53 protein-coding genes (2 of these 53 cut by a window edge) are annotated in these 57671 nt (G+C 55.8%); 26 read left to right on the top strand and 27 right to left on the bottom strand.

The annotated features are described in order from the left end of the window. From murG to mutT, 10 genes are all read left to right on the top strand, one after another. Nucleotides 1-166: the 3' portion of an undecaprenyldiphospho-muramoylpentapeptide beta-N-acetylglucosaminyltransferase gene (gene murG, locus AC27FC_RS10570; protein ID WP_094934514.1), read on the top strand. 899 nt of this gene lie to the left of the window's left edge; 166 of the gene's 1065 nt are visible here — the last part of the coding sequence; the start codon falls outside the window, past its left edge; its stop codon occupies nucleotides 164-166. Nucleotides 167-222: 56 nt separating this feature from the next. Continuing rightward, nucleotides 223-1698: a UDP-N-acetylmuramate--L-alanine ligase gene (gene murC / locus AC27FC_RS10565; protein WP_033144631.1), complete on the top strand. Its 1476-nt coding sequence runs from the start codon at nucleotides 223-225 to the stop codon at nucleotides 1696-1698. Further along, nucleotides 1691-2611, top strand: coding sequence for a D-alanine--D-alanine ligase (locus AC27FC_RS10560; protein WP_094934516.1), 921 nt, complete (start codon nucleotides 1691-1693; stop codon nucleotides 2609-2611). Before murC ends, AC27FC_RS10560 begins: the two co-directional genes overlap by 8 nt. Before the next feature lies 1 nt (nucleotide 2612). Continuing rightward, nucleotides 2613-3455 carry a cell division protein FtsQ gene (gene ftsQ / locus AC27FC_RS10555; RefSeq protein ID WP_023310399.1) on the top strand — a complete coding sequence of 281 codons (843 nt, stop codon included), beginning with the start codon at nucleotides 2613-2615 and terminating at the stop codon, nucleotides 3453-3455. Then, entirely contained in the window at nucleotides 3452-4708 is a 1257-nt protein-coding gene (gene ftsA, locus AC27FC_RS10550; RefSeq protein WP_023334508.1) for a cell division protein FtsA, read from the top strand. Before ftsQ ends, ftsA begins: the two co-directional genes overlap by 4 nt. Nucleotides 4709-4771: 63 nt before the next feature. Then, complete coding sequence (ftsZ, locus tag AC27FC_RS10545; protein WP_008501978.1) at nucleotides 4772-5923, top strand: cell division protein FtsZ; 1152 nt, start codon at nucleotides 4772-4774, stop codon at nucleotides 5921-5923. A 101-nt stretch (nucleotides 5924-6024) separates the two neighbouring features. Beyond that, nucleotides 6025-6942 carry a UDP-3-O-acyl-N-acetylglucosamine deacetylase gene (gene lpxC, locus AC27FC_RS10540; protein ID WP_008501977.1) on the top strand — a complete coding sequence of 306 codons (918 nt, stop codon included), beginning with the start codon at nucleotides 6025-6027 and terminating at the stop codon, nucleotides 6940-6942. A 280-nt stretch (nucleotides 6943-7222) separates the two neighbouring features. Further along, a complete protein-coding gene (gene secM, locus AC27FC_RS10535; RefSeq protein ID WP_058840578.1) occupies nucleotides 7223-7726 on the top strand; it encodes a secA translation cis-regulator SecM in 504 nt (167 codons plus the stop codon). A gap of 58 nt (nucleotides 7727-7784) precedes the next feature. After that, nucleotides 7785-10490, top strand: a complete 2706-nt coding sequence (secA, locus tag AC27FC_RS10530; protein WP_023310402.1) for a preprotein translocase subunit SecA — start codon at nucleotides 7785-7787, stop codon at nucleotides 10488-10490. A gap of 57 nt (nucleotides 10491-10547) precedes the next feature. Then, nucleotides 10548-10940, top strand: coding sequence for an 8-oxo-dGTP diphosphatase MutT (gene mutT, locus AC27FC_RS10525; protein ID WP_045888157.1), 393 nt, complete (start codon nucleotides 10548-10550; stop codon nucleotides 10938-10940). A 34-nt stretch (nucleotides 10941-10974) separates the two neighbouring features. Here mutT and yacG read toward each other — a convergent pair whose 3' ends face one another. Genes yacG through coaE form a run of 3 tightly spaced genes read right to left on the bottom strand, consistent with a single transcriptional unit; the run spans nucleotide 10975 to nucleotide 12542 of the window. Next, entirely contained in the window at nucleotides 10975-11169 is a 195-nt protein-coding gene (yacG, locus tag AC27FC_RS10520; protein WP_023310404.1) for a DNA gyrase inhibitor YacG, read from the bottom strand. Between the two features lie 9 nt (nucleotides 11170-11178). Further along, entirely contained in the window at nucleotides 11179-11922 is a 744-nt protein-coding gene (zapD, locus tag AC27FC_RS10515) for a cell division protein ZapD (protein WP_023310405.1), read from the bottom strand. After that, the gene (coaE, locus tag AC27FC_RS10510; protein ID WP_033144633.1) at nucleotides 11922-12542 is read right to left on the bottom strand and encodes a dephospho-CoA kinase; all 621 of its coding nucleotides are present in this window, start codon (nucleotides 12540-12542) and stop codon (nucleotides 11922-11924) included. The genes zapD and coaE overlap by 1 nt, the downstream gene beginning before the upstream one ends. A gap of 227 nt (nucleotides 12543-12769) precedes the next feature. Here coaE and AC27FC_RS10505 point away from each other — a divergent pair, with 227 nt between their 5' ends. Beyond that, complete coding sequence (locus AC27FC_RS10505; RefSeq protein WP_033144634.1) at nucleotides 12770-13813, top strand: GMP reductase; 1044 nt, start codon at nucleotides 12770-12772, stop codon at nucleotides 13811-13813. Nucleotides 13814-13856: 43 nt separating this feature from the next. Here AC27FC_RS10505 and hofC read toward each other — a convergent pair whose 3' ends face one another. From hofC to nadC, 4 genes are all read right to left on the bottom strand, one after another. Next, nucleotides 13857-15041, bottom strand: coding sequence for a protein transport protein HofC (gene hofC / locus AC27FC_RS10500; protein ID WP_143347529.1), 1185 nt, complete (start codon nucleotides 15039-15041; stop codon nucleotides 13857-13859). After that, nucleotides 15031-16413: a type II secretion system protein GspE gene (gene gspE, locus AC27FC_RS10495; RefSeq protein WP_196354879.1), complete on the bottom strand. Its 1383-nt coding sequence runs from the start codon at nucleotides 16411-16413 to the stop codon at nucleotides 15031-15033. Before gspE ends, hofC begins: the two co-directional genes overlap by 11 nt. Nucleotides 16414-16423: 10 nt before the next feature. After that, nucleotides 16424-16861: a prepilin peptidase-dependent pilin gene (ppdD, locus tag AC27FC_RS10490; protein WP_058840541.1), complete on the bottom strand. Its 438-nt coding sequence runs from the start codon at nucleotides 16859-16861 to the stop codon at nucleotides 16424-16426. Between the two features lie 174 nt (nucleotides 16862-17035). Further along, complete coding sequence (gene nadC, locus AC27FC_RS10485) at nucleotides 17036-17929, bottom strand: carboxylating nicotinate-nucleotide diphosphorylase (protein ID WP_182071469.1); 894 nt, start codon at nucleotides 17927-17929, stop codon at nucleotides 17036-17038. A gap of 87 nt (nucleotides 17930-18016) precedes the next feature. On the opposite strand from nadC, the gene ampD reads away from it, so the two are divergent. Beyond that, entirely contained in the window at nucleotides 18017-18568 is a 552-nt protein-coding gene (gene ampD / locus AC27FC_RS10480) for a 1,6-anhydro-N-acetylmuramyl-L-alanine amidase AmpD (RefSeq protein WP_143347527.1), read from the top strand. Nucleotides 18569-18577: 9 nt separating this feature from the next. Further along, nucleotides 18578-19432 (top strand): beta-lactamase regulator AmpE, encoded by an 855-nt coding sequence (gene ampE, locus AC27FC_RS10475; protein ID WP_033144645.1) that lies wholly within the window; start codon nucleotides 18578-18580, stop codon nucleotides 19430-19432. Nucleotides 19433-19450: 18 nt separating this feature from the next. On the opposite strand, the gene AC27FC_RS10470 is transcribed toward ampE, so the two are convergent. From AC27FC_RS10470 to AC27FC_RS10455, 4 genes are all read right to left on the bottom strand, one after another. Then, entirely contained in the window at nucleotides 19451-20401 is a 951-nt protein-coding gene (locus tag AC27FC_RS10470) for a glycoside hydrolase family 43 protein (protein ID WP_048979002.1), read from the bottom strand. A 10-nt stretch (nucleotides 20402-20411) separates the two neighbouring features. After that, on the bottom strand, nucleotides 20412-21809 hold the full coding sequence (locus AC27FC_RS10465; RefSeq protein ID WP_033144647.1) for a glycoside-pentoside-hexuronide (GPH):cation symporter: 1398 nt from the start codon (nucleotides 21807-21809) through the stop codon (nucleotides 20412-20414). A gap of 164 nt (nucleotides 21810-21973) precedes the next feature. After that, nucleotides 21974-23344 (bottom strand): aromatic amino acid transporter AroP, encoded by a 1371-nt coding sequence (aroP, locus tag AC27FC_RS10460; RefSeq protein ID WP_029739677.1) that lies wholly within the window; start codon nucleotides 23342-23344, stop codon nucleotides 21974-21976. Between the two features lie 46 nt (nucleotides 23345-23390). Further along, entirely contained in the window at nucleotides 23391-23618 is a 228-nt protein-coding gene (locus tag AC27FC_RS10455; RefSeq protein ID WP_143347524.1) for a hypothetical protein, read from the bottom strand. 263 nt (nucleotides 23619-23881) lie between these two features. Here AC27FC_RS10455 and pdhR point away from each other — a divergent pair, with 263 nt between their 5' ends. The 4 genes from pdhR to lpdA all read left to right on the top strand — a co-directional run bounded on the left by pdhR (nucleotide 23882) and on the right by lpdA (nucleotide 31055). Next, nucleotides 23882-24646 (top strand): pyruvate dehydrogenase complex transcriptional repressor PdhR, encoded by a 765-nt coding sequence (gene pdhR / locus AC27FC_RS10450; RefSeq protein ID WP_008501960.1) that lies wholly within the window; start codon nucleotides 23882-23884, stop codon nucleotides 24644-24646. A 244-nt stretch (nucleotides 24647-24890) separates the two neighbouring features. After that, complete coding sequence (gene aceE / locus AC27FC_RS10445) at nucleotides 24891-27554, top strand: pyruvate dehydrogenase (acetyl-transferring), homodimeric type (protein ID WP_023310418.1); 2664 nt, start codon at nucleotides 24891-24893, stop codon at nucleotides 27552-27554. A 14-nt stretch (nucleotides 27555-27568) separates the two neighbouring features. Further along, nucleotides 27569-29455, top strand: coding sequence for a pyruvate dehydrogenase complex dihydrolipoyllysine-residue acetyltransferase (gene aceF, locus AC27FC_RS10440; RefSeq protein ID WP_196354880.1), 1887 nt, complete (start codon nucleotides 27569-27571; stop codon nucleotides 29453-29455). 175 nt (nucleotides 29456-29630) lie between these two features. Beyond that, nucleotides 29631-31055 (top strand): dihydrolipoyl dehydrogenase, encoded by a 1425-nt coding sequence (gene lpdA / locus AC27FC_RS10435; protein ID WP_003856313.1) that lies wholly within the window; start codon nucleotides 29631-29633, stop codon nucleotides 31053-31055. Nucleotides 31056-31108: 53 nt separating this feature from the next. On the opposite strand, the gene AC27FC_RS10430 is transcribed toward lpdA, so the two are convergent. Both AC27FC_RS10430 and AC27FC_RS10425 read right to left on the bottom strand, forming a co-directional pair. Next, on the bottom strand, nucleotides 31109-31900 hold the full coding sequence (locus tag AC27FC_RS10430; protein WP_196354881.1) for a DUF2950 family protein: 792 nt from the start codon (nucleotides 31898-31900) through the stop codon (nucleotides 31109-31111). Between the two features lie 10 nt (nucleotides 31901-31910). Then, nucleotides 31911-33467 (bottom strand): DUF3300 domain-containing protein, encoded by a 1557-nt coding sequence (locus AC27FC_RS10425; RefSeq protein WP_196354882.1) that lies wholly within the window; start codon nucleotides 33465-33467, stop codon nucleotides 31911-31913. 398 nt (nucleotides 33468-33865) lie between these two features. Between AC27FC_RS10425 and acnB the strand changes: the two genes are divergently transcribed. Next, entirely contained in the window at nucleotides 33866-36463 is a 2598-nt protein-coding gene (acnB, locus tag AC27FC_RS10420; protein ID WP_033144650.1) for a bifunctional aconitate hydratase 2/2-methylisocitrate dehydratase, read from the top strand. 190 nt (nucleotides 36464-36653) lie between these two features. After that, entirely contained in the window at nucleotides 36654-37016 is a 363-nt protein-coding gene (gene yacL / locus AC27FC_RS10415; protein ID WP_023310423.1) for a protein YacL, read from the top strand. A gap of 31 nt (nucleotides 37017-37047) precedes the next feature. On the opposite strand, the gene speD is transcribed toward yacL, so the two are convergent. The 3 genes from speD to AC27FC_RS10400 form a co-directional block, all read right to left on the bottom strand. After that, complete coding sequence (speD, locus tag AC27FC_RS10410; RefSeq protein WP_032649781.1) at nucleotides 37048-37842, bottom strand: adenosylmethionine decarboxylase; 795 nt, start codon at nucleotides 37840-37842, stop codon at nucleotides 37048-37050. Beyond that, nucleotides 37843-38712, bottom strand: a complete 870-nt coding sequence (gene speE / locus AC27FC_RS10405; RefSeq protein WP_193138849.1) for a polyamine aminopropyltransferase — start codon at nucleotides 38710-38712, stop codon at nucleotides 37843-37845. Nucleotides 38713-38828: 116 nt separating this feature from the next. Then, on the bottom strand, nucleotides 38829-39176 hold the full coding sequence (locus AC27FC_RS10400; protein ID WP_014882582.1) for a YacC family pilotin-like protein: 348 nt from the start codon (nucleotides 39174-39176) through the stop codon (nucleotides 38829-38831). 145 nt (nucleotides 39177-39321) lie between these two features. Between AC27FC_RS10400 and cueO the strand changes: the two genes are divergently transcribed. Beyond that, a complete protein-coding gene (gene cueO, locus AC27FC_RS10395) occupies nucleotides 39322-40890 on the top strand; it encodes a multicopper oxidase CueO (protein WP_033144651.1) in 1569 nt (522 codons plus the stop codon). Nucleotides 40891-41022: 132 nt separating this feature from the next. On the opposite strand, the gene AC27FC_RS10390 is transcribed toward cueO, so the two are convergent. Further along, on the bottom strand, nucleotides 41023-43413 hold the full coding sequence (locus AC27FC_RS10390) for a glucose/quinate/shikimate family membrane-bound PQQ-dependent dehydrogenase (protein WP_033144652.1): 2391 nt from the start codon (nucleotides 43411-43413) through the stop codon (nucleotides 41023-41025). A gap of 208 nt (nucleotides 43414-43621) precedes the next feature. Between AC27FC_RS10390 and hpt the strand changes: the two genes are divergently transcribed. After that, the gene (hpt, locus tag AC27FC_RS10385) at nucleotides 43622-44158 is read left to right on the top strand and encodes a hypoxanthine phosphoribosyltransferase (RefSeq protein WP_008501948.1); all 537 of its coding nucleotides are present in this window, start codon (nucleotides 43622-43624) and stop codon (nucleotides 44156-44158) included. A 61-nt stretch (nucleotides 44159-44219) separates the two neighbouring features. Here hpt and can read toward each other — a convergent pair whose 3' ends face one another. Continuing rightward, entirely contained in the window at nucleotides 44220-44882 is a 663-nt protein-coding gene (gene can / locus AC27FC_RS10380; protein WP_008501947.1) for a carbonate dehydratase, read from the bottom strand. Between the two features lie 107 nt (nucleotides 44883-44989). On the opposite strand from can, the gene AC27FC_RS10375 reads away from it, so the two are divergent. The 4 genes from AC27FC_RS10375 to AC27FC_RS10360 all read left to right on the top strand — a co-directional run bounded on the left by AC27FC_RS10375 (nucleotide 44990) and on the right by AC27FC_RS10360 (nucleotide 48538). Continuing rightward, nucleotides 44990-45916, top strand: coding sequence for an ABC transporter ATP-binding protein (locus tag AC27FC_RS10375; RefSeq protein ID WP_032660633.1), 927 nt, complete (start codon nucleotides 44990-44992; stop codon nucleotides 45914-45916). Next, nucleotides 45913-46683, top strand: a complete 771-nt coding sequence (locus AC27FC_RS10370; RefSeq protein ID WP_023310428.1) for an ABC transporter permease — start codon at nucleotides 45913-45915, stop codon at nucleotides 46681-46683. The genes AC27FC_RS10375 and AC27FC_RS10370 overlap by 4 nt, the downstream gene beginning before the upstream one ends. 104 nt (nucleotides 46684-46787) lie before the next feature. Next, nucleotides 46788-47228, top strand: coding sequence for a PTS sugar transporter subunit IIA (locus tag AC27FC_RS10365; protein ID WP_126796867.1), 441 nt, complete (start codon nucleotides 46788-46790; stop codon nucleotides 47226-47228). Between the two features lie 62 nt (nucleotides 47229-47290). Beyond that, on the top strand, nucleotides 47291-48538 hold the full coding sequence (locus AC27FC_RS10360) for a polysaccharide deacetylase family protein (protein WP_048978997.1): 1248 nt from the start codon (nucleotides 47291-47293) through the stop codon (nucleotides 48536-48538). Between the two features lie 3 nt (nucleotides 48539-48541). On the opposite strand, the gene panD is transcribed toward AC27FC_RS10360, so the two are convergent. The 9 genes from panD to thpR all read right to left on the bottom strand — a co-directional run bounded on the left by panD (nucleotide 48542) and on the right by thpR (nucleotide 55480). Beyond that, nucleotides 48542-48922 carry an aspartate 1-decarboxylase gene (panD, locus tag AC27FC_RS10355; RefSeq protein ID WP_006810068.1) on the bottom strand — a complete coding sequence of 127 codons (381 nt, stop codon included), beginning with the start codon at nucleotides 48920-48922 and terminating at the stop codon, nucleotides 48542-48544. Nucleotides 48923-48955: 33 nt separating this feature from the next. After that, nucleotides 48956-49807 carry a pantoate--beta-alanine ligase gene (gene panC, locus AC27FC_RS10350; protein WP_023310431.1) on the bottom strand — a complete coding sequence of 284 codons (852 nt, stop codon included), beginning with the start codon at nucleotides 49805-49807 and terminating at the stop codon, nucleotides 48956-48958. An 11-nt stretch (nucleotides 49808-49818) separates the two neighbouring features. Continuing rightward, nucleotides 49819-50610, bottom strand: coding sequence for a 3-methyl-2-oxobutanoate hydroxymethyltransferase (gene panB, locus AC27FC_RS10345; RefSeq protein ID WP_047060107.1), 792 nt, complete (start codon nucleotides 50608-50610; stop codon nucleotides 49819-49821). Between the two features lie 123 nt (nucleotides 50611-50733). Further along, nucleotides 50734-51213: a 2-amino-4-hydroxy-6-hydroxymethyldihydropteridine diphosphokinase gene (folK, locus tag AC27FC_RS10340; RefSeq protein WP_033144656.1), complete on the bottom strand. Its 480-nt coding sequence runs from the start codon at nucleotides 51211-51213 to the stop codon at nucleotides 50734-50736. Then, nucleotides 51210-52607 (bottom strand): polynucleotide adenylyltransferase PcnB, encoded by a 1398-nt coding sequence (pcnB, locus tag AC27FC_RS10335; protein WP_072162357.1) that lies wholly within the window; start codon nucleotides 52605-52607, stop codon nucleotides 51210-51212. The genes folK and pcnB overlap by 4 nt, the downstream gene beginning before the upstream one ends. Nucleotides 52608-52649: 42 nt before the next feature. Beyond that, nucleotides 52650-53540, bottom strand: coding sequence for a tRNA glutamyl-Q(34) synthetase GluQRS (gluQRS, locus tag AC27FC_RS10330; protein ID WP_487160115.1), 891 nt, complete (start codon nucleotides 53538-53540; stop codon nucleotides 52650-52652). A gap of 59 nt (nucleotides 53541-53599) precedes the next feature. Beyond that, a complete protein-coding gene (gene dksA, locus AC27FC_RS10325) occupies nucleotides 53600-54055 on the bottom strand; it encodes an RNA polymerase-binding protein DksA (protein ID WP_001155232.1) in 456 nt (151 codons plus the stop codon). Between the two features lie 176 nt (nucleotides 54056-54231). Continuing rightward, nucleotides 54232-54936 carry a DNA/RNA nuclease SfsA gene (gene sfsA, locus AC27FC_RS10320; RefSeq protein ID WP_039260626.1) on the bottom strand — a complete coding sequence of 235 codons (705 nt, stop codon included), beginning with the start codon at nucleotides 54934-54936 and terminating at the stop codon, nucleotides 54232-54234. Further along, nucleotides 54926-55480, bottom strand: coding sequence for an RNA 2',3'-cyclic phosphodiesterase (thpR, locus tag AC27FC_RS10315; RefSeq protein ID WP_023310437.1), 555 nt, complete (start codon nucleotides 55478-55480; stop codon nucleotides 54926-54928). Before thpR ends, sfsA begins: the two co-directional genes overlap by 11 nt. Nucleotides 55481-55553: 73 nt before the next feature. On the opposite strand from thpR, the gene hrpB reads away from it, so the two are divergent. Next, a protein-coding gene (gene hrpB / locus AC27FC_RS10310) for an ATP-dependent helicase HrpB (protein WP_196354883.1) crosses the window boundary here: on the top strand, nucleotides 55554-57671 show its 5' portion. It continues 312 nt past the right edge of the window; the window shows 2118 of its 2430 coding nt (coding positions 1-2118); its start codon is at nucleotides 55554-55556; its stop codon lies off the right edge, out of view.

Raw genomic sequence — 57671 nt, 5'->3', positions numbered from 1 at the left:
GAAGATTTTTGAACAGCCACAATTTACCGCCGACGCGGTCGCCACCACCCTGGCGGGCTGGAACAGAGACGCACTGCTGGAGATGGCGCAACGCGCACGCGCGACCGCTATCCCTGATGCGACGGAACGGGTGGCAAAAGAAGTGAGCCTGGCAGCCCAGGCTTAACCCTCGCAGCGCGTGTTGCGCTGCACGAATTTTAAGTAGTCGATGGCGTTTAGAGAATGAATACACAACAACTGGCAAAACTGCGTTCAATCGTGCCCGAGATGCGTCGCGTCCGGCACATTCACTTTGTTGGCATCGGTGGTGCTGGCATGGGCGGTATTGCCGAAGTGTTAGCTAACGAAGGTTATCAGATCAGCGGGTCTGACCTGGCGCCAAACCCTGTTACGCAGCAGCTGGCGTCGCTTGGGGCGACTATCTATTTCAACCATCGTCCGGAAAACGTGCGCGATGCGAGCGTGGTGGTGGTCTCCAGCGCCATCTCCTCTGACAACCCGGAAATCGTTGCCGCACATGAAGCGCGCATTCCGGTGATCCGCCGTGCAGAAATGCTGGCGGAACTGATGCGTTTCCGTCACGGCATCGCCATTGCCGGGACCCACGGTAAAACCACGACCACGGCGATGGTCTCCAGTATTTATGCGGAAGCGGGTCTCGACCCGACGTTCGTCAACGGCGGTCTGGTCAAAGCCGCGGGCGTACACGCGCGTCTGGGCCACAGTCGTTATCTGATTGCCGAAGCGGATGAGAGCGACGCGTCGTTCCTGCACCTGCAGCCGATGGTGGCGATTGTCACTAACATCGAAGCTGACCATATGGATACCTACCAGGGCGACTTCGAGAACTTAAAGCAGACCTTCATCAACTTCCTGCACAACCTGCCATTCTATGGACGTGCGGTGATGTGCGTAGACGATCCGGTGATCCGCGAGCTGCTGCCGCGCGTGGGTCGTCAAATCACCACTTACGGCTTCAGCGAAGACGCTGACGTCCGCGTGGAAGAGTACAAACAGATTGGTGCGCAGGGGCATTTCACGCTGGCGCGTCAGGACAAAGAACTGCTGCACGTCACGCTGAATGCGCCAGGTCGCCATAACGCCCTCAATGCCGCAGCTGCTGTGGCCGTCGCGACGGAAGAAGGCATTGATGATGATGCCATTCTGCGCGCGCTGGAAAGCTTCCAGGGCACCGGCCGTCGCTTCGACTTCCTCGGTGAATTCCCGCTGGACGCCGTGAACGGTAAAGCCGGCACTGCGATGCTGGTGGACGACTATGGCCACCATCCGACCGAAGTCGACGCGACCATTAAAGCCGCACGTGCAGGCTGGCCGGACAAAAATCTGGTGATGGTCTTCCAGCCGCACCGCTTCACGCGTACGCGCGATCTGTACGACGATTTCGCCAGCGTCCTGTCACAGGTAGACACCCTGTTAATGCTGGACGTGTACGCCGCAGGCGAGACGCCGATTCCGGGGGCCGACAGCCGTTCCCTGTGTCGTACCATCCGTGGACGCGGTAAAGTTGACCCTATTCTGGTTTCTGACCCAGCACAGGTGGCGGAAATTTTGGCACCGGTCCTGACAGGTAATGATTTGATTCTGATTCAGGGCGCGGGAAATATCGGCAAAATCGCCCGTACCTTAGCTGAAATCAAACTGAAGCCGCAAACCCAGGAGGATGAGCATCATGGCTGATAAGATTGCTGTCCTGTCTGGCGGCACCTCCGCCGAGCGCGAGGTTTCCCTGAATTCCGGCGCGGCTGTGCTGGCGGGCCTGCGCGAAGGTGGCGTCAATGCGCACCTGGTCGACCCAAAAGAGGTCGACGTGACGCAATTAAAAGCCATGGGTTTCGATAAAGTCTTTATCGCTTTGCATGGTCGCGGCGGCGAAGACGGCACCCTGCAGGGGCTTCTGGATTTGCTCGGCATGCCGTACACCGGCAGCGGCGTGATGGCCTCCGCTATCTCTATGGACAAACTGCGCAGCAAGCTTCTGTGGCAGGGCGCGGGGTTACCCGTTGCGCCATGGGTAGCACTGACGCGTCGCGAATTTGAATTGGGCCTGCCGGATAGCGTTAATACACGCATTGCTGAGCTGGGCTTACCGGTTATTGTAAAGCCCAGCCGGGAAGGTTCGAGCGTGGGAATGTCCAAAGTCGAGAAAGCTGAAGATCTTTCGTCCGCTTTAGCACTGGCATTTCAACATGATGAAGAAGTTCTGGTTGAAAAATGGCTCAGCGGGCCGGAATTTACCGTCGCGATGCTTGGCGAAGAAATTTTACCGTCAATTCGTATCCAACCGGCCGGAACCTTCTATGATTATGAGGCGAAGTATCTCTCTGATGAGACGCAATATTTCTGCCCTTGTGGTCTTGAAGCTGAGCGTGAAGCAGATTTACAGTCCCTGGTGCTTAAAGCCTGGCATATTCTGGGTTGTCAGGGCTGGGGACGCATCGACGTGATGCAGGACAGTGACGGACAATTTTATCTGCTGGAAGCGAATACCTCTCCGGGAATGACCAGCCACAGCCTTGTGCCGATGGCCGCGCGTCAGGCGGGGATGAGCTTCTCGCAGTTAGTCGTACGCATTCTGGACCAGGCGGGCTGATATGTCTCAGGCTGCATTGAACACGCGCAACCGCGATGACGAGGACGAATACGCCTCCTCACGCCGCAGTAATGGAACGCGTCTTGCAGGCATCATTTTCCTGCTCGGGGTGCTGTGCACCGTGTTTATCAGCGGCTGGATGGTCCTGGGCTGGATGGAAGATGCGCAGCGGTTGCCGCTTTCTAAGCTGGTGGTCACCGGTGAGCGTCACTACACGCGTAACGACGATATTCGCCAGTCAATTCTGGCGCTGGGCTCGCCTGGCACTTTTATGACGCAGGACGTCAACATTATCCAGAGCCAGATAGAACGTCTGCCATGGATAAAACAGGCGAGCGTAAGAAAGCAATGGCCTGATGAATTGAAGATTCATCTGGTTGAATATGTGCCCATTGCGCGTTGGAATGATCAGCACATGGTTGACGCAGACGGAAACTCCTTCAGCGTCCCGGCCGATCGTGTCAACAAGCAAAATTTACCGATGTTGTATGGCCCGGAAGGTAGCGAAAACGAGGTGTTACAAGGTTTTCGCGAAATGGGTCAGGTGCTGGCGAAGGACAGGTTTACGTTAAAAGATGCTGCCATGACGGCGCGCCGTTCCTGGCAGCTGACGTTAACGAACGGCATTAAGCTCAACCTGGGACGCGGCGACACAATGAAGCGTCTGGCGCGTTTTGTCGAACTTTACCCGGTTTTACAGCAGCAGGCACAGACTGACGGCAAACGGATAAGCTACGTTGATTTGCGCTATGACTCAGGCGCAGCAGTCGGTTGGGTACCGGCTCCGGTCGAGGAACCTAATCAGCAACAGAATCAGGCACAGGTACAGGCAGAACAACAATGATCAAGGCGACGGACAGAAAACTGGTAGTTGGACTGGAGATTGGCACCGCGAAGGTTGCCGCTTTAGTAGGGGAAGTTCTGCCCGACGGTATGGTCAATATCATTGGCGTAGGCAGTTGCCCGTCCCGTGGTATGGATAAAGGTGGGGTAAACGATCTTGAATCGGTGGTGAAATGCGTTCAGCGCGCCATCGATCAGGCTGAACTGATGGCAGATTGCCAGATTTCTTCTGTCTATCTGGCCCTTTCTGGTAAGCACATTAGCTGCCAGAACGAAATCGGTATGGTGCCGATTTCCGAAGAAGAAGTGACGCAGGAAGACGTTGAAAACGTCGTGCACACGGCGAAATCCGTGCGTGTCCGCGACGAGCATCGCGTGCTGCATGTCATTCCGCAGGAATATGCGATTGACTACCAGGAAGGGATCAAGAACCCGGTCGGTCTTTCTGGCGTACGTATGCAGGCAAAAGTGCACCTGATCACATGTCACAACGATATGGCGAAGAACATTGTAAAAGCCGTTGAACGTTGTGGCCTGAAAGTTGACCAACTTATTTTCGCCGGTCTGGCGGCAAGTTATTCCGTGCTGACCGAAGATGAACGTGAACTGGGTGTCTGTGTGGTCGATATTGGTGGTGGTACAATGGATATCGCCGTGTATACCGGCGGTGCGTTGCGCCACACGAAAGTGATCCCTTATGCCGGGAACGTTGTGACCAGCGATATTGCTTACGCTTTTGGTACGCCGCCGAGCGATGCAGAAGCGATTAAAGTGCGCCACGGCTGCGCGCTGGGGTCTATCGTTGGCAAAGATGAGAGCGTTGAAGTGCCGAGCGTCGGTGGTCGTCCACCGCGTAGCCTGCAGCGCCAGACGTTGGCAGAGGTGATAGAGCCGCGCTATACCGAGCTGCTCAACCTGGTCAACGAAGAGATTTTACAGTTACAGGAACAGCTTCGTCAGCAGGGCGTTAAACATCATCTTGCGGCGGGGATTGTATTAACCGGCGGTGCAGCGCAAATTGAAGGTCTTGCGGCCTGTGCTCAGCGCGTGTTCCATACGCAGGTGCGTATTGGTGCGCCGCTGAATATCACCGGTTTAACGGATTATGCTCAGGAGCCGTATTATTCAACGGCTGTGGGCCTGCTCCACTACGGGAAGGAATCTCATCTCAGTGGTGAAGCAGAAGTGGAAAAACGCGTCTCAGTGGGGTCGTGGGTCAAACGACTGAACAACTGGTTGCGAAAAGAGTTTTAATTTTTTTAAGAGACCGGAGAGAATTAGCGGTCTCGGGCGACAGGCACAACGGAGAGAGAAATTATGTTTGAACCTATGGAACTGACCAACGACGCGGTGATTAAAGTCATCGGCGTCGGTGGCGGCGGCGGTAACGCCGTAGAGCATATGGTGCGTGAACGCATTGAAGGTGTTGAATTCTTCGCAGTTAACACCGATGCGCAGGCACTGCGTAAGACAGCTGTTGGCCAGACTATCCAGATCGGCGGTGGTATCACCAAAGGGCTGGGAGCAGGAGCTAACCCGGAAGTCGGCCGTAATGCGGCTGAAGAAGATCGTGAAGCGCTGCGCGCTGCACTGGAAGGTGCGGACATGGTCTTCATCGCAGCAGGCATGGGTGGCGGTACCGGTACCGGCGCAGCACCTGTTGTGGCTGAAGTGGCAAAAGATTTAGGTATCCTGACCGTTGCTGTCGTGACCAAGCCTTTCAATTTTGAAGGCAAGAAGCGTATGGCCTTCGCGGAGCAGGGTATCACCGAGCTGTCCAAGCATGTGGACTCGCTGATCACCATCCCTAACGACAAGCTGTTGAAAGTTCTGGGTCGCGGTATTTCCCTGCTGGACGCATTCGGTGCTGCAAACGACGTGCTGAAAGGCGCGGTTCAGGGTATCGCTGAACTGATTACCCGTCCTGGCCTGATGAACGTTGACTTTGCAGACGTTCGCACCGTGATGTCCGAAATGGGCTACGCGATGATGGGCTCTGGCGTGGCGAGCGGTGAAGACCGTGCTGAAGAAGCGGCTGAAATGGCTATCTCTTCTCCACTGCTGGAAGATATCGATCTGTCTGGTGCGCGCGGCGTGCTGGTCAACATTACCGCTGGCTTTGACCTGCGTCTGGATGAGTTCGAAACCGTGGGTAACACTATCCGTGCGTTCGCCTCTGACAACGCGACCGTGGTAATCGGTACTTCCCTTGACCCTGAAATGAACGACGAGCTGCGTGTTACCGTTGTTGCGACCGGTATCGGTATGGACAAGCGTCCTGAGATCACCTTAGTGACCAACAAGCAGACTCAGCAACCGGTAATGGATCGTTACCAGCAGCACGGTATGTCTCCTCTGACTCAGGAGCAGAAACCGGCCGCGAAAGTGGTGAACGACCCAACGCCGCAAACGGCGAAAGAGCCAGATTATCTGGATATCCCGGCGTTCCTGCGTAAGCAAGCTGACTAAGAATTGGCTGGAATTAGGGGATTTGCGCTCTTTGTGCTAAACTGGCCCACCGTTAGTGATATACACTCTCGGTTGGATAGTTAATTTGGCGAGATTATACGATGATCAAACAAAGGACACTTAAACGTATCGTTCAGGCGACTGGTGTCGGTTTACATACCGGCAAGAAAGTCACGCTGACGTTACGCCCTGCGCCGGCCAATACCGGGGTCATCTATCGTCGCACCGACTTGAATCCACCGGTAGATTTTCCGGCCGATGCCAAATCTGTGCGTGATACTATGCTCTGTACTTGTCTGGTGAACGAGCATGACGTGCGGATTTCTACCGTAGAGCACCTGAACGCCGCCCTGGCGGGTCTGGGTATCGACAACATTATTGTTGAAGTCGATGCGCCAGAAATCCCGATTATGGATGGCAGTGCTGCACCGTTCGTCTATCTGTTGCTGGATGCCGGCATCGAAGAACTGAACTGCGCGAAGAAATTTGTACGCATCAAAGAGACCGTTCGCGTCGAAGATGGCGACAAGTGGGCTGAATTCAAACCGTACAATGGTTTCTCGTTGGACTTTACCATCGACTTTAACCATCCGGCGATTGACTCCAGCACCCAGCGCTATGCGATGAACTTCTCTGCCGATGCGTTTATGCGCCAGATCAGCCGAGCCCGTACATTTGGCTTCATGCGTGATATCGAATATCTGCAGTCCCGCGGCCTGTGCCTGGGCGGCAGCTTCGATTGTGCCATCGTTGTTGACGATTATCGCGTACTGAACGAAGACGGCCTGCGTTTCGAAGATGAATTCGTTCGTCACAAAATGCTGGATGCTATCGGCGACCTGTTCATGTGTGGTCACAACATCATTGGTGCATTTACCGCGTTCAAATCCGGTCATGCGCTGAACAACAAACTGTTGCAGGCCGTCCTGGCAAAACAGGAAGCCTGGGAATATGTGACCTTCGAAGACGAAGCTGAACTGCCGCTGGCTTTCAAAGCACCAAGCATGGTTCTGGCGTAACGGTTCAAACCGTTTCGTAAAAAAATCGACTGGTTAACCTGGTACTCTCTCCGACCAGGAAGACCAGTCGTTTTTATTTTTACCCTTCTTCGTTTACCCCTGCGGTATCTCTCGTTTGTCTTACTCAGAAAATTATGTGCGTTAGCTGCATTCTTGATCGTTTTTCTCCGCGGCGGCACCTCATTCCTGCTGATGTATATTGGCTTTAGTGGTACTATCTGGGCGCTAAAATGAATAACTGAACTCAGCCTCTGCAAGGCTGGCTTATTGGGTGGAGCAGGTGAGCGGAATACTGACGCGCTGGCGACAATTTGGCAGACGTTACTTCTGGCCGCATCTCTTATTAGGGATGGTCGCGGCGAGTTTCGGCTTGCCTGCGCTCAGCAACAGTGCCGAAGCGGCGGCGCCCGCAAAAACCTCCACCACTAAACACGATCTCAACACGCGGGTTAACTTTACTAACCTCGCGTGGCTTGAAGCCAGTCGCCGCCCAAACTTCACCGTCGATTACTGGCACCAGCACGCTATCCGCACCGTTATCCGCCATCTGTCCTTTGCGATGGCACCGCAGGCCATGCCTGTTGCGGAAGAGGCGCTGCCGGTGCAGGCTCAGCATCTTGCCCTGCTGGACACGCTCAACGCGCTGCTCACGCAGGACAGCCAGCCGCCGGTCATGGTTCGTCAGACAACGCAGCGTGCGTTTGTTTCACCAGCTTCATTCTCTGTTTCAACCTGGATTAGCCAGGCTCACGGCATTCGTGCCGGGCCGCAACGCCTCAGCTAAATTAACTTTTTCAATACCTTAATTTATCTGCCCACAATGGGGCGTTTGAGAATTTATTATGCTAATCAAATTGTTAACTAAAGTTTTTGGTAGTCGTAACGATCGTACCCTGCGCCGTATGCGCAAAGCTGTTGCCGTCATCAACGGTATGGAACCGGCGATGGAGAAGCTCTCTGATGACGAGCTAAAAGCGAAAACGGCGGAATTCCGTGCGCGTCTGGAAAAAGGTGAAACCTTAGAAAGCCTGATCCCGGAAGCGTTTGCTGTCGTGCGCGAAGCGAGTAAGCGTGTATTCGGCATGCGTCACTTCGACGTTCAGCTGCTGGGTGGTATGGTGCTCAACGAGCGCTGCATCGCGGAAATGCGTACCGGTGAAGGTAAAACCCTGACCGCAACGCTGCCGGCTTACCTGAACGCGCTGACCGGTAAAGGCGTTCACGTGGTTACCGTCAACGACTATCTGGCGCAGCGTGACGCCGAAAACAACCGTCCACTGTTCGAATTCCTCGGTATGACCGTCGGCATCAACATGTCCGGCCTGCCTGCGCCAGCCAAGCGCGAAGCGTATAACGCGGACATCACCTACGGCACCAACAACGAATACGGCTTCGACTACCTGCGTGACAACATGGCGTTCAGCCCGGAAGAGCGCGTACAGCGTAAGCTGCACTATGCGCTGGTGGATGAGGTTGACTCCATCCTGATCGATGAAGCGCGTACTCCGCTGATCATCTCCGGCCCGGCTGAAGACAGCTCAGAGATGTACCGTAAGGTCGACAAAATCATTCCACACCTGCTGCGTCAGGAGAAAGAGGACTCGGATACCTTCCAGGGTGAAGGTCACTTCTCCGTAGATGAAAAAGCGCGCCAGGTGAACCTGACCGAACGTGGTCTGGTGAAAATTGAAGAGCTGCTGGTAGCTGAAGGCATCATGGAAGAGGGCGAGTCCCTGTACTCTCCGAGCAACATTATGCTGATGCACCACGTGACCGCTGCACTGCGCGCCCACGCGCTGTTCACCCGCGACGTCGATTACATCGTTAAAGACGGCGAAGTGATCATCGTCGATGAACACACCGGCCGTACCATGCAGGGACGTCGCTGGTCTGACGGTCTGCACCAGGCTGTGGAAGCCAAAGAAGGTGTGGATATTCAGAATGAAAACCAGACGCTGGCGTCTATTACCTTCCAGAACTATTTCCGTCTGTACGAGAAGCTGGCGGGGATGACCGGTACTGCTGATACCGAAGCGTTTGAATTCAGCTCCATCTACAAGCTGGATACCGTGGTCGTTCCAACCAACCGTCCGATGATCCGTAAGGATATGCCGGATCTGGTGTACATGACCGAAGCGGAAAAAATTCAGGCGATCATCGAAGATATTCGCGACCGCACTGCCAATGGCCAGCCGGTTCTGGTGGGGACCATCTCCATCGAGAAATCTGAAGTGGTTTCTCACGAGCTGACTAAAGCAGGTATCAAACATAACGTTCTGAACGCCAAATTCCACGCCAAAGAAGCGGACATTGTTGCGCAGGCGGGTTATCCGGCTGCCGTAACCATTGCCACCAACATGGCGGGTCGAGGTACCGATATTATGCTGGGCGGTAGCTGGCAGGCTGAAGTGGCGGAGCTTGAAAACCCAACGCCAGAACAGATTGCGCAGATCAAAGCCGACTGGCAGGTTCGTCATGACGCCGTCCTGGCTTCCGGCGGTCTGCACATTATCGGTACAGAGCGTCACGAGTCTCGTCGTATCGATAACCAGCTGCGTGGCCGTGCGGGTCGTCAGGGTGATGCCGGTTCATCCCGCTTCTACCTGTCTATGGAAGATGCGCTGATGCGTATTTTCGCCTCCGACCGTGTGTCCGGCATGATGCGTAAGCTGGGGATGAAACCTGGCGAAGCCATCGAGCACCCTTGGGTGACTAAAGCGATCGCTAACGCACAGCGTAAAGTGGAAAGCCGCAACTTTGATATTCGTAAGCAGCTGCTGGAATATGATGATGTGGCTAACGATCAGCGTCGTGCAATCTATACTCAGCGTAACGAACTGCTGGACGTGTCCGACGTGAGCGAAACCATCAACAGCATTCGTGAAGATGTGTTTAAAGCCACCATCGACGCGCATATTCCACCGCAGTCTCTGGAAGAGATGTGGGATATCGAAGGCCTGCAGGAACGTCTGAAAAATGACTTTGACCTCGATCTGCCAATCAAAGAGTGGCTGGATAAAGAGCCTGAGCTGCACGAAGAGACCCTGCGCGAACGTATCTTTGAAACCGCGCTGGACGTCTACAAGCGTAAGGAAGAGGTTGTTGGCGCTGAAATGATGCGTCATTTCGAAAAAGGCGTAATGCTGCAGACGCTCGACTCCCTGTGGAAAGAGCACCTGGCGGCGATGGACTACCTGCGTCAGGGTATTCACCTGCGTGGCTATGCGCAGAAAGATCCGAAGCAGGAATACAAGCGTGAATCCTTCTCCATGTTTGCCTCGATGCTGGAATCACTGAAGTATGAAGTGATCAGCACCCTGAGCAAGGTTCAGGTGCGTATGCCGGAAGAAGTGGAAGCGATGGAGCAGCAGCGTCGTGAAGAAGCCGAGCGTCTGGCACAGATGCAACAGCTGAGTCATCAGACCGACGACAGCGAAGCCGCAGCGGCGATCGCCGCGCAGACCGGCGATCGTAAAGTGGGTCGTAACGATCCTTGCCCGTGTGGTTCCGGTAAAAAGTACAAGGCGTGCCACGGCCGCCTGAGCTAAGTTCATAAAAAAACAAAAAGGCGCAGATATCTGCGCCTTTTTTATGGAAGTGACAATATGAAAATACTGCAAATTGCCGTCGGGATTATTCGCAACCCGCAAAACCAAATTTTCATCACCCAGCGCGCTGCCGACGCCCATATGGCAAACAAGTGGGAGTTTCCAGGCGGTAAAATCGAGTCAGGTGAAACGCCGGAAGAGGCGCTGGTTCGGGAGCTTCAGGAAGAGGTGGGGATCACCCCGCTTAGCGCAACGCTGTTTGATAAGCTTGAGTACCAGTTTCCGGACAGGCACATTACGCTGTGGTTCTGGCTGGTGGAAAACTGGGAGGGAGAACCCTGGGGAAAAGAGGGACAGCCGGGTAACTGGGTGGAACTTCAGGCAAGTGATGCCGAAAAATTCCCGCCAGCTAATGAGCCCGTGATCCTGCGGTTAGTCGCACAACCGTAGGCCTGCTGAGCGAAGCGCCAGCAGGCTTTACAGATTACTGCTGGGTTTCACTCCAGTCATCGCTGTCCGAGAGATCGCCTTCGCTAGGTATGCGTTTCTCTTCCGCCGCCCATTCGCCCAGGTCAATGAGCTGGCAGCGCTTGCAGCAGAATGGGCGGAACGGACTGACTTCGCCCCAGACAACGGTTTTGCCACAGGTTGGGCAGCTTACGGTGGTGACATCAGACATCGGCACTCCTTAACAACAGGCCAGTTCAAAATCGAGACGTTCCGGCACGGTGCCATTTTCACTGTCCAGCGGCATAAAGCGAATCGCAAAGCGGCTCTTATGCCCGGAAATCTGTGGGTAAAGCTGTTCGCCGAGAGACAGATTGAGACGCAGAAGATCGGCATCATCACCGTTATCCTGGAAGAAACCATTCAGGCTGGTTTGCTTGCGGAACGGCGCAGAGTTACGGATCAGATCGAGGATCAACGACAGCGTCTGGTGCATTGGCTCCAGGCTTGCCAGCCAGCTGTTCACCTGTGCGTCACGCTGCGCCTGTGGCATATGTAGCCACATATGCAGCGTCGGCAGGTCGAAGCTGCAGCAGCCGCCAGGAATGCTCAGACGCTGGCGCACCAGGCCAATCAGGCGGTCTTCACGCAAAAACTGCCCGACGCGCGGCGCGGCCATCAGGACGGCGCTGCTGCTTTTCAACTGCTGGCGGAGCGCGTCGATACGGCTCTGATCTACGCCGGGGACCTCTGTCCATGCCTGCAATTTACGCTGCTGGCGCTCCAGCTCTTTGAGTAATTCTGTGCGGACATCGCCGCGTTCAATCACATCCAGCAGATCGCCTACGTTGCGGAAGAAGTGCAGCGCGGTGGCATGATCGTTAACAGGCAGATGTTGTGAAAGTTGTTGAATAAGGAATTCGATGCGCAGCCAGGTGCGCATTTTTTCGTTGAGCGGATGCTCAAAAAGGATGTGTGTCGACATTATGGTTTTTCCTGTGCAACGGCCTGCGCGGCGAACGTCAGATACTGCGCGTGCAGACGGGCAACATCCGATGCAATGGCATCTGGTGCGCCGTTATTATCAATAACATCATCCGCCACGGCAAGGCGCTGAGCGCGCGTAGCCTGAGCGGCAAGAATTTGTTCAGCATGCTCCCGAGAGACGCGATCGCGCGTCATGGTTCTCTGGATTTGCGTTTCGGGCGCGACATCAATCACCAGCACACGATCGGCTTTCTTCTGCAGCTGATTTTCAACCAGTAGCGGAACCACCCACAGGACATAGGGCGAGCGGGCTGCGGCTATCTGACGTTGAGTTTCCTGGTGGATGATGGGGTGGAGCAGGGCATTAAGCCAGGCTTTTTCCGCAGAATCAGAAAAAATACATTCTCGAAGCTGACGGCGATTCAGTGTGCCATCGGCACTGATGACTGCCTGACCAAAATGTTCTGCGATGGCCTTTAGCGCGGGTGTATTGGGCTCTACCACCTGGCGGGCAATGATATCGGCATCAATAATCGTGATACCCAAACGAGAGAACGCGTCCGCAACGGTACTTTTGCCACTACCGATGCCGCCGGTTAATGCGACGATATACCCCATTAATTCAAATCCTGGGAATTATTCATTATTAAAATCAGTTGTTTAAAACTATTAGGTGCGCTGGCAACTGTTTGGCCCTGTTTACCGGCTTTTTACCAGGTAAATTTATAGGATTGTAGCGTAAAAAAAGAGAATTTCGCAGTCTTGCGGAGCAGGTATTAGTGCGTATGATAACGTCACTGGAGTTGTGCTTTTAACATATTTGCCTCTAACCCAGGAATCCGCACATGCGTATCGAAGAAGATCTGAAGTTAGGTTTCAAAGACGTTCTTATCCGCCCTAAACGCTCTACACTGAAAAGTCGCTCAGACGTTGAACTCGAACGTCAATTCACCTTTAAGCATTCCGGTCAGACCTGGTCTGGCGTGCCGATCATCGCCGCCAACATGGATACTGTGGGAACCTTTGAGATGGCAACCGCCCTGGCACAGTTCGACATTCTTACCGCCGTGCACAAACATTACAGCCCTGAAGAGTGGAATGCGTTTGTTGCGTCCGCGCCTGCTGACGTGGTGAAGCATGTGATGGTTTCTACCGGCACTTCCGATGCCGATTTCGAGAAGACCAAACAGATCCTGAACGCTAACCCGGCGCTCAACTTCGTTTGTATTGACGTGGCGAACGGTTACTCCGAACATTTCGTGCAGTTCGTCAGCAAGGCGCGTGAAGCCTGGCCGACGAAAACCATCATCGCGGGCAACGTGGTGACCGGTGAAATGTGTGAAGAGCTGATCCTTTCCGGTGCAGATATCGTGAAAGTGGGTATTGGCCCGGGCTCCGTGTGCACGACCCGCGTCAAAACCGGCGTCGGTTATCCGCAGCTCTCTGCAGTCATTGAATGCGCCGACGCGGCGCACGGTCTGGGCGGCCAGATCATCAGCGATGGCGGCTGCACCATGCCGGGCGACGTTGCGAAAGCTTTCGGCGGCGGCGCCGACTTTGTGATGCTCGGCGGTATGCTGGCTGGACACGAAGAGAGCGGTGGTACCGTTGTTGAAGAAAATGGAGAGAAATTTATGCTGTTCTACGGCATGAGCTCTGAATCCGCGATGACCCGTCACGTCGGGGGCGTGGCAAAATACCGTGCGGCAGAAGGCAAAACCGTGAAGCTGCCTCTGCGCGGCCCGGTTGAATACACCGCGCGCGATATCCTCGGCGGCCTGCGCTCGGCCTGCACCTACGTTGGGGCATCCCGCCTGAAAGAGCTGACGAAACGTACGACGTTTATTCGCGTTCAGGAACAGGAAAACCGCGTATTCAATAGTCTGTAATGGCTTCTGCTGGCGCATGCCCGTGCGCCAGCACTGTTTAGCACTAACCCGCGCTCATCGCATCTCCCAGATGGAAAATCGGCAGGTACATTGCCACCACCAGCGTGCCGATGATGACCCCTGTCACAATCAGAAGCACTGGCTCGAGAAGTGCCGCCAGATTATCTGCCCGTTGAAAGGTCTGTTCCGTGTGGTGCCGGGCGAGATTTTCCAGCATGATGTCCAGCGCACCTGACATTTCGCCGGTTCGTAAAAGCTGAATACACAGCGGGGTAAAGATGGCCGCTTTCTGAAAGGATGACCAGACGGGGAGACCTTTTTCAATGTCCTCGCGAACGCTGCGGAGTATTCCCCGCCAATAGCGACTTTCAACGGTCTCCTCTGCGCTCTCCAGGCCCTGTAAAAAGGGGATACCTGCCTGCTGCGTGAGTGACAGCACGGTAAAGATGTGTCCCAGCTTTTGGCCTTTTGCCAGCGCGCCCATCACGGGCGTATGGATCAGCATGCGCTGCCAGCGAGGGTTCTGCCTCAGAGCCCAGGCGGCGGCTAAGGGCATTAATAACGCGACGAACAACGCGAGGGCATAGGACTGGATAAATGCGGCCATCCCCATGACCATTTGTGTCAGCATCGGAAGCGGCGTGTTAAACGTTTTGTAGATCGCGGCAAACTCGGGCAAGACCAGAATGACCATCGCCAGCACCACGAGTACGGCCAGCGTCAGGACGATCGCCGGATAGCGCAGGGCCTTTTTCACCTTATCTCTGAGCTGCTGCTGCGCTTTTTGCTGCTGCGCGAGCTGGCGGCAGCACTCCTCCAGTTTCCCTGTGAGCTCACCGGTTTTCACCATCGAGACATGCAGTGGGCTAAACACCGCTGGCCACTTTTTTAGCGACTCAGAAAAGGGGGATCCCTCACTGAGCTCATCGGCAATGCTTTGCAGCAGCGCCTGCCACGGTTTTAACGGATGTTGCTCTGCCAGCATCTGCAGGCTGTGGGACAACGTCAGCCCCGCCTGCAGAAGCGTTGCGAGCTGGCGAAACATCTCGTAGCAGTGATGCGGCCGCCAGCGGTGCCGCTGAGCGCATCGGGTAAGCGCCAGAGGATGGAGATCGCTACGCATCAGCCTGGTGAAGGCGGCATTGCGGTCTGTGGCCCAGAGTGTTCCGCTTTGGGGTTCACCTTCTTTGGTGAGCGCTCGCCAGCGCCAGAGCTGATTAGCAGCCATCCGGCATTCCCAGCACGCGCACCAGCTCTTCGATCGTGGTCAGCCCTTTTTCGACGGCCATGCAGCCGTGCTCAAAAAGAGAAATCATTCCCGCCTGCCGGGCACTCGCCTCTATCACTTCGATTCCCGCCCCGCTGGCAATGGCCTGGCGCAGGGCATTGTCGATCGCCAGTACTTCAAAAATGGCAACGCGGCCATAAAAACCGTGATAACAGCGATCGCAGCCGGTGGGCTGCCAGCGTGGAAGCGGTCTGGACCATACGGCGCGCGGTAATTCAGCATGCTCGCTGGCTTCCCGGCGACAGTGCGGACACAAACGCCGGACCAGTCTCTGGGCAATCACCATCGACAGCGCGGAAGATATCATCCAGCGCGCGACGCCCATCTGCTCCAGGCGAATCAGGGTTTCCGTCGTCGAGTTGGTGTGCAGCGTTGACAGCACCAGATGACCGGTCTGGGCGGCATTAATGGCAATTTCTGCCGTTTCACCGTCACGGATTTCGCCGACCATAATGATGTCTGGATCCTGACGCAGCAGCGCCCTCAGCACGCTCTGGAATGTTAAACCCGCCCGGGGATTAATCTGCGTCTGGTTTAATCCCGCAAGGGGGATCTCAATCGGATCCTCCACGCTACAGATGTTGACGTCAGGGGTATTACGCGCCTGCAGCGCGCTGTACAGCGTCACGGTTTTGCCGCTGCCGGTAGGGCCGGTGACCAGAATCAGCCCCTGCGGCTGGTGGAGAACCTCATTGAAACAGGCCAGTTGTTCTGCGCTCATGCCAAGCGCTTTCGGCTCAAGAGCCTGTTGAACCTGATGCAGGAGACGCAGCACAATTTTCTCGCCACCGCTGCAGGGAAGCGTCGCGATCCGAAACGAGACCGGCTCGTTTGCCAGCTCAATCGTAAACTGACCGTCCTGAGGTAAACGACGTTCAGCAATATCCAGGTTACCCAGCACCTTTAAACGTGCGCTGAACAGGCTGGCCAGCGAGGCGGAAAGCGGAGGCTGGGGGCAAAGAACCCCGTCGATGCGTAACCGAATCTGGCATGTATGCTCCATCGGTTCGATATGAATGTCGGAGGCGCGCTGGTTGATTGCCTGCTGCAGCGTGTGGTTGAGGATATCCACCGTCGAGTGTGTTTGCGAAACGACGGGCAGATGCGATTGTGACGTTAGCTGCCGGTGTTTTTCCATGCGCTCAGCGCTCCAGCACTCAATATCAATCCGTTTCTGGGTCGCGAAGCGCAGCGCCTCCATGAGTTCAGCCGCGGGGCTGCCCACGACGGCGATGCTGACCATGTCACTGTCGCTGGTGAGCAGCAGAGCGTGATGGCGCTGACAAAGCGCCACGAGTTGATCGGTATTCATTATCCGCTCCTCAGTTATTGTCGAAGCGGAAAACGTCTTCGCAGGCCTGTTTCAGGGCGCTGTCAGCACTGATGTTGCAGTCGCGCGTCCAGCCCGTCATACCGTTGCCGTCGCTCCACCGTGGCGTCATGGTCACCGTCAGCCCGTTAAGACTCTCCTGTCCTGTTAAGGTCACGGTCCCTTTCGCCACGCTCATTCCTGAAACGTAGCGTGTCGTGGTGGGGGAAGGGATACCGTTACTGCCGGCGTCGCAGCTCTCCACGCCACCGTGATCCAGCGCGCAAAGCTCAATGGCCGTACGGTAGGGAACGAAAGTTTGCAGCATATCGGTCAGCGCCGCCTTGCGCAGGTAGTTCTGATAGGCGGGAACGCCGATGGCGCTCAGAATCGCAATGATGCCAATGACCACCATCAGCTCAATGAGTGTGAAGCCTTGTTGTCTGTCCATATCTGCTCCTTATGCAAAGTGGCGCTACTTTGTCAGCGGGAAAGAGCAGAAACGAGAGGCAAAAAAGGGAACGGGAAGGAGGCTTCAGAGAATTTATTCAGTGTTGCAGGGAAGAACAGCGGATCTGCGAGCGGGGCTGAAATTCCCCTCTCCGGGTGGAGAGGGGAGAATGCGTTATTTGAAGCGCATTGAGAGGTCGAGGGCGCGAACGTGTTTGGTCAACGCGCCGACGGAGATGTAATCCACGCCGGTTTCGGCGAATTCACGGATCGTTTCGAAAGTGACGTTCCCGGACACTTCAAGCTGGGCCCGGCCGTTAGTCAGTTTTACCGCCTCGCGCATCTGCTCTGTTTCGAAGTTATCGAGCATGATGATATCGGCCCCGGCCTTAATCGCCTGCTCCAGCTCTTCCAGACTTTCGACTTCTACCTCGACAGGCACATCCGGGTGCAGCCAGAAGGCTTTCTCCACCGCCTGACGCACGGAGCCAGAGGCAATAATGTGGTTCTCTTTAATCAGGAAGGCGTCGGATAAGCCCAGGCGATGGTTTGCGCCGCCGCCGCAGAGCACCGCATACTTCAGCGCGGTGCGCAGGCCCGGCAGCGTTTTGCGGGTATCCAGCAGCTGGGTGCGGGTACCGGCCAGCAGGTCAACGTAGCGACGCACTTCACTGGCCACGCCAGAGAGCGTTTGTACAAAATTGAGCGCGGTACGTTCGCCGGTCAGCAAGACGCGGGAAGGACCGTCCAGTTCAAACAGCGGCTGGTTTGCCGTAATTGCCTCGCCGTCCTCAACGTGCCAGATAATCTGCACATCATCACCCGCCAGCTGGGTAAAGACCTCTTCAACCCAACGCTTGCCGCAAAAAACGCCGTCTTCACGGGTGATAATGACCGCGTGCGAGCGCGTCTCTTTTGGCAACAATTGTGCGGTAATATCCTTATCAGCGTTAACGTCACCGCCCAGATCTTCTTTCAAAGCATGGGAGACGCTTGCCGGAATATCCATATTAATACGTTCCAGAAGCGCTTCACGTCGGTGGTCGGGGTTGTAGCGGCGAGGCGGCATGATAAAACTCCAAATTGGTAACGAATCATAATATTGAAACATGCTACTCTGAACCGAGTCATTGCACCATACAGAAGGAGTTCCAGCATGTTGTTAGAAAACGGATGGCTGGTGGATGCGCGGCACGTGCCCTCGCCGCACCACGATTGCCGCCCGGAGGATGAAAAGCCCACACTGCTGGTGGTTCATAATATTAGTCTCCCGCCGGGTGAATTTGGCGGCCCGTGGATCGATGCGTTATTCACAGGAACGATTGATCCCGATGCTCATCCCTTCTTTGCTGAAATTGCACATCTGCGCGTATCGGCTCACTGCCTGATTCGTCGCGATGGTGAAGTGGTTCAGTATGTTCCCTTTGATAAGCGCGCCTGGCATGCCGGCGTGTCGATGTATCACGGGCGCGAACGGTGCAACGATTTTTCTATCGGAATCGAACTGGAAGGCACGGATACGACGCCCTACACCGATTCACAGTATCAACAGCTAGCGGCAGTGACCCGCACGCTTATCGGACTCTACCCGGCTATCGCCGAAAATATCACGGGACACAGTGATATAGCCCCGGAGAGAAAAACCGATCCCGGCCCGGCCTTTGACTGGTCCCGGTTTCGCGCCATGCTCACCGCGTCGTCAGAATAAGGAGATACCATGACGTTGTTTACCATGCTGCTGGTTATCATCGCTGAACGCCTGTTTAAGCTTGGCGAGCACTGGCATCTGGATCACCGGCTGGAGGTATTATTCCGCCGTATCAAACATTTTTCCATGCTGCGCACGCTGCTGATGATGGCAGGGGTGATGGTCATTACGTTCCTGCTCCTGCGTTCGCTGTACGGACTCTTTTTCAACGTGCCGCTGCTGGTGGTGTGGATCCTGCTCGGCGTGCTGTGCATTGGCGCAGGCAAGGTGCGTTTACACTATCACGCATACCTGAAAGCCGCCTCCCGTGACGATGCCCATGCGCGCGGTGCCATGGCGAGCGAGCTGACGATGATCCACGGCGTGCCGCCGGACTGTGACGAGCGCGAATTCCTGCGCGAGCTGCAAAACGCGCTGCTGTGGATTAACTTCCGTTACTATCTTGCGCCGCTGTTCTGGTTTGTAGTGGGGGGCCCGCTGGGGCCGGTACTGCTGATGGGATATGCGTTCCTGCGCGCCTGGCAGACCTGGCTTGCCCGTTATCTGACGCCGCATGAACGCCTGCAGTCCGGTATTGATGCCATCCTGCACGTGATCGACTGGCTCCCGGTGCGTCTGGTAGGCGTGGTGTACGCGTTAATTGGTCACGGTGAAAAAGCGCTGCCCGCATGGTTCGCTTCTCTTGCCGATCGCCATACGTCGCAGTACCAGGTGCTAACGCGTCTGGCGCAGTTCTCGCTGGCGCGTGAGCCGCATACCGACAAGATTGAAACGCCGAAAGCCGCTGTCTCCATGGCGAAGAAAACGTCGTTTGTGGTGGTGGTTATCGTGGCGCTGCTGACTATCTACGGCACGCTGGTGTAGGCCAGCGCGCCGCAAAGGCTAAAGCGTATCCGCTGGCGGGATGCCGAAATCAGGCATCCCGCTTTCATTCCAGCGGACAAGCTTCAGTCGGGTATGGCGATTCGGATCGTACAGCGGGTCGCCCTCAATTTCGGTGTAATTCCGCGCGTGATACACCAGCACATCTTCCCCTTCCGGCGTTTGCGTAAAACTGTTGTGGCCCGGTCCGTACTGACGATTTTCGTAGCTGGTAACGAACACCGGATGGGGGGATTTGTGCCAGTTTGCCGGGTTTTGCGGATCGGCATTCAGGTCTATCCACAGTAGACCCATGCAGTAGTTCTCGTCGGTAGCGCTGGCGGAATAGCTGATAAACAGCTTATCGCCGTGAACCAGTACCGCCGGGCCTTCGTTAACCCAAAATCCGCGACGCTCCCAGTCATACTCCGGCTTGCTGAGCATCACCGGCTCGCCTTTCAGCGTCCACGGGGTCTCCATTTCACACAGATAAAGATTGGAGTTACCGGTGATGTCCGGCGCTTTTTGCGCCCACAGATACCAGCGTTTCCCCTGATGTACAAAGGTGGTGGCGTCCAGAGCGAAGGTATCGAAAGGCGTTTTGATTTGCCCTTTCTCCACCCACGTGCCGGTGAGCGGATCGCCGTCGGCACATTCAATGGCGAACATACGGTGCTGGAACATTCCGAGCGCGTCGAGCGCCTGGGTGTGCGTTGCAGCAAAATAGATGTACCACTTCCCGTCGATGTGGTGCAGTTCCGGCGCCCAGATCAGCTGGCTCATCGGGCCGGTGTTGGGTTTGCGCCAGACCACCACTTCTTCGGCATTACGTAAGCCTTCCAGAGACTCTGCGCGGCGGATCGCCAGCCTGTCGTACTCCGGCACGGAGGCGATAAAATAGTACTGCCCCTCGTGGCGTAAAATGTACGGATCGGCGCGTTGTTCAATAAATGGGTTTGGCCAGGTTTGCATTCGGCTTTCCTTATTTTGTCTCTGCGGCTTTGAGTTCCTGATAATCATTCAGCTCGCGGTAGTTATTGCGACGCTTTTCCAGATCGGACTGGATCTGCTTCATGGTTTCGCGGTCCACTTTCAGCAGGCGCACTACGCCAGCGGTAACTAAGTATCCAATGCCGGGAATGACGGTAAAGAGCAGCACGATCCCATTAATGGCGTCCGCGCTCTGCGCTTTTGCGCCCGCGTCATAGCCGTACCAGGAGAGCAGGAAGCCGACCATTGCCCCGGCAATCGCCAGCCCCAGCTTCAGGAAGAAGATGTTGCCGGAGAAGCTGATCCCGGTGATGCGCTTACCGGTCTTCCACTCGCCGTAGTCGTCCACGTCGGCCATCAGCGACCAGTGCAGCGGAGACGGGATCTGGTGCAGGATGTTCAGCAGGAAGTAGAGCACCACGATGGTGGCGGTGGCTTTCGGGTCGAAGAAATAAAAGGCGGTTGAGAAAATCGCCAGCACGATATTGGTCCAGAAGAAGACCTTGAGCTTACACCAGCGGTCGGTCAGCACTTTTGCCAGCACGCTGCCGAGCATCATGCCGACCACGCCCAGGCTGATAAACAGCGTGGCGAAATGGGTGCTCTGGCCCATCACCCAGGTGACGTAATACATGGTGGCTGCCATGCGGATAAAGCCCGGGCAGACGTTGCACAGGGTCAGGAGCAGAATACGTACCCACTGGTCGTTCTTCCACACGTCTTTCAGATCGTTTTTCAGCTCGTCGTTGGTCTGTACCGCCGGGCGCACGCGCTCGCGCACGGTGGCGAAGCAGAACAGGAACATGCAGGTTCCAATCAGCGCCAGAACGGTCATCGCCATTTGATAGCCTTTGGCTTTGTTATCCCCGCCAAACCAGTCGGCCATCGGCAGCAGCGTTAATGAGAGCAGCAGCGTGGCGATGCCGACCAGCACGAAGCGATACGACTGGCAGGCCACGCGCTCTTTTGGATCGTTGGTGATCACCCCGCCCAGCGAGCAGTAGGGAATGTTGATGGCCGTATAGGTTAAAGAGAGCAGGAAGTAGGTGACAAACGCATAGATAACTTTGCTGTTATAGCTCCACTCCGGCGTGGTGAACATCAGAATGCTGAACAGCGCGTAGGGGAAAGCGATCCACAGCAGCCATGGACGAAACCGACCATATTTGCTGCGGGTACGGTCAGCAATCGCGCCCATGATCGGGTCCGTTACGGCGTCAATCACCCGTACGGAAAGCAGCAGCACGCCAACCAGCGCAGGGGCGAGGCCAAAAATATCCGTATAAAAATAGTTAACAAACAGCATGATGGCGCCGAAGATGATGTTGCATCCCGCGTCTCCCATCCCATAGCCGATCTTTTCTTTTACTGACAGTGTGTTGTTATCCATCGACAGCTCTCCGGTTTACGGTATGGAGAGAATTATTTGCTGGCAAAGGAATATATGCGTTGCAGTATCAGGGCGGTGATATGGATAAATGCGCTGTGGGCGTGAAAGTGTGAGGGAGGTAACAACGCGCGGCACCCGCAAAAGCAGGCGCCGCGGAGAGAGGCTTAGTGTGCTTTCATGGCATTACGGCTTTTCTGGCTGAAGAGATAGCCCACGCCAAGGATCGCAATCCAGACCGGGATCAGGTAGACGGAAATCGCCATACCCGGCGTGATCAGCATGATCACCAGCACGGCCGCCATGAACACCAGGCACACCCAGTTGCCCAGCGGATAGAGCAGGGCAGGGAAGCGGGTGGTGACGCCCTGCTGCTGCTTGGCGCGGCGAAACTTCATGTGCGCCAGGCTGATCATCGCCCAGTTGATGACCAGGGCAGAGACCACCAGTGCCATCAGCAGGCCAAACGCCGATTCCGGCGCCATGTAGTTAATGAGCACGCACAGCGCGGTCACAACCGCCGAAACCAGAATTGTGTTTACCGGCACGCCGCGTTTATCGACGTTGAGCAGCGCTTTAGGCGCGTTGCCCTGCTGGGCCAGGCCGAACAGCATGCGGCTGTTGCAGTATACGCAGCTGTTGTAAACGGAGAGCGCTGCTGTCAGAACAACCACGTTGAGTGCGTTTGCTACAAAGGTATCGCCCAGCTCGTGGAAGATCAGCACAAACGGGCTGGTGTCGGCGGTCACGCGCGTCCACGGCAGCAGGGAGAGCAGCACGGCCAGCGAGCCCACATAGAAGATCAGAATGCGGTAGATAACCTGGTTAGTGGCTTTTGGAATGCTCTGCTCCGGGTTGTCGGCTTCAGCGGCGGTGATGCCCACCAGCTCGAGTCCGCCGAAGGAGAACATGATGATGGCCATCATCATCACCAGGCCCGTCATGCCGTGAGGCAGGAAGCCGCCCTGTTCCCAGAGGTTGCGCACGGTTGCCTGCGGGCCGCCGTTGCCGCTGAACAGCAGCCAGCCGCCGAAGATGATCATCGCCACAACGGCAATGACCTTGATGATAGCGAACCAGAACTCCATCTCACCGAACACTTTTACGTTGGTCAGGTTAATGGCGTTAATAATGACGAAGAAAGCCGCTGCGGAGGCCCAGGTTGGGATCTCGGGATACCAGAACTGAATGTATTTCCCGACGGCGGTAAGCTCGGCCATGGCAACCAGAACGTACAGCACCCAGTAGTTCCAGCCCGAGGCGAAACCGGCAAAGCTGCCCCAGTATTTATAGGCAAAGTGGCTGAAGGAGCCTGCGACCGGCTCTTCAACGACCATTTCACCCAGCTGGCGCATAATCAGAAAGGCAATAAAGCCGGCAATCGCGTAACCCAAAATAATGCCGGGACCGGCTGACTGGATAACGGATGCGCTGCCCAGAAACAGGCCGGTACCAATCGCACCGCCCAGTGCGATGAGCTGTATATGGCGGTTTTTAAGCCCGCGCTTTAGCTGATCGCCGTGCTGTTGAGCTTCCATTTGAAACCTCGTGTGTGGTTGTTATGTTCACGCTGTGCGTGTGTAATTATGAAAATCCATATTCTGTATTTATTTCTTTACGGTTAACGAGACCGAAAAAAGCGGACATGACTTCCGTAAGCGCAAGAATAGTGGTAAGCGCCTGCGAATGCACCTGCTTTATGAAGGGGTGATGACGACTTGAATAAAAAGAAAGCATTTGTAAATCGGCCCGCTCATTCTTCCTAACCCAACCTATAGAATAGAAATGCTCCATAAGTGGGCGAATTTTCATTATTTGCCTTGTTGAATCGCTTCAGATTGCAAAAACCCTCGTTTCATTATGGTTAAAACTCCCTCTTAAGGAGTAATCAACTCATTTGTGCAAAGTTACATTTCTGAAACGTTATTTCTGTAAGGTTGTTAAAATGTGCAGGGTTTACTGATTTCAATCAAAACCAATATGGACAGAAGGTGAATACTTTGTTACTTTAGCGATACGAAATAGAAATTGGTAAGACCAATTGACTCCGGGCAAAAAGGCGTAAGACAGGGAATATGGCCTACAGCAAAATTCGCCAACCAAAACTATCTGATGTGATTGAGCAGCAGCTGGAGTTTTTAATCCTCGAAGGGACTCTGCGCCCGGGTGAGAAACTTCCGCCAGAACGCGAGCTGGCAAAACAGTTCGACGTTTCACGTCCCTCTCTGCGTGAGGCGATTCAACGTCTCGAAGCAAAGGGCTTGCTGCTTCGTCGCCAGGGCGGCGGAACCTTTGTGCAAAACAGCCTGTGGCAGAGCTTCAGCGATCCGCTGGTAGAACTTCTCTCTGACCACCCAGAATCCCAGTTTGACCTGCTTGAGACCCGTCACGCGCTTGAAGGTATTGCGGCCTATTACGCCGCCCTTCGCAGCACTGATGAAGATCGCGTGCGTATCCGCGAACTGCATCAGGCCATTGAACGGGCACAGCAGTCCGGCGATCTAGACGCCGAGTCCAGCGCCGTCGTCCAGTATCAAATCGCCGTCACCGAAGCGGCCCACAACGTGGTGCTCCTCCATCTGCTACGCTGCATGGAGCCGATGCTGGCCCAGAACGTTCGTCAGAATTTTGAATTGTTGTATGCCCGTCGGGACATGCTCCCACTGGTAAGCAACCATCGCACCCGAGTATTCGAGGCGATAATGGCCGGGGAACCGGAGCAGGCGCGCGAAGCGTCGCACCGACATCTGGCTTTCATTGAGGAAATCTTGCTGGACCGCAGCCGTGAACAATCGCGTCGCGAACGTTCATTACGCCGCATACAGCAACGAAAGGATTAAGCGCCAGGTACTTTTAGAGCGCGGCAACTAAACGCAGAACCTGTCTTATTGTGCTTTTGGTTGTTCAAATAGTTCGGGTTATATCGCGGCGGCAAGCGCGCGAATCCCCGGGAGCATAGCGAACTATGTGACCGGGGTGAGAAAGCGCAGCCAACAAAGAGATAACCCGAAATATTAAGAACAAAGAGCACAATGGGACAGGTTCCAGACAAATCAACGTATTAGATAGATAAGGAATACCCCCATGTCAGAACGTCTCCAAAATGACGTGGATCCGATCGAAACTCGCGACTGGCTACAGGCGATCGAATCGGTCATCCGTGAAGAAGGTGTTGAGCGCGCTCAGTATCTGATTGATCAGCTGCTTTCTGAAGCCCGCAAAGGCGGTGTGAAGGTTGCTTCAGGTGCAGGGGCTAGCAACTACGTAAACACGATTGCCGTCGAAGACGAACCGGAATACCCGGGCAATCTGGATCTGGAACGTCGTATCCGTTCTGCAATCCGCTGGAACGCCATCATGACCGTTCTGCGCGCATCCAAGAAAGACCTGGAACTGGGTGGCCACATGGCGTCCTTCCAGTCTTCTGCGACCGTTTACGAAGTGTGCTTCAACCACTTCTTCCGTGCAGCGAACGAGAAAGACGGCGGCGATCTGGTGTACTTCCAGGGCCACATCTCTCCGGGCATCTATGCACGTGCATTCCTGGAAGGTCGTCTGACTGAAGAGCAGATGAACAACTTCCGTCAGGAAGTACACGGTAAAGGTCTGTCTTCTTACCCGCACCCTAAACTGATGCCTGAATTCTGGCAGTTCCCGACCGTATCTATGGGTCTGGGCCCAATCGGTGCGATCTATCAGGCTAAATTCCTGAAATACCTGGAACACCGTGGTCTGAAAGACACTTCTGAGCAGACCGTTTACGCCTTCCTGGGCGACGGCGAAATGGATGAGCCAGAATCCAAAGGTGCGATCACCATCGCAACCCGTGAGAAGCTGGACAACCTGTGCTTCATCATCAACTGTAACCTGCAGCGTCTGGATGGTCCGGTAACCGGTAACGGCAAGATCATCAACGAACTGGAAGGCATCTTCGCAGGTGCTGGCTGGAACGTGATCAAAGTCATGTGGGGCGGTCGTTGGGATGAGCTGCTGCGTAAAGACACCAGCGGTAAACTGATCCAGCTGATGAACGAAACCGTTGACGGTGACTACCAGACCTTCAAATCCAAAGACGGTGCCTACGTTCGTGAGCACTTCTTCGGCAAATACCCTGAAACCGCAGCACTGGTTGCAGACTGGACTGATGAGCAGATCTGGGCTCTGAACCGCGGTGGTCACGATCCGAAGAAAGTCTACGCTGCACTGAAAAAAGCGCGCGAAACCAAAGGTAAAGCGACTGTAATCCTGGCCCATACCATCAAAGGTTACGGCATGGGTGATACCGCAGAAGGTAAAAACATCGCTCACCAGGTTAAGAAAATGAACATGGACGGCGTGCGTTATATCCGCGACCGTTTCAACGTTCCAGTGACCGATGAGCAGGTAGAAAACCTGTCTTACATCACCTTCCCGGAAGGTTCTGAAGAGCACAAGTACCTGCACGAACGTCGTCAGGCGCTGAAAGGCTACCTGCCAGCTCGTCAGCCTAACTTCACCGAGAAGCTGGAACTGCCAGCGCTGGAAGACTTCTCTCAGCTGCTGGAAGAGCAGAACAAAGAGATCTCCACCACTATCGCTTTCGTTCGTGCCCTGAACGTGATGCTGAAGAACAAGTCGATCAAAGATCGTCTGGTTCCAATCATCGCTGACGAAGCGCGTACTTTCGGTATGGAAGGTCTGTTCCGTCAGATCGGTATCTACAGCCCGAACGGCCAGCAGTACACCCCGCAGGACCGTGAGCAGGTTGCATACTACAAAGAAGACGAGAAAGGTCAGATCCTGCAGGAAGGTATCAACGAGCTGGGCGCAGGCGCATCCTGGCTGGCTGCTGCGACTTCTTACAGCACCAACAACCTGCCGATGATCCCGTTCTACATCTACTACTCCATGTTCGGGTTCCAGCGTATCGGTGACCTGTGCTGGCAGGCAGGCGACCAGCAGGCTCGCGGCTTCCTGGTAGGCGGTACCTCCGGTCGTACGACTCTGAACGGTGAAGGTCTGCAGCACGAAGATGGCCACAGCCACATTCAGTCTCTGACTATCCCTAACTGTATCTCTTACGACCCGTCTTACGCGTACGAAGTGGCAGTCATCATGCATGACGGTCTGCAGCGCATGTACGGTGAAGCGCAAGAGAACATTTACTACTACATCACCACCCTGAACGAAAACTACCACATGCCGGCAATGCCAGCAGGTGCCGAGGAAGGTATCCGTAAAGGTATCTACAAACTCGAAACCATCGAAGGTAGCAAAGGTAAAGTTCAGCTGCTGGGCTCCGGCTCTATCCTGCGTCACGTACGTGAAGCAGCGCAGATCCTGGCGAAAGACTACGGCGTGGGTTCCGACGTGTACTCTGTGACCTCCTTCACTGAACTGGCGCGTGATGGCCAGGATTGTGAGCGCTGGAACATGCTGCACCCACTGGAAACTCCACGCGTTCCGTACATCGCTCAGGTGATGAACGACGCGCCAGCGGTGGCGTCTACTGACTATATGAAACTGTTCGCTGAGCAGGTTCGTACTTACGTTCCAGCTGATGATTATCGCGTTCTGGGTACTGACGGCTTCGGTCGTTCTGACAGCCGCGAAAACCTGCGTCACCACTTCGAAGTTGATGCTTCTTACGTGGTTGTAGCAGCACTGGGCGAACTGGCTAAACGTGGCGAAATCGATAAGAAAGTGGTTGCGGACGCAATCACCAAATTCAACATCGATGCAGAAAAAGTTAACCCGCGTCTGGCGTAAGAGGTAAAAGAATAATGGCTATCGAAATCAATGTACCGGACATCGGGGCTGATGAAGTTGAAATCACCGAGATCCTGGTCAAAGTAGGCGACAAAGTTGAAGCTGAACAGTCGCTGATCACCGTAGAAGGCGACAAAGCCTCTATGGAAGTCCCGTCTCCTCAGGCTGGCATCGTTAAAGAGATCAAAGTCTCTGTTGGCGATAAAACCGAGACTGGCAAACTGATCATGATTTTCGATTCCGCCGACGGTGCAGCAGCTGCTGCACCTGCGCAGGAAGAGAAGAAAGCCGCTCCGGCCGCCGCTGCTCCAGCAGCTGCCGCGAGCGCGAAAGAAGTGAACGTGCCTGACATCGGCGGTGACGAAGTTGAAGTCACTGAAATCCTGGTGAAAGTGGGCGACACCGTTGCGGCTGAGCAGTCACTGATCACCGTAGAAGGCGACAAAGCCTCTATGGAAGTGCCGGCTCCGTTCGCGGGTACCGTTAAAGAGATCAAGATCAACACCGGCGACAAAGTGTCTACCGGCTCCCTGATCATGGTCTTCGAAGTGGCGGGTGCTGCAGCGCCTGCGCAGGCCGCTGCTCCGGCTCCGGCTGCTGCACCAGCAGCTGCTGGCGGCGCGAAAGATGTTAACGTACCGGACATCGGCGGTGACGAAGTTGAAGTGACCGAAGTGATGGTGAAAGTGGGCGACAAAGTTGCCGCTGAACAGTCACTGATCACCGTTGAAGGCGACAAAGCTTCTATGGAAGTGCCTGCGCCGTTCGCGGGTACCGTTAAAGAGATCAAGATCAGCACCGGCGACAAAGTGTCTACCGGCTCTCTGATCATGGTCTTCGAAGTGGAAGGCGCTGCGCCTGCCGCAGCTCCGGCTGCCGCGGCTGCTCCAGCACCGGCTGCTGCACCGGCTCAGGCTGCTAAACCCGCCGCTGCCCCTGCTGCTAAAGCAGAAAAATCTGAGTTCGCTGAAAACGACGCTTACGTCCACGCTACCCCGCTGATTCGTCGCCTGGCGCGCGAATTCGGTGTGAACCTGGCGAAAGTGAAAGGAACCGGCCGTAAGGGTCGTATCCTGCGCGAAGACGTTCAGACCTACGTGAAAGACGCGGTGAAACGCGCCGAAGCTGCACCAGCTGCAGCCGCTGGCGGCGGTATACCGGGCATGCTGCCATGGCCGAAAGTGGACTTCAGCAAGTTCGGCGAAATCGAAGAAGTGGAGCTGGGCCGTATCCAGAAAATCTCTGGTGCTAACCTGAGCCGTAACTGGGTGATGATCCCGCATGTTACGCACTTCGACAAAACCGATATCACCGATCTGGAAGCGTTCCGTAAACAGCAGAACGCTGAAGCTGAGAAGCGCAAACTGGACGTGAAATTCACCCCAGTGGTCTTCATCATGAAAGCCGTTGCCGCTGCCCTTGAGCAGATGCCACGCTTCAACAGCTCCCTGTCCGAAGACGGCCAGAAGCTGACGCTGAAGAAATACATCAACATCGGTGTTGCGGTTGATACGCCAAATGGTCTGGTTGTTCCGGTCTTCAAAGACGTGAACAAGAAGAGCATCACTGAGCTGTCCCGTGAACTGACCGTGATCTCCAAGAAAGCGCGTGATGGTAAGCTGACTGCCGGCGAAATGCAGGGCGGCTGCTTCACTATCTCCAGCATCGGCGGCCTGGGTACCACCCACTTCGCGCCGATCGTTAACGCGCCGGAAGTGGCTATCCTCGGTGTGTCCAAGTCCGCGATGGAGCCGGTGTGGAATGGCAAAGAGTTCGTGCCGCGTCTGATGATGCCAATCTCTCTGTCCTTCGACCACCGCGTGATCGACGGTGCTGATGGTGCGCGCTTCATCACCATCATCAACAACATGCTGAGCGACATTCGCCGCCTGGTGATGTAATCGAAAAGCCGGCCAGTCGGCCGGCTTTTTTCTGATAATCTCATGGTGTTTGTGAGGTTATTGGCGAAAGCGACAATTCGTGAGCCGTTTGTTGTTTCAAAATTGTTAACAATTTTGTAAACTGCGGGCGGATAGAACGACCCGGTGGACGACGGGTATAAATTAAGAGGTCATGATGAGCACAGAAATCAAAACTCAGGTCGTAGTACTTGGGGCAGGCCCGGCAGGTTACTCCGCAGCATTCCGTGCAGCGGATTTAGGTCTGGAAACCGTCATCGTAGAACGTTACAGCACCCTCGGCGGTGTTTGTCTGAACGTCGGCTGTATCCCTTCTAAAGCGCTGCTGCACGTAGCGAAAGTTATCGAAGAAGCCAAAGCGCTGGCTGAACACGGTATCGTCTTCGGCGAGCCGAAAACCGATATCGACAAAATTCGTACCTGGAAAGAGAAAGTTATCACTCAGCTGACCGGCGGTCTGGCGGGTATGGCCAAAGGCCGTAAAGTGAAAGTGGTAAACGGTCTGGGTAAATTCACCGGTGCGAACACCCTGGAAGTGGAAGGCGAAAACGGCAAAACCGTGATCAACTTCGACAACGCGATCATCGCGGCAGGCTCTCGCCCAATCGAACTGCCATTCATTCCGCATGAAGATCCACGCGTGTGGGATTCCACCGATGCGCTGGAGCTGAAAACCGTTCCTAAGCGTCTGCTGGTCATGGGCGGCGGTATCATCGGTCTGGAAATGGGTACCGTGTACCATGCGCTGGGTTCAGAGATCGACGTGGTTGAAATGTTCGACCAGGTTATCCCGGCTGCCGACAAAGACATCGTTAAAGTCTTCACCAAACGCATCAGCAAGAAATTCAACCTGATGCTGGAAACCAAAGTGACTGCCGTTGAAGCGAAAGAAGACGGTATTTACGTTTCCATGGAAGGCAAAAAAGCCCCATCCGAACCACAGCGTTACGACGCCGTGCTGGTGGCTATCGGCCGTGTGCCGAACGGTAAAAACCTCGACGCGGGCAAAGCTGGCGTGGAAGTGGATGACCGTGGCTTTATCCGCGTTGACAAACAGCTGCGTACTAACGTGCCGCACATCTTTGCTATCGGCGATATCGTCGGTCAGCCAATGCTGGCGCACAAAGGTGTTCACGAAGGTCACGTTGCCGCTGAAGTTATCGCCGGCATGAAGCACTACTTCGATCCGAAAGTCATTCCATCTATCGCGTACACCGAGCCAGAAGTGGCATGGGTGGGTCTGACTGAGAAAGAAGCGAAAGAGAAAGGCATCAGCTACGAAACCGCCACCTTCCCGTGGGCTGCTTCTGGCCGTGCTATCGCTTCCGACTGCGCAGACGGTATGACCAAACTGATCTTCGACAAAGAGACTCACCGCGTCATCGGTGGTGCGATTGTCGGTACCAACGGCGGCGAGCTGCTGGGTGAAATCGGTCTGGCTATCGAAATGGGCTGTGACGCTGAAGACATCGCGCTGACCATCCACGCTCACCCGACTCTGCACGAGTCCGTGGGCCTGGCGGCAGAAGTGTTTGAAGGCAGCATCACCGACCTGCCAAACGCGAAAGCGAAGAAGAAATAAGTTTCTTCAGATGAAAAAAAGCGGCCTGAGGCCGCTTTTTTTATGCAATGCGTTCAGGGGGCCACTGGCTGCCAGGTTTTATCAGGGCTATAGGCGGCTAGCGCCCGGGCTTTCTGCTCTGAATCGCTGCCGAGATCGGACTGATACACCTTGTCGTCCTGGTTTATCACAAAGCTCATTACACCCGTCTGACCGTAGCTGACCGGCCAGGCCACCATCGCGAAACCGTGATTGTCCGGCAGGATGCGGAAGCGATAGCCGTGATAGCCGGTACCTGGCTCTTTCGGGCTAAATGCCGGGCCGAGCGGGCTGGGCGCTTCGCCGGGCGAGGCTGGCCAGTACAAACCGTCTTTTTTGCCTTTCGAGCTGACAATCTTCTGCGCGTATTTCTGGTTCATCGCAAAATAGCTTTGCTGCGCATCAACATAGGCATGTAAGGCTTCAATGGCGGCGAGCTCGTTACGCCCGATTTCGCGGGTCAGGATCTCTTCTGCCCCTTCTTTGATGTCGAACTGCCAGCCTGCAGAGGTTTTGATCACCGGGATGGGAAGCTGCCAGCCGCTGTCTCCGACAACCAGGTGTGCCGTATCTCCTTCGACAACCGTGGTATGACGGACGATCCAGTCGCGCAGGAAGCGATCGACAGCATCCGGATCAACGCCCTCAGGCGGCAGAAAATCGCGCCAGTTCTCTCCAAGCAGGTTGGTCATCGCGCTCTCGTTTTGCTCACTGATGGCTTTGGTCAGCGCATCGGTTGCCCGAGCGGGTGTGCTAAAAGACTGCTGCGCCATCACCGAGGCCGAAAGCATGAATAACACCATTCCGCTGAGTAGTTTACGTTTCATGTCGGTTCCCTTAGCGATGTCGAATTTCACGGCGTTCAGCACGTCCACCAAACGCCTGACGTGGCTGCTGCTGGCGCGCAGCGAGCTGTCTGCTTTGCGCACCGCGCTGCTGCTGCGCCTGCCAGTTCGCCGAGCGGCTGTCGTTACCGCTCAGCGCATTGGCCCGCGGCTGGCTGCTTCGCTGCTGGAGCGTGCGTTGCTGCGCGGGCTGCGAAGCCCGCTTCTCTTGTCTCTGCGCGGTGGTCTGGCGGTTTTCTCGCTGCTGCGCGGTGCTCCGCTTCGCCGTCTGCGGTTTGGTGTCGTAGCCGCGGTAGTTATTGCGCTGTGAAATCTGCTTCAGCTGTTCACCTGAGGCCTGACGCTGCACGTCTTTCGTTCCGGTGCGCGCCGTTTGGGGGAAGGTTTTGCCCGTGGATTTCTCCATCTGGCTCAGCGCGGCCTGACGCTGGCTATCGCGATTTACCGGTTTTTGCTGCGCTGAGCTGAGCCCTGTGGCCGCGTTGGTGGCGTGGAAGCGAGTGTTGAGCTGGTTAGTCGGGTAGGGCACGCCTTCCCGATAGGCCGGGTTGTGCTGCCAGGTGCGGTTGGCGTCCGTCAGGCGCTGTCCGCTGATTTTATTGAAGTTCTCAACGTTGATATTGATATTGTTATCACTGTTGCGGTTATAGCCGCCGTGATTATCCCAGTCGCCATGGTGATGATCCCAGTCATCGTCATCATCCCAGTCGATGTTGCTGAAGATGGCATAGGTTGTGGCGACGCCCAGGCTGAAGCCTAAACCGTTTACGAAGCTGTTGCCAAACTGCTCCCCGGGTGTAGGCGGGAGATAGGTGGGCGGATAGGCGGTATTTGGCCAGGTCCCGTAAACCGTATTGGGGTTATAGGTCGGGACGTAAACAACCTGCGGATCGGCAGATTCAATTTTGATTACCGTTGGAGCGGGCGCGGACGTCGTGGCTGTTGTTGCGTCGGTGGCGCTGGTTTTCGCTGGCGCCGGTTTTGTCACGGTGGTGACCGTCTGCTGGGGCGTGGATTGTAAAGCGCCGGTCTTCTGCGCCAGCGCGCGCAGGCGCTGAACGGAATCCATCACGTCCTTCGGCTGCGCGAGAAACGCATCACCCAGATTTTGTACCCACGGCGGGTTTTCACCCATCAGGGACATAAGCTGAGGAAACGCGACCAGCGATTTTACGCTGGGATCCCAGGGCTGGCTGGCAACGGCCTGAATCGCGGCGTCCCCTTCCATTTTAGGGTTGTCTTTGGACCACTGCGCCGCCTGGATCACGTTGGCCGGATAGGTCGACGCCATTAAAATTTGCGACAGCAGGGCATCCGGGTAGAGCGCGATGGGAGCAACCCATTGATCGATTTGCGCGGCAGTGTAGGCTGGCGCGACAGCAGGGGCGGGCTGGGCTGCGGCAGGCGCTGGTGCAGCCGGTTGTTGTGCGACGGGAGCCGGCGCTGCGGGCTCCGTGGCGCGGCCTTTGACAAACATGACGCCCGAGGCGGCAAACAGCCCGGCACTGCACACAAGGACGAGCAGATGTGGCTTAAAGGGCAACTTCATAAATGACTCCAACGAGACAAGCGCTGTGCCGTGAGGCGTTACGGTTGGCGTGAGTATTATTCACCCGTCTTTTACTGTTTTGACTTTTATTGGGAAGCGTCCGGGACGTCCGGATAAAGAGTGTGAGTATTTATTACACAATTATATCTGATGAAGAAAAAACTGAAGCGTCACGGTGCAGAAGATATCGCAAAAAGATGCCCTGAATCCCCGCTACACCATGCTTAACGATTCAGCAAATTTTTTAATGTTGCTTTTTTGTAAACGGATTAACACTGTGCAGAAATCCTGCTATGCTGCCCGACGCGGTATCGGGCATTTACCCTACAAACTGCTGTCTCACAGGAGCGTGAAGAGAACGCCCGCCGCATATGACAATGAGAGCGAGGAGAACCGTCGTGCTAGAAGAATACCGTAAGCACGTAGCAGAACGTGCCGCCGAGGGAATTGTACCCAAACCTTTAGATGCAACCCAAATGGCCGCGCTCGTCGAGCTGCTGAAGAACCCGCCTAAGGGCGAAGAAGAATTCCTGTTAGATCTGCTGATCAACCGCGTACCGCCTGGCGTAGATGAAGCTGCCTACGTAAAAGCCGGATTCCTTGCTGCTATCGCCAAAGGCGAAGCCACCTCCCCACTGGTTACTCCTGAAAAAGCCATTGAACTGCTCGGCACCATGCAGGGTGGTTACAACATTCATCCGCTGATTGACGCGCTGGATAACGACAAGCTGGCACCGATTGCCGCTAAAGCGCTCTCGTCCACGCTGCTGATGTTCGATAACTTCTACGACGTAGAAGAAAAAGCCAAAGCAGGCAACGTCTATGCGAAGCAGGTGATGCAGTCCTGGGCTGATGCCGAATGGTTCCTGAACCGCCCAGCGCTGGCTGAAAAAATCACCGTTACCGTCTTTAAAGTGACCGGTGAAACCAACACCGATGACCTCTCTCCGGCACCGGACGCGTGGTCTCGCCCGGATATCCCTCTGCACGCCCTGGCGATGCTGAAAAACGCCCGTGAAGGTATTGAGCCGGATCAGCCGGGCAGCGTCGGCCCGATCAAACAGATCGAAGCCCTGCAGAAAAAAGGGTTCCCGCTGGCCTATGTGGGTGACGTTGTGGGTACCGGTTCTTCCCGTAAGTCCGCAACCAACTCCGTGCTGTGGTTCATGGGCGACGACATTCCGCACGTGCCGAACAAGCGCGGCGGCGGCCTGTGCCTCGGCGGCAAAATTGCGCCAATCTTCTTCAACACCATGGAAGATGCGGGCGCCCTGCCGATCGAAGTGGACGTTTCTAACCTGAACATGGGCGACGTGATTGACGTTTACCCGTACAAAGGCGAAGTGCGCAACCACGAGACCAACGAGCTGCTGGCAAGCTTCGAGCTGAAAACCGACGTGCTGATCGACGAAGTGCGCGCCGGTGGCCGTATCCCGCTGATCATTGGTCGTGGTCTGACTACCAAAGCGCGTGAAGCGCTGGGTCTGCCGCACTCTGACGTTTTCCGTCAGGCGAAAGACGTTGCTGAAAGCAACCGCGGTTATTCTCTGGCACAGAAAATGGTGGGGCGCGCGTGCGGCGTAGCCGGTATTCGTCCTGGCGCGTACTGCGAGCCTAAGATGACCTCCGTGGGCTCTCAGGACACCACTGGCCCAATGACCCGTGACGAACTGAAAGACCTGGCGTGCCTGGGCTTCTCTTCTGATCTGGTGATGCAGTCCTTCTGCCACACGGCGGCCTATCCGAAGCCGGTTGACGTGACCACGCACCACACGCTGCCAGACTTCATCATGAACCGCGGCGGCGTTTCCCTGCGTCCGGGTGACGGCGTAATCCACTCCTGGCTGAACCGCATGCTGCTGCCGGATACCGTCGGTACCGGCGGTGACTCCCATACCCGTTTCCCAATCGGTATCTCCTTCCCGGCGGGCTCCGGTCTGGTGGCGTTTGCTGCTGCGACTGGCGTGATGCCGCTGGATATGCCGGAATCGGTGCTGGTGCGCTTCAAAGGTAAAATGCAGCCGGGTATTACCCTGCGCGACCTGGTTCACGCGATCCCGCTGTATGCGATTAAACAGGGCCTGCTGACCGTTGAGAAGAAAGGGAAGAAAAACATCTTCTCTGGCCGCATTCTGGAAATTGAAGGTCTGCCGGATCTGAAAGTGGAGCAGGCGTTCGAGCTGACCGATGCTTCCGCCGAGCGCTCTGCGGCTGGCTGTACCATCAAGCTGAACAAAGAGCCGATTATCGAGTATCTGACCTCCAACATCGTACTGCTGAAGTGGATGATTGCAGAAGGCTACGGCGACCGTCGTACGCTGGAGCGTCGTATCCAGGGCATGGAAAAATGGCTGGCCGATCCGCAGCTGCTGGAAGCCGATGCTGACGCAGAGTACGCGGCGGTGATCGACATCGATCTGGCGGATATCAAAGAGCCAATCCTGTGTGCGCCGAACGATCCTGACGACGCGCGTCCGCTGTCTGAGGTTCAGGGCGAGAAGATCGACGAAGTGTTCATCGGATCCTGTATGACCAACATCGGTCACTTCCGTGCTGCCGGTAAGCTGCTGGATACCCACAAAGGCCAGCTGCCAACCCGTCTGTGGGTAGCGCCGCCAACCCGTATGGACGCGGCTCAGCTGACCGAAGAGGGCTACTACAGCGTGTTTGGTAAGAGCGGGGCGCGTATCGAAATCCCTGGCTGTTCCCTGTGTATGGGCAACCAGGCGCGCGTAGCCGACGGTGCGACGGTGGTTTCCACCTCTACCCGTAACTTCCCGAACCGTTTAGGTACCGGTGCGAACGTCTTCCTGGCCTCTGCGGAGCTGGCGGCGGTTGCGGCGCTGATTGGCAAACTGCCAACGCCGGAAGAGTACCAGACCTTTGTGGCTCAGGTGGATAAGACCGCGGTGGATACCTATCGCTATCTGAACTTCGACCAGCTTTCTCAGTACACCGAGAAGGCCGACGGGGTTATCTTCCAGACGGCGGTATAAACAGCAAAACCGTCTCCATGAGACGGTTTTTAGTGTTTGCACCCTCTCCCGTGGGAGAGGGACGGGGTGAGGGCATCAGGCCGCAGGGTCTTGCTCTCACCTTTTTATTTTCATTCCTCCCACCTCTCCCGCTTTTTTTCTTCCTCGCTGCTGCGATAATTACCTTAATGGCTTTGCAGAGGAAAACACTATGGATTACGAATTTCTGCGCGACATCACCGGAGTGGTGAAAGTGCGTATGTCGATGGGCCACGAAGCCGTTGGACACTGGTTTAACGAAGAGGTGAAAGAAAATCTCGCACTTCTTGATGAGGTTGAACAGGCGGCAAATACGGTGAAAGGCAGTGAACGATCCTGGCAGCGCGCCGGGCATGAATATACGCTGTGGATGGACGGTGAAGAGGTCATGGTGCGTGCCAACCAGCTCGAGTTTTCAGGTGACGAGATGGAAGAGGGGATGAGCTACTATGACGAAGAAAGCCTGTCGATGTGCGGCGTAGAGGACTTCCTTCAGGTGGTAAATGCCTACCGCGACTTTATGAAACAGAAATAACAGCCCGGAGCATCCCTGCTCCGGCTTGCTCTTACACGGCCGGAATATTGCGGCCGTAGTAAATCTCGCGCATCTCTTTCCAGAGCAGGTCAGTAATCGCCTTACGCTCTTCTTCGCTCAAATCTTCCGGCTTCGTGTGGAACATATAGTGCTTAAGGTCGAATTCCTTAAGTAACATCTTGGTATGGAAGATATTTTCCTGATACACGTTCACGTCCATCATGTCGTACAGCGATTTCATGTCCTCGGACATAAAGTTCTGGATGGAGTTGATCTCGTGGTCGATGAAATGCTTCATACCGTTGATATCGCGGGTAAAACCACGCACGCGATAATCAATGGTGACGATGTCCGATTCCAGCTGGTGGATTAAATAGTTCAGCGCGTTCAGCGGTGAAATCACGCCGCAGGTCGACACTTCAATATCGGCGCGGAACGTGCACAGCCCGCCTTCCGGGTGACTCTCCGGGTAGGTGTGCACGCAGATATGGCTTTTATCCAGGTGGGCCACGACCACTTCCGGCAGCGGGCCCGGATGTTCAGTTTTGTCGATAAGCTTCGGGTCGACCGGCTCTTCGCTGACCAGAATAGTCACGCTGGCGCCCTGAGGTTCATAATCCTGTCGGGCGATGTTCAGGATGTTTGCGCCAATAATGGAACAGGTTTCTGACAGGATCTCGGTCAGACGGTTGGCGTTGTAGAGTTCGTCGATATAGGCGATGTAACCATCGCGTTCTTCCGCTGTTTTGGCATAGCAGATATCGTAAATACAAAAACTCAGGCTTTTCGTCAGGTTGTTAAAGCCATGCAGTTTAAGCTTTTTCAATTAGCTCACCCCCTTAGTGGATAATGCGTCTTGCAGGTACTGCGGCAGAGCAAACGCTGCGGTATGGATAGCCGGATTGTAGTATTGGCACTGAAGACCGGCCTGATGGAAGCGGGCCTGAATAATTTCGGTGGAGAGATGGCGTAATACGTCGTTATCCGTCGCCCAGGCAAAGGTCATGATCCCGCCGTAGTACGTCGGAATGGCCGCCTGATAGAAGCTGACGTCATCGAAATAGGTGCTTAGCTTACGATGGCTGTCGAGCGCTTCATCCTGCTGCAGGAAGCAGACGCCATTTTGTGCGACGAAGATCCCGCCCGGGTTCAGGCAGCGCTTGCAGCCTTCGTAGAAGGAGGAGGTAAACAGCGACGCGCCGGGGCCGATTGGGTCGGTGCAGTCGGAGATAATGACGTCAAAGGTCTGCGAGGTCTGGTTAACAAAGTTAACGCCGTCGTCAATCACCAGGCTAAAGCGCGGATCGTCATAGCTACCGGCATTGTGGTTGGGCAGATACTGGCGGCAGAAAGAGACGACGCCCGCATCGATTTCCACCATGGTGATGGTTTCAATGGAACGATGGCGGGACACTTCACGCAGCATTGCGCCGTCGCCGCCGCCGATAATCAGGACATGCTTCGCGTGTCCGTGCGCCAGCAGCGGAACGTGGGTCATCATTTCGTGATAGATAAACTCGTCGCGCTCGGTGGTTTGCACGACGCCGTCCAGCGCCATGACGCGGCCAAAGGCGGCGTTTTCGAAGATAATGAGATCCTGGTGATCGGTTTTCTCATGATAGAGCACGTTATCAACGGCAAAGTACTGACCAAACTGGTCATGCAATGTTTCATGCCACAACGTGTGGTCGGCCATACGCGGACTCCTCCTTTGTTAACATCCGTTACGCTCACAAAAAATGAGCGAAACATGATAGCTAACTATAACCGTGGTTGCACGGCTATAGGTTCAACAGGGGGGCGTCGGGAAGGTTATTTGACGTAGGCGAGCAGGCTGAGTGAGTCGCGAGCCAGCGCTTTACATTTTTTGGCAGTGGGAATACCAATACCGCTCAAGTCACGGTAGCTGTCTTCGCCGAGCGCCTTCATGTCGAAGCTGTCGTAGTTGCTGAGATCCCACTGGTTTTGCTGGGCAAAAAAGACCAGCGCGCGGCGAATCTGCCCGTTGGGTAAATTCTGGTAGCCACAATCATTTTTCAGGAATACAAAAACCGCCGTTAAATCGGCCATATCTTCCGCTTCATTTTCACTTAGCGCATAGCTGTTCGCACACATTGCCATCAGGCTTCCGAACAAAATTGTCCTGAAAAACGTCTTCATTGCTTCTACCACTTCTTCACGGAAAATTAACGTTAGCATACTTGATGCCGGTGCGACGATCTTTATTATTGCCGCTTTACTTGACCTTCCGGTAAGGGGAGGGTTTATGCTCAAAAGATCGCCTGCTGGAAATAAGGAAATGAACATGCAACGTCGTGATTTTTTAAAATATTCCGCTGTGCTGGGGGCTGCCAGCGCATTACCTCTCTGGAGCCGCGCGGTTTTAGCGGCCGACAGGCCTGCCTTACCCATTCCTGACTTACTGACCGCTGACGCCCGCAGCCGTATCCAGCTTGTGGTTCAGGCCGGTAAAACGACGTTCGGCGAGCACAACGCCACGACGTGGGGCTATAACGGCAATTTGCTCGGTCCGGCGCTTCAGCTACGTAAAGGGAAAGCGGTGACGGTGGATATCCACAACACGCTCGCCGAAGAGACGACGCTGCACTGGCACGGGCTGGAAGTGCCGGGCGAGGTGGACGGCGGGCCGCAGGGCATCATCAAAGCGGGCGGTACGCGCAGCGTGACCTTTACGCCCGATCAGCGCGCGGCGACCTGCTGGTTCCATCCGCATCAGCATGGCAAAACGGGCCATCAGGTGGCGATGGGGCTGGCGGGGCTGGTGCTGATTGAAGACGACGAAAGCCGCCTGCTGCGCCTGCCGAAACAGTGGGGCATTGACGACGTACCGGTGATTGTGCAGGACAAGAAATTCAACGCTGACGGGCAAATTGACTATCAGCTGGACGTGATGAGCGCGGCGGTAGGCTGGTTTGGCGACACGTTGCTGACCAACGGAGCCATTTACCCTCAGCATGCCGCGCCGAAAGGCTGGCTGCGCCTGCGCCTGCTCAACGGCTGTAACGCGCGCTCGCTGAATTTCGCCGCCAGCGATAAACGCCCGCTGTATGTGGTCGCCAGCGACGGCGGGCTGCTGCCGGAGCCGGTGAAGGTGAGCGAGCTGCCGATGCTCATGGGCGAACGCTTTGAGGTGCTGGTGGATATCAGCGACGGCAAGCCGTTTGACCTCGTAACCCTGCCGGTGAGCCAGATGGGGATGGCGGTCGCACCGTTTGATAAGCCGCATCCGGTGCTGCGTATTCAGCCGCTGCTGGTGGCCGCATCCGGCACGCTGCCTGATACGCTAACCACCCTGCCAGCCCTCCCGTCGCTGGAGGGGCTTACGCAGCGCAAGCTGCAGCTCTCCATGAACCCGATGCTCGATATGATGGGCATGCAGGCGCTGATGGCGAAATATGGCGATAAGGCGATGGCGGGGATGCAGCACGGCCAGATGATGGGCCACATGAATATGGACCACGGCAAAATGGGCGGCATGGGGAATATGAATCACGGCGACCATGGCTTTGATTTCCACAACGCCAACATGATCAACGGCAAAGCGTTCGACATGAACACGCCGATGTTTGCAGCGACAAAAGGTCAGCTCGAGCGCTGGGTGATTTCAGGCGAAGGGGATATGATGCTGCATCCGTTCCATATCCACGGCACACAGTTCCGCATTCTCACAGAAAACGGTAAAGCGCCGGATGCGCATCGCGCGGGCTGGAAAGATACGGTGAGAGTGGAGGGCGGCGTCAGCGAGGTGCTGGTGAAGTTTGACCATGAGGCGCCGAAAGAGTTTGCCTATATGGCGCACTGCCACCTGCTGGAGCATGAAGATACGGGGATGATGCTCGGCTTTACCGTATAAAAAAAGCCGGGTGGCGGCTTCACCTTACCCGGCCTGGATTTCGCAGGTGCGGCCTGATGCCCTCACCCTGACCCTCTCCCACAGGGAGAGGGAACAAACACAAAAACGGCAACCGAAGTTGCCGTTTTGCTTTTATTTGCCTTCGTCAGGCAACGCATACGCGACGATATAGTCGCCCATCTTCGTGCCAAACGAACCGTGACCACCCGCTGAGATGACAACGTACTGCTTGCCATTCACTTCATAGGTCATCGGCGTGGCCTGTCCACCCGCCGGCAGACGGCCCTGCCACAGTTTTTCACCGTTGGTCATGTTGTACGCGCGCAGGTAGTTATCTGCGGTTGCCGCGATGAACAGCACGTTACCGGCGGTGGAGATTGGGCCACCCAGCATTGGCATACCCATATTGAACGGCACCGGAACAGGCATCGGGAACGGCATGCTGTCCTGTGGCGTACCAATACGTTTTTTCCATACGATCTGGTTAGTTTTCAGATCCAGACCGGAGATATAACCCCAGGCAGGCTGTTTACACGGCAGACCAAACGGCGACAGGAACGGGTTCAGCGTTACGCCAAACGGTACGCCGTACTGCGGCTGAATGCCGGCTTCGGTACCGCTGCCTTTCGCGTCTTTCGGCTGCTCCATTGGGTTGCCCGGACCGCGTGGGATCAGGCGGGAAACGAACGGCAGCGCCATCGGGTTGGCAATCGCCACCTGACGGTTAGGGTCAACGGAGATCCCGCCCCACTCGAACATCCCCAGGTTACCCGGGAAGACCAGCGTGCCCTGCTCAGAAGGCGGCGTGAAGATGCCTTCATAGCGCAGCTGGTGGAACATCACGCGGCACACCAGCTGGTCAAACATGGTGGCGCCCCACATGTCCGCACCGCTGAGGTCTTTCTTCGGACGGAAGCTCAGGTCAGAGAACGGCTGGGTTTTGCTGACGTAATCGCCTTTCGCCGCGCCCTGCGGAACCGGTTTTTCCGGTGCTGGCACAACCAGCTTACCGTTGCTGCGATCCAGCACGAAGATGTTGCCCGTCTTGGCCGGCGCGTAAATCACCGGAACGGTTTTGCCATCAACGGTAATGTCCGCCAGCGTCGGCTGGGACGGCATATCCATATCCCACAGATCGTGGTGAACGGTCTGGTAGCTCCATGCCAACTTGCCGGTGGTCGCGTTCAGCGCCACGATAGCGCTCGCATAACGCTCCTGCTCCGGCGTGCGGTTACCGCCCCAGATATCTGGCGTGGTCACACCCATTGGCAGATAGACAAGGTCCAGCTTCGCGTCATACGCCGCGGGTGCCCAGGAGTTTGGCGAGTTAAAGGTAAAGGTGTGCTCGTCCGACGGGATCGCGTTGGGATCTTTCGCGCCCGGGTCGAAGGCCCACAGCAGTTTACCGGTGTTCACGTCGAAACCACGGATTACGCCGGAGGTTTCACGCGTGGAGAAGTTATCCGTTACCGAACCGGCAATCACGATAGTTTTATCGGTGATGATTGGCGGTGAGGTTGGCTCATACAGACCCGGCGTGGTGTCCGGCATGTTGGTCTGCAGGTTCAGGATCCCTTTGTTGGCAAAGGTTTCACACAGCTTGCCCGTTTCGGCATTGATGGCGAACAGACGGCCATCGTTCACCGGCAGCATGATGCGGCGAGGACAGTCGGCAATGACTTCCGGGCTCGCATTATCGGCACGCGCTTCGTGGTAAGAGACGCCGCGGCAGGTGACGTGCTGGAAGGACGGGTTGGAATTCAGCTGCGGATCGAAGTGCCATTTCTCTTTACCGGTGGCCGCGTCGAGCGCGAACAGACGCTGGTGCGCCGTACACAGGTAGAGCATATTGCCGACTTTAATCGGCGTGACTTCGTTGGTCAGTTCACCCGGATCGTTCGGCATCTTCAGATCGCCGGTACGGAATACCCAGGCTTCCTTCAGGTTTTTAACGTTGTCCGCGTTGATCTGCTTCAGCGGGGAGTAACGTTGACCTTCCTGGTTACGACCATACGCTGGCCAGTCGCCGTCAGCGACCTGGGAGATAGCTGCCGCAGGCGTGGATTCCGCGTTCAGCGTACCGTTGATTTCCTGCGGGTCATTAAAGCCGGCCCAGGTCAGAATGCCGCCGGTAATCAGCAGGGCAACAACCAGGCCCGCCACAGCACCGCTGGAAGGCACAATCAGGCGACGCCAGACGAACGGCAGGATCAGCCAGATACCGAAGAAGACCAGGATGTCGCTGCGCGGCGTCAGTGCCCAGAAGTCAAAACCAACTTCCCAGACGCCCCAGATCATGGTGGCAAGGAGGAGGGCGGCATACAGCCACAGTGCAGATTGTTTTCTACGCAACAGCAGGACGGTTACGCCAACCATAACCAGACCCGCAATCGGGTAGTACCAGGAGCCGCCTAAAGCGACCAGCCAGACGCCACCGATTAACAGATACAGCGCGCAGAAGGCTGCGAATGCGGCTGTTAATGTCACCAGTAGACGCGGCTGTTTAGAGTTTGTTTCAGCCATAGAAAGTGTACTCGTCAGTTTTTGTTAATAATTTGCTAGCAACTAATTATAGGTATTAACAAGTGTGATCGGAATCACAATATTTGCTTTTTATAACTCATACGCCAGGCTTATCCATTTGCTGATATAATGGCTGGCTTGCGTATCAGTGCTGGATATTAACTCATCCGTATTGAGAGATTTTCACTAAAATCATTTGGTTAGTAATATGAAACATACTGTTGAAGTGATGATCCCGGAAGCCGAGATCAAAGCGCGTATCGCCGAACTGGGTCGTCAAATCACCGAACATTACAAGGACAGCGGCAGCGAAATGGTGCTGGTCGGTCTGTTGCGCGGCTCTTTCATGTTCATGGCAGACCTGTGCCGTGAGGTGCATGTGCCCCATGAGGTCGATTTTATGACCGCCTCCAGCTACGGCAGCGGCATGTCCACTACCCGTGATGTGAAAATCCTGAAAGATCTGGATGAAGATATTCGTGGCAAAGATGTGTTGATCGTTGAGGACATCATCGACTCCGGCAACACGCTGTCAAAAGTGCGCGAGATCCTGAGCCTGCGCGAGCCAAAATCTCTGGCGATTTGTACGCTGCTGGACAAACCCGACCGTCGTGAAGTGCAGGTGCCGGTAGAGTTCGTGGGCTTCTCGATTCCTGACGAATTCGTCGTCGGTTACGGCATTGACTACGCGCAGCGCTATCGTCATCTGCCGTATGTTGGGAAAGTAGTATTGCTGGACGAGTAATCGAGGGCTGATGCCCTCACCCCGGCCCTCTCCTACAGGGAGAGGGAGAAAATCCCGGGCTTTATTTATGATTTACATGCTTAAGCTGAAGGTTGGCAATCCCCGAACGGTAACGCTGCTCCAGCGTTTCGCGGTTGGTGGCGGTCACTTCCAGATTGCGCAGCAGGCCATCGTGAATCCCGTACGCCCAGCCGTGGATAGAGACCTTCTGCCCGCGTTTCCACGCTGATTGCATGATCGTTGAGTGGCCCAGGTTATACACCTGCTCCATCACGTTGAGTTCGCAAAGGGTATCCATGCGACGCTCCTGCGGCATTTCGCCCAGCAGTGAGCTATGTTTGAACCAGATATCGCGGATGTGCAGTAGCCAGTTATCAATGAGCCCCAGTTCCGTGTTTTCAACCGCCGCCTGCACGCCGCCGCAGCCATAATGGCCGCAAATGATGATGTGCTCGACTTGCAGAACGTCCACGGCATACTGAACAACAGAAAGACAGTTGAGATCGGTGTGAATCACGAGATTGGCGACATTGCGGTGAACAAACAGTTCACCGGGCTCAAGGCCGGTCAGGCGCTCCGCCGGTACGCGGCTGTCGGAACATCCAATCCAGAGAAAGCGTGGGTTCTGAGCCTGCGCGAGTTTTCCAAAAAATCCGGGGTCTTCCTCCACCAGCATTTTTGACCATAGTGCATTGTTGCTGATGAGTGTATCTATGTTGTTCATGGAGGTTAGCGACCTGTAACCGAGTTATTGCGTTGCGCTACTATAGGGTAACCCGACTTTTAATGAAACCACACAACGTGTGTAAGAACTGAAGGTAAGTTAATTTCATGGCAATTGCACTGGAGCTTGAGCAGCTTAAAAAAACCTATCCGGGTGGCGTTCAGGCGCTACGCGGAATAGATCTGAAAGTAGAGGCCGGCGATTTTTACGCGCTTCTGGGGCCGAACGGGGCCGGGAAATCGACCACCATTGGGATTATCAGCTCGCTGGTCAATAAAACGTCCGGCCGGGTGAGCGTCTTTGGGTACGACCTGCAAAAAGACGTGGTGAACGCCAAGCGCCAGCTGGGGCTGGTTCCGCAGGAGTTCAACTTCAACCCGTTCGAGACGGTGCAGCAAATTGTCGTTAACCAGGCGGGCTATTACGGCGTTGAGCGTAAAGAGGCCCTCGAGCGTAGCGAAAAATACCTTAAGCAGCTCGATCTGTGGGAAAAGCGTAACGAACGCGCGCGCATGTTGTCCGGCGGGATGAAGCGCCGCCTGATGATTGCCCGTGCGCTGATGCACGAGCCAAAGCTGCTGATCCTCGATGAACCGACAGCGGGTGTTGATATCGAACTTCGTCGCTCCATGTGGGGCTTCCTGAAAGATCTCAACGACAAAGGCACCACCATTATTCTGACCACCCACTACCTTGAAGAGGCTGAAATGCTGTGCCGCAATATCGGCATCATTCAGAACGGCGAGCTGGTGGAGAACACCTCGATGAAGAATCTGCTCTCCAAGCTGAAATCCGAAACCTTCATTCTCGATCTGGCGGCGAAAAGCGCGCTGCCAAAACTTGAAGGCTACAACTATCGTCTGGTGGATACCTCGACGCTGGAAGTGGAAGTGCTGCGCGAGCAGGGGATTAACAGCGTGTTCTCGCAGCTGAGCGCGCAGGGGATTCAGGTCTTAAGTATGCGTAACAAAGCGAACCGACTGGAAGAGCTGTTTGTCTCTCTGGTACATGACAAACAAGGAGACAAGGCATGACGCATCTTTACTGGGTCGCGCTGAAAAGTATCTGGGCGAAAGAGATCAACCGCTTTATGCGTATCTGGGTGCAAACTCTGGTGCCGCCAGTCATCACGATGACGCTCTATTTCATCATCTTCGGTAACCTGATTGGCTCCCGGATTGGTGAGATGCACGGCTTTACCTATATGCAGTTTATCGTGCCGGGCCTGATCATGATGGCGGTGATCACTAACGCCTACGCCAACGTGGCGTCGTCGTTTTTTAGCGCAAAGTTCCAGCGCAATATTGAAGAGCTGCTGGTCGCACCGGTGCCGACGCACGTCATTATCGCGGGCTATGTTGGCGGCGGCGTGGCGCGCGGGCTGTGCGTGGGGATCCTGGTCACGGCGATTTCGCTGTTCTTCGTGCCGTTCCAGGTCCACTCGTGGCTGTTTGTCGCGCTGACGCTGCTTCTGACGGCGATCCTCTTCTCGCTGGCCGGTCTGCTGAACGCCGTGTTCGCCAAAACGTTTGACGACATCAGCCTGATCCCGACCTTCGTGCTGACGCCGCTGACCTATCTCGGCGGGGTGTTCTACTCCCTGACGCTGCTGCCACCGTTCTGGCAGGCGCTGTCGCACCTGAACCCGATTGTCTACATGATCAGCGGGTTCCGCTTTGGCTTCCTCGGCATCACCGATGTGCCGCTGTTTACCACGGTGGCGGTGCTGGTGGTGTTCATCATCGCCTTCTACCTGCTCTGCTGGTCGCTGATCCAGCGCGGACGCGGGCTGCGCAGCTAATCTTTTGCCCGGCGACGCTCTGTTTGCCGGGCACTTTCTTTGACAGTTATCACCGTAAGCTAACCTTCACTCCGCTAAACTACTTGCCTGCTAAGGAGGGAGTTATGCTGGGATGGGTTATCACCTGCCACGATGAACAGGCGCAGGAAATGCTGGATAAGCTTGAAGCCAGATTTGGCCCGCTGGTGCAATGCCGGGCGGTAAACTACTGGCGCGGGTTGAGCACCAACATGCTGAGCCGCATGATGTGCGATGCCCTGCATGAAACGGACACCGGGGATGGCGTGATTTTTCTTACCGATAAATCGGGCGCGGCGCCTTATCGCGCAGCCGCGTTGCTGAGCCATAAGCACGCGTGCTGTGAAGTGATCTCGGGTATTAACTTCTCCCTGCTGGCGTTAATGTATCCGCAGCGTGGATCCTTAAGCAGCGCAGAGTTTCGCCAGTCCATCGTGGCGCAGGGCGTTCCGGGCGTCAGCAGCTTGTGGCATCAGCAGCAAAAAAATCCTCCCTTCGTCCTGCTCCACGATTTGTATAAGAATTAAACGTGGGTATTGATGTCTCATTTGTTACAATAGCGGCAGTTTTCCGCACCGATTAAGACACCATGCTACCGCGCATTCTTTTCTTGCTATTGATGCTCATTTCCGGCGTCAGCTCAGCCAGTTTACTCAGTCAGCACACGCTGCCTGCCCAGTACATGCAAACCACCGAAGACGCGGCGATCTGGGCGCAGGTGGGGAACAGCGTGATTAACGTCGGTAACGTGCGCGCCGGGCAGATCCTGGCCGTCGTGCCCGCGGCGGCGGACTACTACGAATTTCGCTTCGGTTTTGGCACGGGGTTTATCGACAAGGGACACCTGGAGCCGGTTCAGGGGAAACAGCGCGTCGAGGACAGCCTCGGGGATCTCAATAAGCCCCTGAGCAATCAGAACCTCATTACCTGGAAAGACACGCCGGTGTATAACGCGCCGTCGAGCGGCAGCGCGCCGTTCGGCACATTAAGCGCCAATCTGCGCTATCCCATACTGAATAAACTGAAAGACCGTCTGAATCAGACCTGGTTCCAGATACGCATCGGCAATCGTCTGGCGTGGATCAGCAGCCTGGATGCGCAGGAAGATAACGGCCTTCCGGTTCTGACCTACCATCATATTTTGCGTGATGAAGAAAACACGCGCTTTCGACATACGTCCACAACGACCAGCGTACGTGCGTTCAACAACCAGATGGCCTGGCTACGCGATCAGGGCTATACCACCCTGACGATGTACCAGCTTGAAGGGTACGTGCGTAACAAAATGAACCTGCCTGCAAAATCGGTGGTGATTACCTTTGACGACGGCCTGAAATCCGTCAGCCGCTATGCCTATCCTGTGCTGAAAGAGTACGGCTTCAAGGCTACCGCGTTTATTATCTCTTCCCGTATAAAAGGCCATCCGCAGAAGTGGGATCCAAAATCGCTGCAGTTTATGAGCGTGCAGGAGATTAAGGAGATTCAGGATGTGTTCGATATTCAGTCCCACACCCACTTCCTGCACCGCGTGGATGGGTATAAGCACCCGATTTTACTGAGCCGCAGCTATCACGTGATTTTGTTTGATTTTGAACGCTCGCGTCGCGCGCTGGCGCAGTTTAATCCACGCGTGCTCTATCTTTCCTATCCGTTTGGCGGCTACGACAATAAAGCGATAAAGGCGGCGAATGATGCCGGTTTCCATCTGGCGGTGACGACGGTGAAAGGGAAGGTGAAGCCGGGGGATAATCCGTTCTTACTGAAACGCCTGTACATCTTAAGAACGGATTCGCTGGAGACAATGTCGCGGCTGATCAGCAATCAGCCGCAGGGATAGTGCTTAAGCAACCTGAACCGGAATCGCCTTCGCGGTACGTTTCATGTCGTTGTCGCCTTCAAAGTAGGCAACTTTCGGCTGCCAGCGGCGCGCTTCTTCATCAGACATCATCACGAAGCTGGCGATAATCACAATATCGCCCACGTCCGCGCAGTGCGCTGCCGCGCCGTTAACGGAGATGATTTTAGACCCGCGCTCGGCGGCGATGGCGTAGGTTGAGAAACGTTTGCCGTTGTTAACGTTCCAGATATCAATCGCTTCGTTTTCAAGGATGCCCGCAGCATCAAGGAAATCCTGGTCGATGGCGCAGGAGCCTTCATAGTGCAGGTCGGCCTGGGTGACTTTCACACGGTGAAGCTTACCTTGCAGCATTTTGCGAATCATTACGTTTACCTTTCATCTTCCGGGTAGAGAAACCTACGCCAGTTCAACCACTTTGTTGTCGATTAGGCGGGCCTGACCAAGCCATGCCGCCACCAGAATGACCGCACGTTTGCTGGTCTGTGTAAGCTCCAGAAGCGTATCGGCATCGCGAATTTGAATATCATCAGCGCGGAAGCCTTTATCGTTCAGCGCCTGTTCAGCCAGAGCAATAATCTCTTCGGCCGTTAACTCTTTCGCCAGCAGCTGTTCTGCCATGGTGTTCATGACCTTGCTTAAGCCCGGCGCGATTTTACGCTGGTCCGCGGTCAGGTAGCCATTTCGCGAGCTGAGCGCCAGACCGTCTTTGGCGCGTACAATCGGTACGCCGACAATCTCGATATCGTAGCCCATATCCGCAACCATCTTGCGGATCAGCGCCAGCTGCTGGAAATCTTTCTCACCGAAGCAGGCAACGTCCGGCTGCACCAGGTTGAACAGCTTGCTGACGATGGTCGATACGCCGCGGAAATGACCCGGGCGGCTTGCGCCTTCCAGCATGGTGGAAATGCCCGGTACGTCAACGTAAGTGGCCTCATCGGTACCCTGAGGATAGACATCCGCCGGTGCCGGAGAGAAGACAATATCCGCATGGCGTTTTTTGAGCTTCTCGCAATCTTCCTGCAGGGTGCGCGGATAGCGTGCCAGATCGTCAGCGCGGTCAAACTGCATTGGGTTAACGAAGATACTGACCACCACGATATCTGCACGGGCTCTTGCTTCGTCAACCAGCTTCATATGGCCGTCATGCAGGTTGCCCATGGTCGGGACCAGTGCGATACGTTTACCTTCCTGACGCGCGCGGCGGATATGCTGGCGCAGCAGCGGCAGGGTTTCAATGATTAGCACAACGAGACTCCTTAATGGAAACTGTGTTCTTCACCCGGGTAAACACCGGATTCAACGTCGGCAATATACTGCCTGACCGCAGCGCGCATGTCGCCCGCTTCGGTGAGGAAATTTTTGGCAAACTTCGGAATATGCCCGCCGGTGATGCCAAAGGCGTCGTGCATCACCAGGATCTGACCGTCGGTCACGTTGCCTGCGCCAATACCAATCACCGGAATCGACAGGGCTTCAGTAATACGCTTCGCCAGCTCAACCGGCACGCACTCCAGCACCAGCAGCTGGGCGCCTGCGGCTTCCAGCGCCAGGGCATCATCAAACAGCGTCTGGGCGGCGTCACCGCGGCCCTGCACTTTATATCCACCAAAGATGTTGACGGACTGCGGCGTCAAGCCCAAATGGCCGCACACCGGCACGGCGCGCTCGGTGAGCATCTTCACCGTATCCACCAGCCAGGCGCCGCCTTCAATTTTGACCATGTTAGCGCCAGCACGCATGACTACTGCCGCGTTTTCGAATGCCTGCTCCGGCGTGGCATAGGCCATAAACGGCAGATCGGAAAGCAGCAGGCAGGCTGGAGCCCCGCGGCGCACCGCACGCGTGTGGTAAGCGATATCCTCAACCGTGACCGGCAGGGTGGAATCATGTCCTTGTACCGTCATCCCTAACGAATCTCCGACCAGCATGACGTTGATACCCTCTTCGGCAAAGAGTTTGGCGAAGCTGTAGTCATACGCGGTGATGGTGGCGAAGCGTTTTTTTTCCTGTTTGCATTTCTGCAGTAAGGAGATGGTGGTTGGTTTCATACTGTTTCCTGATAGCCCAAAAGCGAATCTTTGCGCATTCTAACAGTAACATTCGGGGGAACAATGATTTTAGGTAACCGATTAGCCACAATTATTTTGAGGTTAATCGGCAGGGGAACCGGATCACCAGCGGGCGGGTCTTTCCGCGTTGAGGTTGTCCAGAATGGTCCGGAGTGGGATGCCATCCGGGAAGATGAGATCGGGGGCGACTTCAAACAGCGGCCAGAGCATAAACCCGCGGTTTTTCATGTCGTAATGCGGAACGGTGAGACGTTCAGTGTTAATGGTTTCGTGACCAAACAGCATAATGTCGAGGTCCAGCGTGCGCGGTCCCCAGCGCTCGGCTTTGCGTACGCGTCCCTGCTGCAGTTCGATGCGCTGGGTGTTATCCAGCAGCGTTTCGGCATCAAGGGCAGTTTCCAGCACCACGGCGGCATTGAGATAATCAGGCTGATCCTGCGGGCCCAGCGGCGGCGTGCGGTAGAAAGAGGAGACTGCCACGATCTTGCTTTGCGGGATCTCCCCCAGCGCCTGTACGGCAGCGTTCACCTGCTCCAGCGGAGAGGCTAAATTGCTGCCGATGGCGATATACGCGAGGGTCATGCTGTCCCTTCACGACGCGGCGCGCGTTTGCGCGGACGACGATGGCGGCGACGCGGTTCCGGCTCTTCATCCAGCCCGGTGAGCATGTCTTTTTGCTCCGGCGGTGCGGAAACCTGGAATTCGGCCCACCACTGCGCCAGGCGCTGCAGTTCCTGGTTGCGTTCAATTTCAGCACGCAGCGACAGCAGATCGAAGGCGGCGCGGAATTTTGGATGCTCCATCAGCTTCCAGGCGCGTTTGCCCTGACGACGGGACATGCGCAGCTGAAGCTGCCAGATATCGCGCACCAGCGTGGTAATGCGTTTTGGAATAGCGAGCGTACGGCACCCTTCGTCCAGCACGTCGTTTGCGGCCAGCGCGAAGGCGTCATAATAGGCAAGCCCGCTCTCCTGGGTAATTCGCTGGGCCGTTTCCAGCAGCGGATACCAGAACATCGCCGCAAACAGGAACGCCGGATTGACGCGCATGTCGTTGCGAATACGGGTATCGGTATTTTTCAGCACCTGCGCAATCATCCGCTCCATTGGGCTGTCACCGCTTTCGGTGAAGTAGCGGGTAATGGTCGGGAACAGGGGCTGGAACAGGTTGTATTCGCGCAGCAGGTTGTAGGTTTCAAAGCCGTGGCCAGCCTGCAGCAGCTTCAGCGCCTCTTCGAACAGGCGGGCAGGCGGCACGTCGTTAATCAGCGTCGCCAGGCGCGGAATCGGCTCTGCCGTTTCCGGGCTGATGCGCATATTGAGCTTGGCGGCGAAACGCACGGCGCGCAGCATACGCACGGGATCTTCACGATAGCGCGTTTCCGGCGTGCCGATCAGACGGATCAGACCTTCTTTCAGGTCCTGCATGCCGCCGACGTAATCGCGCACGGTGAAATCCGCCACGCTGTAATAAAGGCTGTTGATGGTGAAGTCGCGACGCTGGGCATCTTCTTCGATAGAGCCGAAGATATTGTCACGCAGCAGCATGCCGTTCTGGCCGCGCTGTGACGTGGTGCGATCGGATGCGCCCGCTTCGTGGTGGCCGCGGAAGGTCGCCACTTCAATGATTTCCGGGCCAAACATCACGTGAGCCAGACGGAAACGGCGGCCAACGAGACGGCAGTTGCGGAATAATTTGCGCACCTGCTCAGGCGTGGCGCTGGTCGTCACGTCGAAATCTTTTGGTTTTTTGCCCAGCAGTAAATCACGTACTCCACCGCCCACGAGGTAGGCCTCGTAGCCCGCTTTATTCAGACGATAGAGCACCTTGAGGGCATTTTCACTGATATCTTTGCGGGAAATAGTGTGCTGCTCACGCGGAATAACCGACATGTGTGGCTGTGCAATAGCATCGTTCGCCATGCTCTCTTCGCGGCTTAGCACTTTACGGCAAAAATTAGCGACTCGGGTAAAAATGGTACACCTCGTAGTGTGTTTTGTTATGAAAAAAGCGGCTAATCATAGCTCAGCGCAACGCATTTGAGAATGCTGGATTTTTGGCACTGCCGCGAGCGTCCAGTTGGCAACGGCCATTTTCAGCAGTTCGTCAATACGCAGATCCTGCCATTCGTTGGTTACATTCTGGTTGAGAAATCGCAGCGCGTCGATCAAAACAGGACGCGGATCGCCGTCTGGCAGGGCCGGGGCGTGGTTCTGCTTTGACAATTTAAAGCCCTGCGCATTGACCGCCAGCGGCAGATGAATGTAGTCCGGGGCCGTCCAGCCAAACTGGTGATACAGCGATATTTGTCGCACGGTCGGCTCGACCAGATCCGCCCCGCGCACAATTTCCGTCACGCCCTGAAAACGATCGTCGACGACCACCGCCAGGTTATAGGCGAAAAGGCCGTCACGGCGGTGAATAATAAAATCCTCACGCGCCAGACGTTCATCGGCATGAATCTCACCGGAGAGGAGATCGTTAAAGTGCGTCACCGGGGAGCGCTGCTTTATACGTACGGCGGCATTTTCCGGGGAAAGATTAAGCGTGCGGCAGTAGCCGTCATAGACCCCTCCCACGCTCTGGATACGCGCGCGGGTGCAGGTGCAGTTATAGGAAAGCCCCCGATCGCGAAGCCAGGCCAGACGTTCCCGATAGGCATCGTGACGTTTTGACTGCCAGAGCACCTCGTCATCCCAGTGAAGACCGTAATGTTCCAGCTGACGCAGAATAGTGTCTGCAGCACCGGGAACTTCACGAGGAGGGTCAATATCTTCAATGCGGACAAGCCATTTTCCCAGGCGGGCGCGAGCCTGCAGGTAGCTGCCGAGCGCGGCAATTAATGAGCCGAAGTGTAATTCACCGGAAGGAGATGGCGCGAAGCGCCCAATATAGTGTGATTCAGACATATCAACAGTAACAAGGCGGGAGAGACTCCCGCCTTTGGAGTGTGTAAACAGCGCTGGTATTAACCGGCCATCTGTTTTTCGCGGATTTCGGCCAGCGTTTTACAGTCGATGCACAGATCGGCGGTTGGACGCGCTTCCAGGCGACGAATACCGATTTCAACACCGCAGGATTCGCAGTAGCCAAAATCTTCGTCTTCGACTTTTTTCAGCGTTTTCTCGATCTTTTTGATCAGTTTGCGTTCGCGGTCACGGTTACGCAGTTCGAGGCTGAACTCTTCTTCCTGAGCGGCACGGTCTACCGGATCCGGGAAGTTGGCAGCTTCATCCTGCATATGAGTAACGGTGCGATCGACTTCATCCCTGAGTTGATTACGCCATGCTTCAAGAATACGCTTGAAGTGCGACAGCTGGGCTTCGTTCATATACTCTTCGCCCGGCTTCTCTTGATACGGCTCCACCCCAGCGATGGCGAGAATACTCAGGGACGATGTTTTACGGTTTTGCCCTTCTTGCATGTTGCTTCTCCTTAACACGCACTATCGATCCCCGTGTTGGGGGAAAAATCAGGTCGCTATAAATAGCAGATGCTTTTCCGTATGGCAATTATCTAAACGTAACACTTGACAAGCCTGTGAGGAAAAGCGTATTTGCGCACGCGGCCAGAACACTTATTCGACAATCGTCTAATCCCTTACAAGACAATGGGAAGAGAGGATCTCAGAGTCATATTATCGGCAGAAAGTTCCGCTTTATAAGCGAAAACCTCTACCCCCTGCTTTTGTGCCTCATTCAACAATTGCGCGTATTTAGGATCAATATGGCGGGCAGGGGAGAAACGTTCAATGGCTGAATGCAACACCGCAAACAGCAATACGGCGCGTTTGCCCGCCGCCGCAACACTCATTAGCTCTCGCAGATGCTTCTGGCCACGCAGCGTTACCGCATCCGGGAAGTAGCCATTTTCCTGTTCCGCTAACGTCACTGATTTTACTTCAATATAGCACTCGGGCCTGTCTTCCGCCTGTAACATGAAGTCAATTCTGCTGCCTTCATCGCCATATTTCACTTCACTTTTATGCGTGCCATATCCCACCAGTTCGGGAATGGCGCCAAGGGTCAGCGCTTCCTTAACCAGCTGATTTGCGCGCTGGGTATTAACGCAAATAAATGCCCCGTTTTGGGTTTCGGTCACTTCCCAGGTATGGGCATATTTGCGTTTACTATTTTCTGAAGTGGAATACCAGACCCTGTCACCCGGCGTCGCACACCCCGTCATGGCGCCGGTATTGGGGCAGTGCAGGGTGAGCTGAACCCCCTCGGGGGTGATCACGTCGGCGAGGAAGCGTTTGTAGCGCTGGATAAGCGTAGCGTGCTGCAGGGGAGGACTAAACTTCATCAGAATTCCTTTCAGTGTTGCCCAGCGTCCAGCGCTGTAGCGGCGTATAGCGGGTGCGTCCCTGTGCAAAGACGGATTCGTAAAGCGCGAATGCGTTGACCGGAAAGGCCCAGTGAAAACCCGGCGGCGGGATAGCAACGGCCTGACCGGCATCGCGCAGCAGCGTGATATGTGGATGAAACGGCTGTGGGCTCTGATAACAGCCGCTGCGCGCCGCCTGGGCGCGCAGCATGTTCGCCAGCTGCAATAATCCGCGCGGTGGCTGACGCGTTCCCAGCCAGACCACGCGCGAACGCGGCCACTGGCCCGCGTCGTCGAGGTGCAGCGTAAATTCCGGCTGGGCAATACGCCCGGCCATTGCGGCTAACGCCCGCTGTTTTTCGGCACTGACGTCGCCCAAAAAGGCCAGCGTCAGGTGCAGGTTGGCCGCCGCGACAGGGCGGCCCGCCTCCGGCGGAAAGCAATCGGCGCGCCAGCGAACAATTTGACGCTGTATGGTGGTGGGCAATTCAATGGCAAAAAACAGCCGTTTCGACTCAGGCATACGGAGGACTCGGTAATGATATGCGCCGATGCTACAATGTACGCCGACTAATGTTAACCCTCTGGAGCTGTTAGTGTCCTCATTGCCGGTCGCCGTCATTCTTCCTGAGCTTCTCGCTGCCTTACACCATTCCCCACAGGTTTTGCTGAATGCCCCTACGGGCGCGGGCAAGTCCACCTGGCTGCCGCTGCAGATTCTGAAAGACGGAAATATCCGCGGGAAAATTATCCTGCTGGAGCCGCGCAGGCTGGCCGCGCGCAACGTGGCGCAGCGTCTGGCGGAGCTGCTGAATGAAAAACCGGGCGAAACGGTAGGTTACAGGATGCGTGCCGAGACCTGCGTTGGCCCGACCACGCGTCTTGAAGTGGTCACCGAGGGTATTCTCACCCGCATGCTGCAAAACGATCCGGAGCTGAACGGCGTCGGGCTGGTGATCCTCGATGAATTCCACGAGCGCAGCCTGCAGGCGGATCTGGCCCTCGCGCTGTTGCTGGACGTGCAGCAGGGGCTACGCGACGATCTCCGGCTGCTTATTATGTCGGCCACGCTGGATAACGAGCGGCTACGACAGGCATTACCCGATGCGCCGGTCATCAGCTCGGAAGGGCGGGCGTTTCCGGTTGAACGCCGCTATCAGCCGCTTCCCTCCCACCAGCGTTTTGACGAGGCCGTCGCCATTGCCACCGCTGAGCTGCTGCGCCAGGAAGCCGGTTCCCTGCTGCTGTTTTTGCCGGGCGTGGGCGAAATTCAGCGCGTGCAGGAGCAGCTTTCTACCCGCGCAGGCGCCGACGTGCTGCTTTGCCCGCTCTACGGCGCGTTGTCGCTGCAGGATCAGCGTAAAGCGATTCTTCCCGCACCGGCGGGGCAGCGCAAGGTGGTGCTGGCAACCAACATTGCTGAAACCAGTTTGACCATTGAAGGGATTCGCCTGGTGGTGGATAGCGCGCAGGAGAGAGTGGCAAGCTTTGACCCTCGTACCGGGCTGACTAAACTCCTGACGCAGCGCATCAGCCAGGCGTCGATGGTGCAGCGCGCGGGCCGTGCGGGGCGTCTTGAGCCGGGCATCTGCCTGCATTTGACCAGCGCGGAGCAGGCTGAACGCGCTGCACAGCAAAGCACGCCGGAAATTTTACAAAGCGATTTGTCTGGTCTGGTGATGGACCTGCTCCAGTGGGGCTGTCCGAACCCTGAGCAGCTCACCTGGCTTAATCCACCTCCTGTCGTAAACCTCACCGCTGCGCGCACGTTGCTGACCCAGCTTGGCGCGCTGGAAGGCGAGCGTCTGACGGCGCGCGGCCAGAAAATGGCGGCGCTGGGCAACGATCCGCGTCTGGCCGCGATGCTGGTGGCCGCGCAAGGGGATGATGAAATTGCCACGGCGGCAAAACTGGCGGCTATTCTTGAGGAGCCGCCTCGCGGTGGCAGCAGCGATCTGGGGCAGGCGTTTTCGCGCAGCCAGGGGAACTGGCAGCAGCGGGCGCAGCAGCTGAGTAAACGCCTGAATAGCCGGGGAGGTGCGCCTGACAGCGACAAGATTGCCTTCCTGCTGGCCCAGGCTTTCCCGGACAGGATTGCGCGTCGGCGCGGGCTGGACGGTCGCTACCAGCTGGCAAACGGCATGGGGGCGATGCTGGACAGCGATGATGCGCTGACGCGTCACGAATGGCTGATCGCCCCGCTGTTGCTGCAGGGCAGCCATTCTCCGGATGCGCGTATCCTGCTGGCGATAGCCGTAGAGATTGACGCCCTGACGCGTGCCTGTCCGCAGCTGCTTCAGCAATCTGATACCGTGGAATGGGATGACGCCCAGGGCACGCTGAAGGCCTTTCGTCGCAGCCAGATTGGCAAGTTGACGCTTGGGACGAAGCCGCTGGCGAAGCCGTCGGAAGACGAGCTTCATCAGGCGATGCTGAACGGTATTCGGGAAAAAGGGCTGAGCGCCCTGAACTGGACGCCGGAAGCGGAGCAGTACCGCATTCGTCTGCACTGCGCCGCGAAGTGGCTACCGGAATACGGTTGGCCTGCGGTGGATGACGAGACGCTGCTCGCTACGCTTGAGCGCTGGCTACTGCCGCAAATGAGCGGCGTACACTCTCTGCGAGCCCTTAAGGCGCTTGATGTTAAGACCGCGTTACAGAATTTACTGGACTGGTCATTACGTCAACGTCTGGATAGTGAACTGCCAGGGCAT

The organism is Enterobacter sp. C3_dUdeg, assembly GCF_057536195.1.
This window is presented reverse-complemented; position numbering and strand designations above follow the sequence as displayed.

Bases quoted from the DNA above. Each gene is read 5' to 3' on its own strand.
- folK (WP_033144656.1), bottom strand. From the start codon at position 51,213: ATGACCCTCGCGTATATCGCCATCGGCAGCAATTTAGCCTCTCCGCTG.
- ftsZ (WP_008501978.1), top strand. From the start codon at position 4,772: ATGTTTGAACCTATGGAACTGACCAACGACGCGGTGATTAAAGTCATC.
- lpxC (WP_008501977.1), top strand. From the start codon at position 6,025: ATGATCAAACAAAGGACACTTAAACGTATCGTTCAGGCGACTGGTGTC.
- nadC (WP_182071469.1), bottom strand. From the start codon at position 17,929: ATGCCGCCTCGCCGCTACAACCCCGACCACCGACGTGAAGCGCTTCTG.
- AC27FC_RS10430 (WP_196354881.1), bottom strand. From the start codon at position 31,900: ATGAAACGTAAACTACTCAGCGGAATGGTGTTATTCATGCTTTCGGCC.
- speE (WP_193138849.1), bottom strand. From the start codon at position 38,712: ATGGCCGACCACACGTTGTGGCATGAAACATTGCATGACCAGTTTGGT.
- AC27FC_RS10455 (WP_143347524.1), bottom strand. From the start codon at position 23,618: ATGAAAATTCGCCCACTTATGGAGCATTTCTATTCTATAGGTTGGGTT.
- AC27FC_RS10425 (WP_196354882.1), bottom strand. From the start codon at position 33,467: ATGAAGTTGCCCTTTAAGCCACATCTGCTCGTCCTTGTGTGCAGTGCC.
- aceF (WP_196354880.1), top strand. From the start codon at position 27,569: ATGGCTATCGAAATCAATGTACCGGACATCGGGGCTGATGAAGTTGAA.
- AC27FC_RS10560 (WP_094934516.1), top strand. From the start codon at position 1,691: ATGGCTGATAAGATTGCTGTCCTGTCTGGCGGCACCTCCGCCGAGCGC.
- pdhR (WP_008501960.1), top strand. From the start codon at position 23,882: ATGGCCTACAGCAAAATTCGCCAACCAAAACTATCTGATGTGATTGAG.
- panB (WP_047060107.1), bottom strand. From the start codon at position 50,610: ATGAAACCAACCACCATCTCCTTACTGCAGAAATGCAAACAGGAAAAA.
- AC27FC_RS10365 (WP_126796867.1), top strand. From the start codon at position 46,788: ATGCTGGGATGGGTTATCACCTGCCACGATGAACAGGCGCAGGAAATG.
- lpdA (WP_003856313.1), top strand. From the start codon at position 29,631: ATGAGCACAGAAATCAAAACTCAGGTCGTAGTACTTGGGGCAGGCCCG.
- AC27FC_RS10390 (WP_033144652.1), bottom strand. From the start codon at position 43,413: ATGGCTGAAACAAACTCTAAACAGCCGCGTCTACTGGTGACATTAACA.
- ftsQ (WP_023310399.1), top strand. From the start codon at position 2,613: ATGTCTCAGGCTGCATTGAACACGCGCAACCGCGATGACGAGGACGAA.
- gluQRS (WP_487160115.1), bottom strand. From the start codon at position 53,540: ATGTCTGAATCACACTATATTGGGCGCTTCGCGCCATCTCCTTCCGGT.
- ftsA (WP_023334508.1), top strand. From the start codon at position 3,452: ATGATCAAGGCGACGGACAGAAAACTGGTAGTTGGACTGGAGATTGGC.
- panD (WP_006810068.1), bottom strand. From the start codon at position 48,922: ATGATTCGCAAAATGCTGCAAGGTAAGCTTCACCGTGTGAAAGTCACC.
- can (WP_008501947.1), bottom strand. From the start codon at position 44,882: ATGAACAACATAGATACACTCATCAGCAACAATGCACTATGGTCAAAA.
- hpt (WP_008501948.1), top strand. From the start codon at position 43,622: ATGAAACATACTGTTGAAGTGATGATCCCGGAAGCCGAGATCAAAGCG.
- cueO (WP_033144651.1), top strand. From the start codon at position 39,322: ATGCAACGTCGTGATTTTTTAAAATATTCCGCTGTGCTGGGGGCTGCC.
- thpR (WP_023310437.1), bottom strand. From the start codon at position 55,480: ATGCCTGAGTCGAAACGGCTGTTTTTTGCCATTGAATTGCCCACCACC.
- mutT (WP_045888157.1), top strand. From the start codon at position 10,548: ATGAAAATACTGCAAATTGCCGTCGGGATTATTCGCAACCCGCAAAAC.
- gspE (WP_196354879.1), bottom strand. From the start codon at position 16,413: ATGAATACCGATCAACTCGTGGCGCTTTGTCAGCGCCATCACGCTCTG.
- ampE (WP_033144645.1), top strand. From the start codon at position 18,578: ATGACGTTGTTTACCATGCTGCTGGTTATCATCGCTGAACGCCTGTTT.
- AC27FC_RS10465 (WP_033144647.1), bottom strand. From the start codon at position 21,809: ATGGATAACAACACACTGTCAGTAAAAGAAAAGATCGGCTATGGGATG.
- AC27FC_RS10470 (WP_048979002.1), bottom strand. From the start codon at position 20,401: ATGCAAACCTGGCCAAACCCATTTATTGAACAACGCGCCGATCCGTAC.
- AC27FC_RS10370 (WP_023310428.1), top strand. From the start codon at position 45,913: ATGACGCATCTTTACTGGGTCGCGCTGAAAAGTATCTGGGCGAAAGAG.
- ampD (WP_143347527.1), top strand. From the start codon at position 18,017: ATGTTGTTAGAAAACGGATGGCTGGTGGATGCGCGGCACGTGCCCTCG.
- AC27FC_RS10360 (WP_048978997.1), top strand. From the start codon at position 47,291: ATGCTACCGCGCATTCTTTTCTTGCTATTGATGCTCATTTCCGGCGTC.
- dksA (WP_001155232.1), bottom strand. From the start codon at position 54,055: ATGCAAGAAGGGCAAAACCGTAAAACATCGTCCCTGAGTATTCTCGCC.
- secA (WP_023310402.1), top strand. From the start codon at position 7,785: ATGCTAATCAAATTGTTAACTAAAGTTTTTGGTAGTCGTAACGATCGT.
- AC27FC_RS10505 (WP_033144634.1), top strand. From the start codon at position 12,770: ATGCGTATCGAAGAAGATCTGAAGTTAGGTTTCAAAGACGTTCTTATC.
- hofC (WP_143347529.1), bottom strand. From the start codon at position 15,041: ATGGCTGCTAATCAGCTCTGGCGCTGGCGAGCGCTCACCAAAGAAGGT.
- aroP (WP_029739677.1), bottom strand. From the start codon at position 23,344: ATGGAAGCTCAACAGCACGGCGATCAGCTAAAGCGCGGGCTTAAAAAC.
- yacG (WP_023310404.1), bottom strand. From the start codon at position 11,169: ATGTCTGATGTCACCACCGTAAGCTGCCCAACCTGTGGCAAAACCGTT.
- aceE (WP_023310418.1), top strand. From the start codon at position 24,891: ATGTCAGAACGTCTCCAAAATGACGTGGATCCGATCGAAACTCGCGAC.
- murC (WP_033144631.1), top strand. From the start codon at position 223: ATGAATACACAACAACTGGCAAAACTGCGTTCAATCGTGCCCGAGATG.
- sfsA (WP_039260626.1), bottom strand. From the start codon at position 54,936: ATGAAGTTTAGTCCTCCCCTGCAGCACGCTACGCTTATCCAGCGCTAC.
- yacL (WP_023310423.1), top strand. From the start codon at position 36,654: ATGGATTACGAATTTCTGCGCGACATCACCGGAGTGGTGAAAGTGCGT.
- ppdD (WP_058840541.1), bottom strand. From the start codon at position 16,861: ATGGACAGACAACAAGGCTTCACACTCATTGAGCTGATGGTGGTCATT.
- AC27FC_RS10375 (WP_032660633.1), top strand. From the start codon at position 44,990: ATGGCAATTGCACTGGAGCTTGAGCAGCTTAAAAAAACCTATCCGGGT.
- AC27FC_RS10400 (WP_014882582.1), bottom strand. From the start codon at position 39,176: ATGAAGACGTTTTTCAGGACAATTTTGTTCGGAAGCCTGATGGCAATG.
- coaE (WP_033144633.1), bottom strand. From the start codon at position 12,542: ATGGGGTATATCGTCGCATTAACCGGCGGCATCGGTAGTGGCAAAAGT.
- zapD (WP_023310405.1), bottom strand. From the start codon at position 11,922: ATGTCGACACACATCCTTTTTGAGCATCCGCTCAACGAAAAAATGCGC.